The following is a 57,394-nucleotide window of genomic DNA, read 5'->3' as shown; positions in this document are numbered from 1 at the left end:
ACGACATCGCCGACAATGACATTGCCCTGCGTGTCGGAGGGGCCGACGTCGAGCAGCGATTGCCAGGAGCCGAGATCATTCCAGCGAAAGCCGGCCGGCACCATGGCGATGCCGCTGGCGCGCTCCATGATCGCATAGTCGATCGATGTCGATGGGATGGCGGCATAGAGCTCCAGAGGCATGTAGAGGCCGGAAAGATCCGATGTCGCAGCCTGGTAGGCAGCCTCTGTGGCGCTCCAGATGTCGGGCTGGAAGGCCATGAACGCGTCGCGCATGGCACTGGCGCGAAACAGGAAGATGCCGGTGTTCCAGTAGAAATTGCCGGCCTCGAGATAGCTCTGCGCCGTGGCGAGATCGGGTTTTTCGACGAAACGCGAGACATCGCAGATGCCATCGCGCTCGCCGGCCACCTCGATGTAGCCGTAACCGGTCTCGGGTTGGGCGGGCTTGATGCCGAACACCACCAGCCTGCCTTGGCGCGCGGCCGCAGTGCCAGCCTCGATGCTCCGCCAGAATTGCTGCGGCGTCGCGATCTCATGATCGGACGGCACCACCAGCACCAGGCTGTCGCCGAATTCCGACAGCGTGCGCAGGCTTGCCAAGGCGACGGCCGCGGCGGTGTTGCGTCCGGTCGGCTCGAACAGCGGGCCGCCGCCGGAAAGCTCGTGACCGGCAATGTCGGCATGAACGCGGTCGGCATGCCTTTCCGAGGCAATCAGGAAAACCGGCGTTTCGCCTTCCAGCCGCGCGGTCAGCCGGCGCAGCGTCTTTGCCAGCATTGAGCCATCGCCGGACAAATCATGGAACTGCTTGGGATTGTCCTCGCGCGACAACGGCCACAGCCGCGAGCCGACGCCGCCGCTCATCACAAAACTGACGATCCGTTCGGTCATGAAAACAAGCCTCGTGCTCAAAAGGTCTGATTGTAGGCGCCGACTTCGGGGCTGCGGCGCAGCACCGCATCGACGGCTTCGAACATCTGCCGGCGCCGCTCGGACGATACCGGGCTCTCCACCACCACCACAAGCTCCGGCTTGTTCGATGATGCGCGCACCAACCCCCAGGTACCATCCTCCGCCACGACCCTGACGCCGTTGACGGTGATCAGTTCGGCGATCTTCTGGCCGGCGAACACCGTGCCCTCGTCCTTCATCTTGCGAAAGTCGCCTACGACGCGCTCGACGACGTCGTATTTGAGCTCGTCGGCGCAGTGTGGCGACATGGTCGGCGTGCCGAAGGTCAGCGGCAGATCGCGGTAAAGATCCGCCATGCTGCTTTGCGGGCTGCGATCCAGCATCTGGCATATGGCGATGGCCGTGACCAGGCCATCGTCATAGCCGCGGCCGATCGGCGGATTGAAGAAGAAATGGCCCGATTTTTCGAAACCGGCGGCGGCGCCGAGTTCGGCGACGCGCCGCTTGATATAGGAGTGACCGGTTTTCCAATAGTCGGTGACCGCGCCATTTTCCCGCAGCACCTTGTCGGTCATGAACAATCCGGTCGACTTGACGTCGACGACGAAAGTCGAGCCGGGATAGAGGTGCGAAATGTCGCGCGCCAGCATGACGCCGACCTTGTCGGCGAAAATCTCGTTGCCTTCATTGTCGACCACGCCGCAGCGATCGCCGTCGCCGTCGAAACCGAGCCCGACATCGGCGCCCGTTTCCAGCACCTTGTCGCGAATGGCGTGCAGCATCTGCATGTCTTCGGGGTTGGGATTGTAATTGGGAAACGTATGATCGAGCTCGACGTCGAGCGGGATCACCTCGCAGCCGATCCTTTCCAGTGCCTCGGGAGCGAAAGCCCCGGCGGTGCCGTTGCCGCAAGCGGCCACCACCTTGAGCTTCCTGGAGATACGCTTTCCCGCTGTCAGATCGTCAAGGTAGGTTTTGCGGAAATCCGCAACGAAGTCATAGGAGCCACCACCGACAAGGTCGAAATCGCCTGAGAGCACGATCGCCTTCAGCGCGCTCATCTCCTCCGGACCAAAAGTCAGCGGGCGCGCCGCGCCCATCTTGACGCCGGTCCAGCCATTCTCGTTGTGCGAGGCAGTGACCATGGCGACGGAGGGCGTGTCGAGCGCGAACTGGGCGAAATAAGCCATCGGCGACAGGGCCAGCCCGATATCCTTGACCCGTGCGCCGGCGGCCATCAGCCCGGAAACCAGCGCCAGCTTGATGGCAAGCGAATAGGAACGGAAATCGTGACCGGTGACGATGTCGGGTCCGGCACCCAGGCGACGGATCAGCGTGCCGAGCCCCATGCCGAGCGCTTGGACGCCGATCAGATTGAGTTCCGGCGTTTCGTTCGAGCCGGGATGGCCGAACCACCAGCGCGCATCATATTCGCGAAACCCGGAGGGTTGGATCAGCGCCGAGGTTTCAAACTCAAAAGTGTTTGGTCTGACATCGCTAACGATCTTCATCGACAAGGCTGCAAACTCCAGGCGGCTGAATCAGGTGCTTCGAGGCAAGTGGACGGTTACCCAGATGCCCTTTAAGCCGTGTTTGTGCGACAGGAAACTGAAACCTGTATGACGTGGCGGCGAAAGCGAAAGAAATGCGACAGAAGCGCTGCCATTGGCGCTTGCAGTAACCAAACGCGGCGGCTATAAGCCCGCGGTCTGGTCACGGAGTGTAGCGCAGCCTGGTAGCGCACATCGTTCGGGACGATGGGGTCGCAGGTTCAAATCCTGCCACTCCGACCAGAAAAAACATCCCCGGTTCAAGGCCCGCAGGCGCTCTTTCCAAATTGCCCCTATACATTCGGACAAGAAGGCAGGTCTGGCCGGGGAGAGGCTAAGCGGTGCCCGCAGGGGCATCGGATCGCGGCTAATGCCGACGCGAGCGGATGTTCGTCATCGGCAAAAAGCGACTTTCCATGGCACCCGAAACCTCCCCCGCTTCGGCATGCCAAGTCGTCCGGTGAAGGCCGGCGTGAGATTTACACCTCAGTTATAACCGCAGCATGGGGTAGCCCGGGCCACCATTTTGACGCGGCTGTCGGCTACCCTCCGGGAACTCACCAAAACCTATCGTCCGGCGCGAAAGCCAAGCCGGTGCGATTCCTCCGCCGCATTTCGCAAGTCTTTGCATCTCACAGCACTATCGCCCATTTTGCTTGTTGCAAAGCCGGTCTTGTTGCCTCTTCTAACGATCCCCATCCGCAGGACGAACAACTTCGGAGCAAAAAAGGGGACCATCGTGATGACCCATCATCATGCCCGCACGGCAGCGGCGTCTAGCGCTTCAGGTATGCTGCGCCCTCAACTCGGGCCTGCCGCCGCCGGCAAATATCAGCCCCCGATCTCCAGGGCCGATGCCCGCCGCCTGACTGTCGGTGACATCCTCGCCGCCTATGCCGAAGCACGCCAGGCCAAGATTGGCGGTCGCAAGGAATTTCTCGCCAGGATGCGTTTTCTGAACGAATTCTTCGGCACCGAGCCGGTCGCCAGCATCAATGGAGATCGCTGCCGCGCCTATGTCGAGCACCGTTCGCGCGAGCGCAATCGGGTAGAGCGTGAGCGAATCGCCAAGCTCAAAGCTGCGGCGATGGAGACCCGCCGTGCGTTACTCCCGGCGTGGCGAGACAAGGACTTTACATCAGGCCCGCGTCGCGATCTTGAGGACCTCCGCTCGGCGATCAACTTTTGGGCCAAGGAATACGGTCTCGATCCGAAGCCGTCCGTCACCTTGCCAGACAAACCAGCAGCGCGCGAGCGCTGGCTGACGCGCGAGGAAGCAGCGGGACTGCTGCGCGCGGCATTGCGGCTGCGCCGGAAGCACGGTCAGTATGCTCATCTCTGCCGCTTTATCATTGTGGGGCTCTACACTGGCTGCAGACATCGTTCAATCCTGCAACTCAATTGGGATGGCGAGGCCGCAGAAGCTTGGCCGGACCTAGGCCGCGGCGTGCTCTATTGCAAAGATCAGCACGCGAAAAAAAGCAAGAAATGGCGTCCGCCGACGCGACTGCCGTCACGGCTGATCTCCCATATGCGCCGCTGGAAGCGTATCGATTGCGACTGCGGGCCGGTCGTCCATGACAGCCTGGGCGAACCGACAAAGCGCATCGAGAAGGCGTTCCGCACCTGCCGCGTGGAAGCCGGGCTCGGCCACGATGTCACCCCGAATGTGCTTCGCTATACCCGCGCCATGTGGCCTGTGCTGTGCGACGTCGACATGTGGCGGATCGCCAGCAAGGCTATGCGCTCAGGCGAAATCGCGTGACATCGATGGCCGCGGCCATCAGTGTCTGTGTGTAGGTTGCCTGCGGATTGCTGAAGATCGCCTCGGTCGGCCCCTCCTCGACGATCTTGCCCTGTTTCATAACGATGATGTAGTCGGCCATGGCGCGCACGACGGCGAGATCGTGGCTGATGAACAGATAGGACAGTTCGTGGTCGGCCTGCAGCTTGCGCAGCAATTCGACGATCTGCTTCTGCACCGAGCGGTCCAGCGCCGAGGTCGGCTCGTCCAGCACCACCACTTTCGGCTTGAGGATCATGGCGCGCGCAATGGCGATGCGCTGCCGCTGGCCGCCGGAGAATTCGTGCGGATAGCGGTTGCGCGTGTTCGGATCGAGCCCGACTTCGAGCAAGGCATCGACCGCGCGGAGATCGCGCTGCCTGCCCGACAGATTGGGCTCGTGGACCAGAAGACCCTCGGTGATTATCTGGCCGACGGTCATGCGTGGCGACAGCGAGCCGAATGGATCCTGGAAGACCAGCTGTAATTCGCGCCGCAGCGGCCGCATCGCCTGGCGGTCAGCGTGGGAAATGTCGCGGTCGCCAAGCCGGATGATGCCGTCGCTGGGCAGGAGCCGCAGCAAGGCGCGGCCGAGCGTCGATTTTCCCGATCCGGATTCGCCGACGATGCCGATCGTCTGGTTGCGCTTCAGCCGTATCGAAATGCGATCGACGGCGCGCAGCAGCAGCGGCTCGCCGCCAAGAAATCCGCCGCCGATCTTGAAGGTCACCTCGACGTTCCTGCCTTCAAGCAGGACAGGGGCATTCGGAGGCGGCGGCGCCTTGGTGCCGGTCGGTTCGGCGGCAAGCAGCATCTTGGTGTAGCCGTGCTGCGGGTTGGCGAAGATTGCTTCCGCCTCGCCCTCCTCGACCACCTCGCCATAGCGCATCACATAGACCCGGTCGGCAAAGCGCCTGACGATGCCGAGATCGTGGGTGATGAAGACGATCGCCATGCCGAGCTTGCGCTGCAGTTCGGCGAGCAGCATGAGGATCTGCGCCTGGATGGTGACGTCGAGCGCGGTCGTCGGCTCGTCGGCGATCAGTATGTCGGGATCGTTGGCCAGCGCCATGGCGATCATTACGCGCTGGCGCTGGCCGCCCGACAACTCGTGCGGATAGGATTTCATCCGCCGCTCCGGATCGGGAATATGGACCAGCCGCAGCAGCTTGAGCGCCTCCTCGCGCGCCGCGGCGGCGCCAAGTCCGCGATGCTTGCGGATCGGCTCGATCAGCTGGTTGCCGATCGAATAGAGCGGGTCGAGCGAAGTCATCGGCTCCTGGAAGATCATGCTGATCTTGCGGCCGCGGATCTTGTTGAGCTCTGGCTTGCCCAGCGTCAAAAGATTGCGGCCGCGATAATCGACGGTGCCGGTGGCTTCGCCGTTCGAGGCGAGCAGGCTCATCGCCGCCATCATCGTCTGGCTCTTGCCGGAACCGGATTCGCCGACGACGGCGACGGTTTCGCCTGATTTGACGTGGATGTTGATGCCCTTCACCGCCTCCACCACACCGTCGAGGGTGCGGAAGCGGACGCAAAGGTCCTTGACGCTGAGGATGGTTTCGGAAGCAGCCATCTCAACGATCCTTCGGGTCGAGCGCGTCGCGCAGCCCATCGCCGACGAAGTTCAGCGCGAACAGCGTGGAGACGAGAAAGAAGGCCGGGAACAGAAGCAGCCAGTTGGCCGAGCCGATGTTCTGGGCGCCGACCGAAATCAGCACGCCCCAGCTGGTCATCGGCTCCTGGACGCCGAGCCCGAGGAACGACAAAAAACTCTCCAGGATGATGACCTGCGGCACGAGCAGCGTCATGTAGATCACCACCGGCCCGAGCAAATTGGGGATCACATGGCGCAGCAGAATGCCGCGCTGGCCGACGCCCATCGCCTCCGCCGCCTGGACATATTCCTGCCGGCGGATCGACAGCGCCTGTCCGCGCACGATGCGCGCCATATCGAGCCACAGCACCGCGCCGACGGCCAGGAACATCAGCACGAAGTTCCTGCCGAAGAACACCACCAGCATGATGACGAAGAAGATGAACGGCAAAGAATAGAGCACGTCGACGACACGCATCATCACCTCGTCGACCCTGCCGCCGGCAAGGCCGGCGGTGGCGCCGTAGAGCACGCCGATGACCACGGCTACGATGCCGGCAAGCAGGCCGATGGCCAGCGATATGCGCCCGGCCATCAGCGTTCGGGACAAGAGATCGCGGCCGGTATTGTCGGTGCCGAACAGGAAATATTGCTGCTTGATCGAGGCACTCATCACCATTTCGAGACCGTCCGGCGATTTGCTCTCGATCTTTGTGTCATCAAAGGTATCGGAACGATCAAGGTAGCGAATGTTGCGGTCGTCGATCGGCTTGAACGATTTTACGGTAACGAACACACGGCTGCCCTCCTGCCGCCACTCCTTGATTTCGGCGCGCATGCGCCTGATCGCCTCGTCGAGAGCGCCTTCGATCATGTCGGCCTTCGGATAGGCGGAGAAGCTCGGCGGCGTACGGACGTAATCGCCATAGATGGTGGTGTATTGGTGCGGCACGAAAGAGGGCCCAAACACGCTGATGACGGCGATGAAGGCAAGATAATAGAGGCTGAGCATGGCTGCGCGATTGGCCTTGAGGCGCGCCCAGGCGTCACCCCACAGGGATCGGCCGACGACCGGTGCGGCTACTGCGATATCAGTCATAGCGCACCCTCGGATCGACGACCCCGTAGAGGACGTCGACGATCAGGTTGAAGACAATTGTGAAGAGCGCGATCACCACCACTGTCCCCATCACCAGTGTGTAGTCACGGTTGAGCGCAGCAACGACAAAATGGCGGCCGATGCCCGGGATAGAGAAGATGGTCTCGACAATAATCGAGCCAGTGAGAAGGGCCGCGGCTGCCGGACCGGTGAAGGAGACGATCGGCAGGATGGCGCCGCGCAGCGCATGCTTGACGACGACTGACCAGTCGGACAGGCCGAGAGCGCGCGCGGTGCGGATGTGATGCGAGTGCAGCGATTCGATCATCGAGCCGCGCATCAGGCGGGCAACGATGGCGATCTGCGGCAGAGCGAGCGTCAGTACCGGGCCGACCTTGTTGATGAGGGCTCCATCGCCCCAGCCGCCGATCGGCAGCAGCTTCCAGGTCAATCCGAATACAAGCTGGATTATCGGGGCGATGACGAAGGTTGGTATGGTGCTGCCGGCGGTCGCCAGCGCGATCACAGAATAGTCGGCAAGCTTGTTCTGGTTGAGCGCGGCAACAGTGCCGAGCACGCTGCCGAGGAGCAGCGCCAGAACGAGCGCCGAAGCACCAAGTTGGATCGAGATCGGCAGGCCTTCCCTGAACAACTCGCCGACGGTGAAATCCGGCATGTTGTAGCTGGGGCCGAAATTGCCGCGCAGAAGATTGCCTAAATAATGGAGGTACTGCAGCCAGAGCGGGTCGTTGAGCCCGAACTGGGCTTCGAGATTGGCCCTGATCTCGGGGCTCAGGCCCCGCTCCTGGTTGAACGGGCCGCCCGGCGCGACGCGTATCAGAAAGAACGCTATAGTCACGATGACGAACAGCGTCGGGATGGCGGTCAGGAGCCGCCGGAAAACGAATCTCAGCATCGATGCCCCGCTTGATCCAGAGCAGCGCGCGTCCGGCTGGACGATTGCGCTCTAGCCTTCAAATCTTCGCACCGACATTGTCGAAAATCGAATCCGGTTCCCGGGCCGATGCGATGGCAAACCGGCGCCGCCGCGCATTGAGTCGCGCGGCGGCCTGGCTAAGGGATCAGTCCTTGCTGATGAAGCGGGACGGATGGATGTCCATCACATTGTCGTCGAAGCCGTGCAGCTTCGAGGAAACGATGTCGTGGTAGCTATAGTAGAGAAGCGGGATCTCGCCGACGTCGTCGACGAGGATGCGCTCGGCCTCGGCGAGTTCCTTCATGCGCTGTTCGGGCTTGCCGCCGGCGGCGGCGGCCTTGTCCATGGCCGCCTCGAATTTCGGGCTGTTATAGCTCGAATAATTGTTGCCGCTGGCCTTGCGAGATATGCCGAGGAAGGTTTCCGGGTCCTTGTAATCGGCGATCCAGGCGGCACGCGCCACATCGTAGTCGCCCTTCTGCTCGAGGAAGGAGTAGTGGGTCTTGGTGTCGGTGTTGAGCAGCGTGACCTCGACGCCAAGCGGCTTCAACTGTTCCTGGATGGCGACAGCGGTGTTCTTGTGGTTTTCCGAGGTGTTGTAGCGGATCTGCATCTTCAACGGATGCTCGGGTGTATAGCCGAGTTTCTCGAGGATCTTCTTGGCAGCGTCCTCGCGGTCGATCTGCGGCATGTCGGCGTATTTGGCCAGTGCCGGCGTGTAGCCCTGGATACCCGGAGGGACCATCGAATAGCCGGGCAGCATCGAATTCTGCCAGACTTTTTCAGCGAGGAAGTCGCGATCGATCGCCATCGAGATAGCGTTGCGCAGTTCGACGTTGTCCCAAGGCGCCTTGTCGGTCTTGATCGCGTAATAGTAGATGCCGAGATATGGCCCGACACGGACCTGGTCGCCGAATTTGGTCTTGAGATCGGCGAGCTGTTCGGTCGGCAGGTCACCGTAACTGTCGAATTCGCCGGCCTCGAAGCGCTTCATCGCGGACGAGCGATCCTCGGTCGGGATGTAGTTGACCACGTCGAACTTGACGCTGGCGGCGTCCCAGAATTTCGGATTCTTGACCAGCTTCAGATGGTCGTTGGGAATCCACTCCGCCGCTGTAAAGGCCCCGTTGGAGACCAGCTTGCCTGCCTTGATCCAGTCGGCGCCAAGCTTTTCGATCGACGCCTTGTTAACAGGATAGGTCGCTTGATGGGTCAGCATCTCCAGGAAGTAAGGCGTTGGCGCCTTGAGCGTGACTTCGAGGGTAGTTGCGTCAATCGCCTTGACGCCCATATCCTCCGGCTTGCCCTTCTTGGTGTTGACTTCCTCGGCACCCTTCACTGGATACAGCATGGAAGCGTATTCCGCAGCGGTAGCCGGATCTTCCAGCCGACGGAACGAATAAACGAAGTCGTCCGCCGTCACCGGGCTGCCATCCGACCAGAGGCCGTCCTTGCGCAGCTTGAAGGTGTAGACCTTGCCGTCGTCGGACACCGTCCAGCTTTCGGCGGCGCCCGGAATGAGATTCGTCTTCTGGTCATGCATGACGAGGCCCTGGAACAGGTCGCGTATGATATCGGCTTCGTAGACCGTCGAGGTTTTGTGCGGATCGAGCGTCTCCGCTTCGGCGGCGGCTCCGCGGTTGTAGACGGTCTCGGCGAAAGCCGGCGTGTAGAACGTGCCGGCGGCCAAGACCATGGTCGTGGCGAGTACCGTCGCCTTCAGCACATGTTTCAGCATGGAGTTCTCCCTAATGACGTCGCCCTTCGGCCACGTCTCTAAGTGTTGACGCCCCGAAACCGATTGGTTGGTTCCTTTCGAGCGCGCAGCCGGTTCCCTTTCCGGCAGCTGGTGGCCAAACAGTAACGTGGAGATTTTTTATTTCAACAGACTCTCGGGGTCACCCAAAGTAAGGGGGCCGGGGCAGTCGTTTTGCGGGCGGCCAATCAATGGTCGAAACGATGAGTTTGACTGGGTTTCCTGGCCAGAACGCCGATCTGGGAAATAATCTGGCCGATCATTTCAGTTTACCGGATTGTATTAATTGGTTCTTAGGCAACCAAGGGTTACAAATTTCGATGGGAATCGGCACATCGACCTTGGGTTCCAACGGGCAAGGGCAATGAACAAGATAGACAGTAATACTGTCGCATTGAAGCGTAAAATATTGCGCCACATACGGACGAATCTACGCAAAATTGGCGAAGAGTCCGGAACTTCCGCTGTCGAGTTCGCCCTGCTTTCCCCAATCTTTATCCTTCTTTTGCTCGGAATGGTTGCATATGGTATCTATTTTGGTGCAAGCAACTCCTTGCAGCAAATCGCCGCCGATGCCGCCCGCACCGCAATTGCCGGATTGAATCAAACCGAGCGCCAGGCGCTGGTGGCGAGTTTCGTCAAAAACAATGCCAGTGGATACCCGTTCGTCGATTCCGGCAAGCTGACCTATCAGGCGACGGACAGCACGGCCGACGGAAATCAGTTCGTCGTGTCGATCCAGTACGATGCCAGCAACCTGCCGATCTGGAACCTGTTGCCAAGCCTTGCGATGCCGCAAACCACGATGTCGCGCAGATCTACCATCAGGATTGGAGGCATTTGAAATGTCGCAGTTCTTGCTGAGGAGCATCGGGCGGATCGCTCGCTCGATGGTTGGCGACAAGAAGGCGAACTTTGCCGTCATGACGGCGCTGACAGCGCCATTCGCGCTGGGGCTGGCTGCCTTCGCTGTCGACGAAGGTTCGATCTACACGGAGCGCAGGGAAGCCCAGGCGATGACCGATCTGGCGGCGATCACCGCGGCGTCGAACATCAACAATATGGAAGCCGCGGCGGTAACCACGCTCAGCGACAACCGAATGCCCGGCATCATTGTTCAAAAGGCAGGTCAGACAATCGTTCCCAAGGTTGGCAAAACCGTCGTGTCGGTCACCGGCGGCCGATACTCAGCGGCGTCCTCCGTTGGTGTCGACAAGCGCTTCGAAGCCGGCAAAACGCCTTACAACGCCGTTCGCGTCACTCTGCGAAAAATCCCCGCCCGCTATTTCGCCAGTTCGCTCATCCCTACGCCGGTTGTCGGCACCGAAGCCATTGCCAGCGTGACCCCGCAAGCGATGTTCTCGGTCGGGTCCAGGCTCCTCAGCGTCAATGGCGGCATCCTCAACGCGCTTCTCAGCAAGTTGCTGGGCGCCAACATTTCGCTCAGCGTCATGGACTACAACGCGCTGATCTCGGCCGATGTAAACGTGCTTTCGTTCGTCGATGCCCTTGCCGTACAGTTGCAACTGACAGGTGTCAGCTATTCCGACGTGCTGGCGTCAAAAGCGACGGTAGGCCAGATCGCGACCGCCATGGCCAATGCGTCCGGGTCGGGCAGCGCCAGCAAACTTGTGCTGCAGACGATCGCGTCGAGGGCCACCAACACGGTCAAGATACCCCTCAGTCATCTTATCGATCTTGGCTCGATCGGTAAGCTCGGCCTCGGACAAAAGTCTCCCGGCTTTTCCGTCGACGCAAGCGCGATGGGCATGCTGGGTGCCGCCGCCTCGCTGGCCAATGGCTCAAACCAGGTCCAGGTCGATCTCGGCGCCACTATTCCGGGACTTACCTCCACCACGCTCGCCATCGCCATCGGTGAGCCAATGCAATATTCACCCTGGCTGGCCGTCGGGGAAAAAGGCACCGTGGTGCGCACCGCGCAGACGCGCATCAAGCTGGTCACCACAGTGGGCATCGGCAATTCTAATCTCGGCGGCGGCATCAGCCTGCTGTCCGTCAACCTGCCTCTGCATGTCGAAGTCGCCTATGCGGAAGCCAAGCTAACCGACATCAGCTGCCCGACGGGCCGGCCCGATAGCATCAAGGTCTCGATCGCCGCGCAGCCTGGCGTGGCCTCGCTGCACCTTGCCACCAGCGACGCCGACAACAACCCATCGGCTTTCGCCGATTTCAGCAATCCGCAATCGTTCTCCGATGCCACGATTGCACAGGTAAGCGTAAAGCTTCTGCTGCTCACCCTCAATCTGCTCGATGTGAAGGGTTCGTCATCACTTGCCATCACCAACAACGATCCGACCGCATTGACGTTCGACAGCACCGATATCGCCAACAAGACGATAAAAACTGTCGCCACAAAAAACCTGACGCAATCACTCACGACATCGCTGGTCAGCGGCCTCTCGCTCTCGGTCAATGCACTGGGCCTCGGACTGGACGTGACGGCCCTGCTCGGAACGGTTAAGCCGGCGGTGGTAACGGTTCTGAACGGCGTGACGGCGCCGGTCGACGAACTGGTCTATAACGTGCTTGCAGCTGTCGGCGTGCATGTCGGCGAGGCCGATGTGCGGGTTGTCGGCGCGACTTGCGGGCGCTCCGTGCTCGTTCAATGAGATAATGAAATAGAGCTCAGCCGATCCGGCCGAGGAAGCAGCCCAGCGGCGGCAGCGACAGAGTTCTTTCCTGCAAGACGCCGGCAGCACCGCCAAGATCTCTCGGCTCTATCGCTTCCAGATCCGGTGGCAATTGCCAGCCGGCCGGCTCGTCGGCGAAATTGAAAACACACAGCAGCTTTTCGTCACCGCCTTCGCGAATGAAAGCAAGGACGTCGCCTTCGGCATCGAGGAACCGGATCGAGCCTCGAACCAGCGCCGGATGCTGCTTGCGCAAGGCCAGCATCGCCCGGTAGCTCGCCAGGACGGAGGTTTGCTCGCCGTCCTGGACGTCGACCGCCTGGGCGCGATGGCTTGTCGGGACCGGAAGCCACGGCTTGCCGGTCGAAAAGCCGGCATTGTCGGCGCCAGCCTCCCAGACCATCGGCGTTCGGCACCCATCCCGTCCCTTGATTGCCGGCCAGAACCGGATGCCGAAGGGATCGCGCAAATCCTTGAACGCCAGTTCAGCCTCCTCCAGCCCGAGTTCTTCGCCCTGGTAGAGGCAGATCGATCCGCGCAGGCAGGAAAGCAGCACGATCGAGAATTTCGCCACCCTGTCCGGATCGCCGCCCGGCCTTGTCCATCGACTGACATGGCGCACGACATCGTGGTTGGAGAACGCCCAGCAAACCCAGCCGTCGAACACCGTACTCTCGAAGGCCTCGACACAGCCACGCACATGCGACGCCGAGAATTGCGGGCCGAGCAGGTCGAACGTGTAGGACATTTGGAGCTTGTCGCCACCGCCGGTATAGGCGGCGAGCGTCTGCAAGGAACGAGTTTCGTCGCCAATCTCGCCGACAGCGACGCGGCCTTCATATTCGTCAAGCAAGGTCCGGAAGCGCCTGAGGAAAGCAAGGTTTTCCGGCTGGCTCTTGTCGAACAGATGCTCCTGATAGAGATAGGGGCTGGTTGCCGTATTGGTGCCGGCGACGCTTTCCGCCAAAGGCGGGTTGCTGCGCAGCCAGCGGTCGTGGACGTAATAGTTGACCGTATCCAGCCGGAAACCGTCGACGCCGCGCTCGAGCCAGAACCGCACCGTTTCCAGCAAGGCGTCCTGCACCTGCGGGTTGTGGAAATTCAGGTCCGGCTGCGAGGCGAGGAAATTGTGCAGGTAATATTGCCTGCGCGTTGCGTCCCATTCCCAGGCCGGGCCGCCGAAAAGCGACAGCCAGTTGTTGGGGGCGGTGCCGTCGGGCTTCGCATCGGCCCAGACGTACCAGTCGGCCTTGGGGTTGTCGCGGCTCGTGCGGCTTTCGACGAACCATTCGTGCCGATCCGACGAATGCGACAAGACCTGATCGATGATCACCTTCAGGCCGAGCCGGTGTGCCTCGGCAACCAGCGCGTCGAAATCCTCTGATGTGCCGAACATCGGATCGACGGCGCAGTAATCCGAAACGTCGTAACCCATATCGGCCATTGGCGACTTGAAGAAAGGCGACAGCCAAACCGCGTCGACACCGAGCGATGCGACATGGGCCAGCCTCGAGGTGATGCCGCGGAGATCGCCGCTGCCGTCGCCTGTCGTATCCTGGAAGGAGCGCGGGTAGATCTGGTAGATGACCCAGCCGCGCCACCATTCGGCATTGTCAGCCATCATGGCTCTCCCCTGCGCCCGCCCGCGCTGTCCTGCTTTCGATCATGAACAGGACCGTTCGCCCAGGCACCGGCCGCGAGATATCGCTACTATCCGGTTCGATAGCTGGGCGCCAAAGAAAACCCGCCCGTTCCGGCAGCGTGAACATGCAGGCCCGGCGGTCGCCGTTGATGATCACCGCAAGGCGACTGTTCTCACCGCTCCCGAGAACCATGACCAGCCGGTGCCGCCTGGCATCGTGCCAGGCGGCCTCGTCGAGCGGCATGCCGGTTTCCGTCAGCCAGGCTACGTCTGGGATTTCCGAGCCCGCAGGCGGTTCTCCGGTCAGGAATGTTGCGTCCAAGAGCGCCGGCACGGCACGACGCATCTTGGCGAGCAGAACCGTGTACAGCTCCAGCGCCCGGTCGCGCCCGGCCCAGTCGAGCCAGGTGATGTCATTGTCCTGCGCGTAGGCGTTGTTGTTGCCGCGCTGCGTGCGGCCGAACTCGTCGCCGGCCGTCAGCATGATCGTGCCGCGCGAGGCAAAGAGCGTCGCCAGCAGCGCGCACTGGTCATCGAAACGGGCCGTAACGATCGCCCGGTCGCCGGTCTCGCCCTCGACGCTATTGTTCCAGGACAGGTTGTCGTCGTGACCATCGCGGTTCTGTTCGCCATTGGCCTCGTTGTGCTTGTGCTCATAGGCGACGATATCGGCCAGCGTCATTCCGTCATGCGCAGCGATGAAATTGACGCTGCGGCTCGTGGTCTGGCCTGCTTTGGAAAAGACGTCGGACGAACCGGCAAGCCGGGTCGCCAGCGCACCGATCATGCCGCCGTCGCCGCGCCAGAAGCGGCGGATATCGTCACGGTATTTGTCGTTCCACTCGAGGAAGGGCCGCGGAAAATTGCCGAGCTGATAGCCATCCGGTCCGATGTCCCAAGGCTCGGCGATCAGCACCCGGTCGCCAAGAACAGGGTCGTTGCGAATGGCGTTCAGCAGCGGCGCATCGGCGTCGAAAACGCCGGCGACGCGGCCGAGGATCGGCGCCAGGTCGAAGCGGAATCCGTCGACACCCGCGTGCTGGACAAAGTGGCGAAGCGTGTCGAGGACCATTTCCCGGACGACCGGATGCTCGCAGGCGAGCGTATTGCCGGTTCCGGTGTCATTGACCAGAGCGCCGTCCGGCTCGTGCCGGTAATAGGCGCGGCTGTCGAGGCCGCGCAGCGACAATGTCGGGCCGAGCCGGTCGCTTTCGCCGGTGTGGTTGAACACCAGGTCGAGGATGGTGCCGATGCCGGCGTCGCGCAGCGCGACGACCGTTCCGCGCAACTCGGCCAGACCGCCGGGCGCCAGTCGAGGATCAAGCGCCATGAAGGTCACGGGATTATAACCCCAGGCGTTGCGCAGCCTGAGCGGCGGCAAATGCCGTTCGTCGATCGATGCGGTCACCGGCATCAACTCGATGGCTGCGACACCGAGTTTTTGCAGATGCTCGATAACAAGGGGATGAGCGAGAGCTGCAATGGTGCCGCGTTGCTTCTCGGGAATGTCCTTATGCAGCTTTGTGAAGGCGCGCACCGGCACCTCGTAGATGAGCCGGCCGGGCCGAAACAGAGGCGGCAAGGCGGGCAAGGGTTCCGGCAAGGCGCCGGCAATGGCCTTCGGCATCAGTGGCGCGGTGTCGGCCCCCTCGCCTCGACGCGCGGCTAGCCGGCCGTCATAGGCATAGGGCCTGTCGATCTCGACGGCATAGGGATCGGCCAGCAGCTTGTCGGGATCGAACCAGAGACCGTGTTCCGGCGCGTAGTCGCCATCGGCGCGGAACCCGTATCGGGTCCCGGCGGCGAGACCGGCAACAAAAAGTGCGTGGACGCCCTCGTCTTCCGACTGGAGTTCCAGCCGGTCGACTTCGCGGTTGCCGTGTTCGTCGAAAATCGAAACCCAGATGCGCCGAGCCGACGAGGACCATGCGGCGAAGCGGATGCCGCCCTCCCCGGCAAGCCCGCCAAATCGCGGACGATAGCCGGCGGATAGTCCCAACGACATCAGGTGATGACGCTCGGCTTGACGCGGCCGGTATGGCTGCGAATCCCGGCAATGTCGTCGGCCGCCGCGATCAGATCGGCAAGCGCCTCCTGGGTGTCGAGATCGTGGCGGTTCTTGTCCGGCTCGTAGCGCTCGACATAAAGCCGCAGCGTCGCGCCCGAGGTGCCGGTGCCGGACAGGCGGAAGACGACGCGTGAGCCGCCTTCGAACAGCACCCTGATGCCCTGGTTCTTGCTGACCGAGCCGTCGACCGGATCGTGATAGGCGAAATCATCGGCGCTGGCGATCGTCATGCCGCGCACGCTGGTGCCAGGCAGCGAGCCGAGCTTGGCGCGCAGCTCGCCGACAAGCGCGTTGGCACGATCGATCTCGACCTCCTCGTAGTCATGGCGCGAATAATAGTTACGGCCATAGGCCGCCCAATGCTGGGTGACGATCTGCTTGGCGCTTTCGCCGCGCACGGCAAGGATGTTGAGCCATAAAAGCACAGCCCACAGGCCGTCCTTTTCGCGGACATGGTTGGAGCCGGTCCCCGCACTCTCCTCGCCGCAGATCGTTGCCATGCCGGCATCGAGCAGATTGCCGAAAAATTTCCAGCCGGTCGGCGTCTCGTAGATGCCGATGCCGAGCTTTTCGGCGACCCGGTCGGCAGCACCGCTGGTCGGCATCGAGCGGGCGATGCCTTTCAGCCCGGCCTTGTAGCCCGGCGCCAGATGGGCGTTGGCGGCGAGCATCGCCACAGAATCAGACGGGGTGATGAAAATTCCCTTGCCGATGATCAGGTTGCGGTCGCCGTCGCCATCCGAGGCGGCGCCAAAGTCTGGCGCATCCGGCCCCATCATCTCGTCGTAAAGGTGTTTTGCATGCACCAGATTGGGATCGGGATGATGGCCGCCGAAATCCGGCAGCGGAATGAAATTGCGGGCGGTGCCGTTGGGCGCGCCGAGCCGGTTTTCGAGGATCTCCTTGGCGTAGGGGCCGGTCACCGCATGCATGGCGTCGAAGCGCATGCGGAAGCCCGACTTGAACAGCGCCCGCAATGCGTCGAAATCGAACAGGCTTTCCATCAGTTCGGCATAGTCGGCGACAGGATCGATGATTTCGACGGTCATGTCCCCCGTCTTGACCGTGCCGATCGTGTCGATGTCAACCTGCCCGATATCGGCGATCTTGAAGCTTGAAATCGCCTTGGTTTTTTCGAAGATCGCGTCGGTCAGCTTTTCCGGCGCCGGGCCGCCATTGCCGGCATTGTACTTGATGCCGAAATCCTCATGCGGGCCACCCGGATTGTGGCTGGCCGACAGGATGATGCCGCCAAAGGTCTTGTATTTGCGGATGACATGCGAAGCGGCCGGCGTGGACAGGATGCCGCCCTGCCCGACCATCACCTTGCCGAAGCCGTTTGCCGCGGCCATGGCGATGGCCTTCTGGATGACCTCGCGGTTATAGAAGCGGCCGTCGCCGCCGATCACCAGGGTTTTGCCCTCGAACCCGTCCAGCGCATCGAAGATCGACTGGACGAAGTTCTCGGCATAGTGCTCCTGCTGGAACACCGGGACCTTTTTACGCAGCCCGGAGGTGCCGGGCTTCTGGTCGGGATAGGGTTTGGTGGCGACGGTGCGGATCATCAGTCAGGCAGCCCTTTTCGAAAGCAGCAAGCGATAGTGTTGGACATATTTTTCGGCGCTTTTGTCCCACGAAACGTCGGCCTTCATGCCTTGCCGCTGCATCGACGTCCACACTGCGGGATTGGCATGCGCCTCGACAAGGCGGCGGACGGCGTGCAGCAAGGCGCCGGCATTGGCGGGCGCAAACTGGAAACCGGTCGCCACGCCGGCAGAGATGGCGGCTTCGTTGGCATCGATGATCGTGTCGGCAAGGCCGCCGGTGCGCGCGACCACCGGCACGCAGCCATAGCGCAGGCCGTAAAGCTGTGTCAGCCCGCAAGGTTCGAAGCGCGATGGGATAATGATGGCGTCGCTGCCGCCCTGCATGGTGTGGGAGAGTCCCTCGTCATAGCCGACGACGACGCCGATGCGGCCGCGATGGCGGGCTGCGGCGGCAAGCAACGCGCCTTCCAGCCCAGCGTCGCCAGACCCAAGGATTGCCAGCCGTGCACCTGCCGCGACGATGCCGTCGACGGCCGCAGCCAGTATGTCCATGCCCTTTTGCCAGGTCAGCCGGCTGACGACGCAGACGATCGGGCTGTCATCGCGATCGAGGCTGAAACGGTCCTCGACCGCGGCCTTGTTGGGCATTCGCGCCTTCAGCGTCTTTGCGGTGTAGTTGGAGGGTAGATGCTTGTCGGTTTCCGGGTTCCATATCTCAGTATCGATGCCGTTGACGATGCCATGGAGATCGACGGAGCGCATGTTGATCAGGCCGTCGAGGCCCATGCCGAATTCGGGCAAGCGGATTTCCTGCGCATAGGTCGGGCTGACCGTGGTGATCGCCCAGGCGGCCTGCAGGCCGGCCTTGAGGAAGCCGACGCCGCCGTAATATTCGACGCCGTCGAGCGCCATAGCCGCCGCCGGCAGGCCAAGCTCGCCAAAGATGCCGGCGCCGAACTGACCCTGGAAGGCGAGGTTGTGCACGGTGATCATCGACGGCGTGCCGACCGCCTTGCCGTAGCGCATGTAGGCAAGCGTCATTGCCGACTGCCAGTCATGGGCATGGACGATATCGGGCAGGTAGCCCGAGATCGCACCGCCGGCAATATCACCGCCTACCTGGCTCAGGGCCGCGAACCGCCGCCAATTGTCCGGCCAGTCGGCGCCTGTCGCGTTGCCGTATGGGCCGCCGGGACGGTCGAAAAGATGCGGCGCGTCGAGCACGAACAGGTCGAGGCCGGCGATCTGGACGGCGTGCACCGACGCCTTGCCGCCCTGCAGCAGCGGATATTGCTGAACCGCCTTCTTTTTCTTGAAGGCGCCCATCACCTGCGGGTAGCCGGGGACGAGCGTGCGCATGGTGACGCCCTTGCCGGCCAATGCCATGGGCAAGGCGCCGGTTACGTCGGCGAGCCCTCCGGTCTTGACCAGCGGAAAGATCTCGGGCGCCACCGACAGAACCTGCATGCACTACGATCCCAGCCTGTTGATCATGTCCTGCGTGACCAGGCAGATGCCTTTTTCCGAAACGCGGAAACGCTTGGCGTCGAGGACGGGATCCTCGCCGACCACCAGCCCCTCCGGAATCCTGACGCCGTGATCGATGACTACGCGCTTCAGCCTGGCGTTGCGGCCGACATGGACGTCGGGCAGCATGACGACTTCCTCCAGCGTCGAATAGGAATTGATGCGCGCGCCGGTGAAGATCAGGCTTCGCTTCAGCGAAGCGCCCGAAACGATGCAATCGCCCGATACGAGAGACGACACGGCCGACCCGCGGCGGCCATCCTCGTCATGCACGAACTTTGCCGGCGGCTTCAACTCGGCATAAGTCCAGATCGGCCAGTCGCGGTCGTAAAGGTCGAGTTCCGGCGTGATGTCGGTCAGGTCGATATTGGCCTCCCAATAGGCGTCGACCGTGCCGACGTCGCGCCAATAGGCCTCGTTCTCGGCGGTCGAGCGCACGCAGGATTTGGCGAAGCGATGGGCGATCGCCTTTCCGTGCTCGACGATGTAGGGGATGATGTCCTTGCCGAAGTCGCGGCTCGAGCCGGGCTCCGCCGCATCGCGACGCAATTGCTCCATCAGGAACTTGGTCTTGAACACATAGATGCCCATCGAGGCCAGCGCAAAATCCGGCTTGTCGGGAATGCCTGGCGGATCGGCGGGCTTTTCGATGAAGGAGATAATGGTGTCCTTGGGATCGACATGCATGACGCCGAAGCCGGTAGCTTCCATGCGCGGCACTTCGAGGCAGCCGACGGTGACGTCGGCGCCGGCCTCGACATGCTGGCGCAGCATCATTTCGTAGTCCATCTTGTAGATGTGGTCGCCGGCCAGGATGACCATGTATTCCGGCCCATAGGCCTCGATGATGTCGATGTTCTGGTAAACGGCGTCGGCGGTGCCCTCGTACCATTGCGTTTCCGACACACGCTGGCTGGCCGGCAGGATATCGAAACTCTCATTGCGCTCGGGCCGCAGGAAGTTCCAACCGCGCTGCAGGTGGCGGATCAGCGAATGCGCCTTGTACTGGGTGGCCACGCCGAGGCGGCGGATACCGGAATTGAGCGCATTGGAGAGCGCGAAATCGATGATGCGGGTCTTGCCGCCGAAATAGACCGCCGGCTTGGCCCGGCGGTCGGTCAGTTCCTTGAGCCGGCTGCCACGGCCGCCGGCCAGCACATAAGCCATGGCGTCGCGTGCCAGCGGCTGTGTTCGTTTTATTTCAGCCATTCCTATCCTCCCAGGTTAGATGCTCCAGACATAGCTCAGTCCGGGACGAATTCGAGCATGATCGTCGACAGCGGCGGCAAAAGCATCGTCGCCGAAATGCCTCCTCCTTCCGCCTGAGCCTCGACGCCGCCGCTATTGCCCTTGCCGGAACCGCCATAATCCGTGGCATCGGTGTTGATGATCTCGCGCCATTTTCCGGCGTGCGGCAACGGCACGCGGTAATTGTCGCGCGGCACCGGCGTGAAGTTGGAAATGACCGCGACCGGGTTGCCGCCCGGCGCGCTGCGCAGCCAGGCAAATACTGAGTTCGCGCTGTCGTCGACGATCAGCCAGGAAAAGCCCTCCGGCTCGCAGTCGCGGGCATGCAGCGCGGGGCGCGAGCGGTAGAGATAGTTGAGATCGCGCACCGTCTGCCAGACGCCGCGGTGGAGCCGGAAATCGAGCAGGTTCCAGTCGAGCGCGCGCCCCTCGCTCCACTCGCGGCGCTGTGCGAACTCCTGGCCCATGAACAACAGCTTCTTGCCGGGATAACCCCACATGAACGCGTAATAGGCGCGCAGCGTCGCGAATTTCTGCCAGTCGTCGCCGGCCATCTTATTGAGCAGCGTGCCCTTGCCGTGCACCACTTCGTCATGGGACAGCGGCAGCACGAAATTCTCGCTGAAGGCGTAGACCAGACCGAAGGTGATGTCGTTGTGGTGATGCTTGCGGAAGATCGGCTCCTTGGAGAAATACTCCAAAGTGTCATGCATGAAGCCCATGTTCCATTTAAAACCGAAGCCCAGTCCGCCTTCATGCACCGGCTGCGAGACTTTCGGCCACGAGGTCGATTCCTCGGCGATGGTCATCACACCTGGATGGTGGCCGTAGACCTCCTTGTTCATACGCTGCAGGAAGCTGACCGCTTCGAGGTTCTCCCGCCCGCCCTTCTCGTTGGGAATCCATTCACCGGCCTTGCGCGAATAATCGAGATAAAGCATCGAGGCGACCGCATCGACGCGCAGTCCGTCGACGTGATATTTCTCGGCCCAGAACAGCGCATTGTTGACCAGGAACGAAATCACTTCGCGGCGCCCAAAATTATAGATCGCGGTGTTCCAGTCGGGATGGAAGCCCTTGCGCGGATCGGCATGTTCGTAGAGCGCGGTACCGTCGAACTTTGCCAGACCGTGTTCGTCAACCGGGAAATGCGCCGGCACCCAGTCGAGGATGACGCCGATGCCTGCACGGTGGGCGCCGTCGACGAAGCGGGCAAAACCGTCTGGATCGCCAAAGCGGGCAGTCGGCGCATAGAGACCCGTCGTCTGGTAGCCCCAGGACGGGTCATAAGGGTGTTCGGAGATCGGCATGAATTCGATGTGGGTAAAACCGGTCTCGACCACGTAAGGGATCAGCCTGTCGGCGAGCTCATCCCACGACAGGAAGCTGCCGTCGTCGTGAAGCCGCCATGACCCGGCATGGACCTCGTAGATCGATACGGCTTCGCGCCTGTGGTCGGCATTGCGCCAGTAGTTCCGGTGCGCCTCGTCACCCCATTCATGCGCCGGCGGCAGTGCCGTCACCGAGGCGGTGGCCGGGCGCAGTTCGGACTTGAAGGCGAACGGATCGGCTTTGAGCGGCAATCTCACGCCATCCGGCCCGATGATTTCATATTTATATGGGCGGCCAGCGCCGATGTCGGGAATGAACAGCTCCCAGATGCCGGTGTCGCGGCGGACGCGCATGGTATGCCTGCGGCCGTCCCACTCGTTGAAGTCGCCGACCACCGAGACGCGCCTTGCATTGGGCGCCCACACCGCAAAATGCACACCCGATGCACCTTCATGGTCGATGAGATGGGCGCCGAGCTTGTCGAACAGCCTGAGATGCGACCCTTCGGCGATGTAATAATCGTCCATCGGGCCGAGCACGGGACCGAAGGAATATGGATCGGTCAGCCACCAGTCACCGCCGGAATTCCTGGCGTGATAGCGCAGCGGCTGGCGTTTGCGCAGCGACAGTTTGCCTTCGAAGAAACCGCGGTCGTCGCGTCTCGACAGCTCGCCGGCCTTCTTGCCGGTCAGCGTATAGGCGGTGACGAACTCGGCATGAGGGACGAAGCAGCGGGCGACAAAGCCCTTTCCCGCCTCATGCACGCCAAGCACGGCAAACGGATCGCCGTGCGTGCCGGCGACAATCGCCGCGACATCGCCGGCTGGCGCCAGTCCGTCCGGCCCGCTTGTCGCAACGGTCGCGCGCGGCTTGCTCATCAGGCAGTGACCCTCCCCGGGCACCAAGTGTATGTTTCTAGTGGAGTTTTGAATTCGACATTCGCATGCCGCCTTACCCTCCAAGGGATGCGAGGGTCAAATCACTCCACTAGGGCCACATTGTTCGTAGTCTCATGCAATCACATCAGGCGGGCACGTGCCAGATGTCTTTCGCATATTGGCGGATCGTGCGGTCGGACGAGAACCAGCCGACGCGCGCGACATTGCGGATGGCTCTGGCGTACCAGTCCGGGCTGTTGCGCCAGACGGCATCGACGTCGCGCTGGGTGGCGGCGTAGGCATCGAAATCCGCGGCGACCATGAACCAGTCGCTCTGGTAAAGACCGTTGATCAGGTCGCGATAACGGTCCGGATCGTCAGGTGAAAAGACTCCGGATGAAACCGCGGCCAGCGCCTGCGCCAATTCAGGCGATCCCTCGATCACAGCGCGCGGATCGTAACCATTGTTGCGTCGCTCGGCGACCTCATCGGTGGTCAGGCCGAAGATGAAGATATTGTCGTCGCCCACGCATTCCTTGATCTCGACATTGGCGCCGTCGAGCGTGCCGATGGTCAGCGCGCCGTTCAGCGCGAACTTCATGTTGCCGGTGCCGGACGCTTCCATGCCGGCGGTCGATATCTGCTCCGAAAGATCGGCGGCCGGCATCATGATCTCGGCCAGGCTGACATTGTAGTTCGGCACGAACACCACTTTCAGCAAACCGCGCACCGCCGGGTCGCGGTTGATGACCCGGGCGACGTCGTTGGCAAGTTTGATGATCAGCTTGGCGTTGTGATAGCTGGGCGCCGCCTTGCCGCCGAAGAATTTGACGCGAGGCATCCAGTCGCGCTCCGGATGCGAGCGGATCTGGTCGTAAAGCGCGACCGCTTCGAGAATATTCAAGAGCTGGCGCTTGTATTCGTGGATGCGCTTGACCTGGGTGTCGAACAGCGCCGATGGGTCGACCTTGATGCCGAGCCGGTCGGCAACGAGCTTGGCAAGCCTCGCCTTGTTCGCCCGTTTGACGGCGGCGAACTTGTCGCGGAAGGCGGCGTCCTCAGCGAAAGGATCAAGCCGCTTTATCTCGTCGATGTCGTCGAGGAAGCCGTCGCCAATCGCCTCTCGGGTGAGTGCAGTGAGGCCGGGATTGCACTGTATCAGCCAGCGCCGCGGTGTGATCCCGTTGGTCTTGTTGTTGATGCGATCCGGGTAGAGCCTGTGGAGGTCGGCAAACACCGTCTCCTTCATCAATTCCGTATGCAGTGCCGACACGCCGTTGATCGAGTGCGAGCCGACAAAGGCCAGATTGCCCATACGCACGCGGCGATCGCCATTTTCCTGGATCAGCGAGATGCGGCTGATCTGCTCGTCCGAGAACTGGTCGGAGGCGCGCGCTTCGAGCAGCACTTCGGCGTTGATGGCGTAGACGATCTGCATGTGGCGCGGCAACAGCCGCTCGAACAGCGGCACGGGCCAGCTTTCCAGCGCTTCGGGAAGCAGCGTGTGGTTGGTGTAGCCGAAGGTGCGCTTGGTGATGCTCCAGGCCTGGTCGAAATCCATGCCGTGGACATCCATCAACAGGCGCATAAGCTCGGCTACGGCGATGGCCGGATGGGTGTCGTTGAGATGGATCGCCGCCTTGTCGGGCAGCGATTGCAAGTCGCCATACTGGCTGAGATGACGCTGGACGATGTCCTGCAGCGAGGCGGTGGAGAAGAAATACTCCTGCCTGAGCCGCAGCTCCTGGCCGGCCTTGTGGGAATCGGCCGGGTAAAGGACGCGCGACAACGCATCGGCCTTGTTGCTTTCGGCGAGTGCGCCGATGTGATCGCCGGCGTTGAACTTGTCGAGCAGGATCGGGTCGACCGGCATGCCGGACCACAGACGCAGCGTGTTGACGCGGTTGGCCCGCCAGCCAACCACCGGCGTATCGTAGGCAACGGCCAGAACATGTTCGGTCGGCTTCCAGACATGGCGCTCGAGCCTGCCGTCGTTCGAGGTGACCGATTCCACCGAGCCGCCGAAGCCGACCTCGAAGGAGCGTTCGCGGCGCTCGAACTCCCAGGGATTGCCGTGATCGAGCCACGTCTCGGGCAGCTCCACCTGCCAGCCGTCATGGATCTCCTGCCGAAACATGCCGTTGGCGTAGCGGATGCCGTAGCCATGCGCGGGGATATTGACGGTCGCCATGCTTTCCATGAAGCAGGCGGCGAGCCGGCCAAGACCGCCATTGCCAAGGGCAGCGTCCGGTTCGAGCGCAGCAATGATGTCGAGGTCGACGCCAAGCGACGACAGCGCCTCGCGCATATTGTCCATCAGGCCGAGATTGGAGAAGGCATCGCGCATCAGGCGGCCGATGAGGAATTCCAGTGACAGGTAGTAAACGCGCTTTTCCTGCTGGGCGTAGGCCTCTTGGGTCGCCTGCATCCAGTGATCGACTATGCGGTCGCGTACAACCTTGATCGAGGCGGTGAGCCAATCGTACTGGGTTGCAACGTTGGTGCCCTTGCCGACCCTGTATTTGAGGGCTTGCAAGACTTCCTCGGCGAGCGTCTTGGGATCCGGGTTTTTGAGCGTGGGCAGAGGAGCTTCGGTTGTCATCGCGCGCGTCATGCTGCCTCTCGTGACGTTGCCAGGATCATGCGGCTTTCACCATCTCTGCCAATGCTAGTGCATCCCACCGGATGTTCAATCGATTCGGGTGATCGCAAGCCGGGTTGCCCTGCGGCAATTTGGCATTTGGAAACATCGCGTTTGGGCCCCTCGGCGATGGGCCTCAAGTTCTTGCTCAAGCCGCCAGCGCCGCTTCCGGCGGCACCTTGGCGCCAGTCATGAAGGCGACGGCGTCTGACATCGTATACTGCTTCGGATCGATGACACACAGGCGACGGCCGAGCCGGTGAATGTGGATGCGGTCGGCCACCTCGAAGACATGCGGCATATTGTGTGAAATCAGCACGATAGGCAGGCCTCGGCGTTTGACGTCGAGTATGAGTTCGAGCACGCGGCGGCTCTCCTTGACGCCGAGCGCGGCCGTCGGCTCATCCATGATGACCATCTTCGAGCCGAAGGCGGCGGCACGCGCCACCGCCACGCCTTGGCGCTGGCCGCCGGAGAGCGTTTCCACCGCCTGGCTGATGTTCTGGATCGTCATCAGGCCAAGTTCGGTGAGCTTGTCGCGGGCACGCTTTTCCATCGCCGGACGGTCGAGCATGCGCAGCCATTCGCCGAGGAACCCGGGCTTGCGGATCTCGCGGCCGAGGAACATGTTGTCGGCGATAGACAGCGCCGGCGACAGAGCCAGGTTCTGATAGACGGTCTCGATGCCGGCCTCGCGCGCCTCCATCGGTGATTTGAAGGCAATAGGCTTGCCTTCAAGCCGTATCTCACCTTCGTCCGGGGTGACCGCTCCGGAAATGGCTTTGATAAGCGACGACTTGCCGGCGCCGTTGTCGCCAATGACAGCAAGGATTTCGCCCGGATAGAGGTCGAAGTCTGCGCTGTCGAGAGCGGTGACGCGGCCGTAGCGCTTGACCAGGCTGCGCGCGGTAAGGATCGGTTCGTGAATCTGGTTCATGCCGAGATCTTCCTGATCCACTGGTCGATACCAACAGCGATGATGATAAGGGCGCCGACGGACAATTGCGTCCATTGCGGATCTGTCCCCCAAAGCCTGAGGCCGAGCGCGAACACGCCGACGATCAGCGCGCCGAAGATGGTCCCGAGGATGGAGCCGCGGCCGCCGAACAGCGAAGTGCCGCCGATCACCACGGCGGTAATCGAATTGATGTTCTCGAACTGCCCGGCCTGCGGCGAGACCGATCCGATGCGTCCGATCAGGGCCCAGCCGGCGATGGCGCAAATGATACCAGTCAGCGTGTAGACCGCGACCAGCATCCGGCTGACCCGCACACCCGACAGTTCCGCGGCCTCCGGGTCGTCTCCGACCGCATAGACATGCCGGCCCCACGCGGTGTGATTGAGCACGTACCAGGCAATTGCCGCCATGATCAGCACCAACAGCACGCCATAGGTGAAGACGGCGCCCCCGATCCTGAACGATCCGCCGAAAAACTGCAGCAGCGGCGCCGTCGTCTCGAGATCCTGGCTGCGGATGGTCTCGTTACCGGAATAGATGAAGTTGATGGCAGCGTAGATCGACCAGGTGCCGAGCGTCACGATGAAGGGCGGCAGTTTCACCCAGGCGATGAGAATGCCGTTGATCAAGCCGCAAATCGCGCCGACAAGCAGCCCGACGGCAACGGCCACCGGCGCTGGAACACCGTAATGCATGGCAAACTGGCCCATGACGACCGAGCTCAGCACCATGATGGCACCGACGGACAGGTCGATGCCGGCGGTGAGCACCACCAGTGTCTGCGCGATGCCGACCATGCCGGTTATCGCCACCTGCTGGAGGATCAGGGTGAGGGTGAAAGGAGAAAAGAAGCGTCCGCCGACAACGACTGCGAACAGAGCCACCGAGATGATCAGGATGATCAGCGGCACCATGGCAGGGCTTTTGTGCAAGCGGTGCTGGATGCTCTCCAGCGTCGAGCGGGAATGCGTCTCGAATGAAGCGACGCTGGTGTCGCTAGTGGCCAGGACCGTCTCGAATTCCTGCGGTCCCTTGCTCCTGGTTGTTTCGACGCTCAAGTCGGCCTCCCCGCCTGTGATGTGGAGCGGCCGAAACCGCTCCACATTCTCTATTGTTCTTTTGAAGTTGAGCCGATCAGGGGATCAAATCAACCCCAGCACTTGCTGAGGCCTTGCTTCGTGTCGATGGATTCGATGCCGGCGGCAGGCTTGTCGGTGATCAGCGTCACGCCGGTGTTGTAGAAGTTCAGACCGGGCGACGGCTCAGGCTTCTTGCCGCTGTCGGCAAAGGTCTTGATCGCCTCGATGCCGAGCGAGGCCATGAGCAGTGGATATTGCTGTGAAGTGGCGCCGATCACGCCCTCGGCAACGTTCTTGACACCCGGGCAGCCGCCATCGACCGAGACAATCAGGACGTCCTTCTCCTTGCCGACGGCCTTCAGCGCCTGGTAGGCGCCCGCGGCCGCGGGTTCATTGATGGTGTAGACGACGTTGATATCCGGATCCTTCTGCAGGCAATTCTCCATGGCAGTGTGCCCGCCATCCTCATTGCCGCTCGACAGATCGTGACAGACATTGCGTGCGTCGGTTTCGTCGCCGATCTTGTTGGGATCGCCGAGGTCGATGCCGAAGCCCTTCATGAAGCCTTGATCCCGCTGCACGTCGACAGAGGGCTGGCTGGCGATAAGATCCATGTAGGCGATGTGCGCGTCCTTGGCCTTGTCGCCCAAGGTGGCCTTTGCCCAGGAGCCGATAAGCTCGCCGGCCTTGAAATTGTCGGTCGCAAACGTCGCATCCGCGGCGTCGGCAGGCTCGAGCTGGGTGTCCAGAGCGATCACCAGCACCCCTGCATCACGCGCCTTCTTCACCGCCGGCACGATGGCCGCAGTGTCGGTGGCGGTGATCAAAATGCCCTTGGCGCCGTCGGCGATGCAGGATTCGATCGCCGCAACCTGGCCCTCATTGTCGCCTTCCGCCTTGCCGGCGTAGGCCTTCAGATCGACACCAATTTCCTTGGCTTTCGCGGCGGCACCTTCCTTCATCTTGACGAAGAAGGGATTGGTGTCGGTCTTGGTGATCAAGCAGGCGCCGACCCCGGCGGCCGATGCCGTCGACGCAAAGGCCATCAGGCTCAGTCCGGCCGCGGCAAACACGGTGGATTTCAACAGTTTTGACGTGGTCACGATTTTCCTCCCATGGAACCATTTAGGATGCCGGCCAACCGGCATCTGCAGCGCGTCCGACGAAATCTCCCAGTGTCGACGCCGATCTCAAGAGACACCAGTCCGCCAGCACTGTCAATAATTAAATCACTCTTATTTATTATTGACATCGCAGGATTGTTCACCCACTCTAGACCAAAAGCATTGAGGGGAAAACGACGGGAGGAACAGGGGTGGAGACCGGCGTTACGAGGCACGGTTCGCCCGATGCGGCCGAAAGCCGTCTGCACCGCGGCACCAATCAAAGCGGCATGCGGGACCACAATGAGCGGCTGGTGCTGTCGCTGGTGCGTCAGCATGGCAGCCTGGCCAAATCCGATATTGCGCGCATGACGGGCCTTTCGGCGCAGACAGTGTCCGTCATCATGCGCGAGCTGGAGGAGGACGACCTGCTCGTCCGCCAGGCGCCGTTGCGCGGCAAGATCGGCCAGCCCTCGATACCTATGGCGCTCAATCCCGACGGCGCCTATTTCATCGGCCTGAAGATCGGCCGCCGCAGCGCCGAGCTGGTGCTGATCGATTTCCTCGGCAATGTGCGCTCGATGCTGCAGCATTCATACCGCTATCCGGCGCCGCGCGAGACGGTAGAATTCGTCACGAGCGGCATGAAGAAGATGCGCAGCGAACTCACCCCTGCGCAGGACAAACGCATCGCCGGGCTTGGCATCGCCATGCCGTTCGAATTGTGGAACTGGGCCGATACCGCCGGCGCGCCGCGTGAAATCATGGACGAATGGCGCCATCGCGACATCCGCGCCGACATCCAGGCGCAATGCGAATTTCCAGTGTATCTGCAGAACGACGCCACCTCGGCCTGCGGCGCCGAGCTCGTGTTCGGCCAGGCGGCGGGTGCGGCACGCGATTTCGTCTACTTCTATATCGGCGCCTTTGCCGGCGGCGGCATCGTGCTGAACGGCCGGCTGTTTGGCGGCCCGACCGGCAATGCCGGCGCGCTGGGCTCAATGCCAGTGCCCGGGCCGGACGGCAAGCCGACGCAGTTGATCGACGTGGCGTCGATCGCCATGCTGGAAAAGGCGCTCAACGCGCGCGGCATCGAGGCCTCGCATCTGTGGACATCACCGGGGGACTGGGGCGAGATCGGCGCCGAGCTTGACGACTGGATCGCCAGCGCCTCGCAGGCGCTTGCCTATGCCATCGTTTCGGCCTCCTCCGTCATTGATTTCGAAGCCGCGGTGATCGACGGATGGATGCCGCTTGCCGTGCGCAGGCGGCTTGTCGATGCCGTTATCCAAGCCATCAGCCGGATCGACGGCGAAGGCCTGAGGCTGCCGGCCGTTCGCGAGGGAACCGTCGGCATCCATGCGCGGGCGCTGGGTGGCGCCAGCCTGCCGCTGTCGGAGCGCTTCCTCATCGGCTCGACCACGATTTCCCGGAGCTTCTGAGCATGCTGATCGGCATCCCGGCGCTGCTCGGCCCCGAGCTTCTGGCGATATTGCGCGCCATGGGCCATGGCGACGAGATCGCCTTGGTCGACGGCAACTACCCGGCCGAGCAGCAGGCACAGCGGCTGATCCGCGCCGACGGTCATCATCTCGTCCCCGTGCTCGATGCGGTATTGAGCGTATTGCCGGTCGACGACGCCGTGCCGCAGGCGCTGTTTCGCGCCTCGGCCAAAGGCGATCCCCTGCTCGCCGATCCGGTTCACCATGAGATGGAAGCGATCTGCGCCAGGCGTGCGCCGGGCCGCAAGGTGGTTGCGCTTGCCGGCGCCGACTTCTATGCACGGGTCAAGGCCGCGCACGCGATCGTCGCGACAAGCGAGCCGCGGCTCTATGCCAACATCATCATTCGCAAGGGCGTGATCTATCCGCCGGAAAGCAAGACTTCATGATTCTCTGCTGCGGCGAAGCCCTGATAGACATGCTGCCGCGCACCACGACGGAGGGCGAGCCGGCCTTTGCGCCCTATGTCGGCGGTGCCGTCTTCAACTCGGCCATTGCGCTCGGCCGGCTCGGAGCGCCGGCTGGCTTCTTCTCCGGCCTGTCGTCGGATCTGTTCGGCGGGCAGTTCAGGGAGGCGCTGGGGGCCAGCAAGGTCAGTTCCACCTATGCGCACACCTCGCCGCGTCCGACCACGCTCGCCTTCGTGCGGCTCACCAACGGCCAGGCGGCCTATACATTCTATGACGAGAACACCGCCGGACGCATGCTGACCATCGAGGACCTGCCGGAACTCGGCAGCGAGATCGAGGCCATGCTGTTCGGCGCCATCAGCCTAATCTCGGAGCCAGCCGGGTCGGCCTATGAAGAGTTCATGCGACGCGAGCATGAGCGCCGCGTGATGATGCTCGACCCCAACATCCGGCCAAACTTCATTCCGGACAAGGCCAAGCACCTCAGGCGCATCCGCAACATGATGGCGATGGCCGACATCGTGAAACTGTCGAACGAGGATCTGAACTGGTTCGGCGAAGCCGGCTCGCATGAGGACGTCGTCCGCAACTGGCTGGAGCGCGGTCCGAAGCTGATCGTCGTCACCCATGGTAGCGAGGGCGCGGTCGGTTACAGCAGCCAGCACCGGGTCACCGTCGTGCCGGACAAGGTCGAGGTGGTCGATACGGTCGGCGCCGGCGACACATTCAATGCCGGCATTCTTGCCTCCTTGCACGAACAGGGTCTGCTGTCGAAGACGGCAATCGCCAGTTTGCCGGAAGAAGCCATCCACAAGGCGCTGACGCTCGGCGCCAAGGCCGCGGCGGTGACGGTATCGCGGGCCGGCGCCAATCCGCCATGGCGGCATGAAATCGCCTGACCGGCTGGCAACAGGCTCGCGGACCGCTTGCCGGCGATCACTTTATGTTTCGCCCAGCCAGTGGGGCGGGATACAAAGGCCACATCAAGCATGCCGAAGCCCGGATTTCCCCGCGTTTAAGAGGGCAGATCGGAAACCAGAGGTAACAGGCTGCGACACTTGAGCAATTCAGGGTTTTGCCCTGCGGCTTTCTCGGCCGTGCCAAGTCTGCTACCAGCGGCCGGTTATCTGGCTAAAACCGTTTGAGGCCGACATGCAGTTCATCGATCTTGGCGCGCAGCGCGAACGCATCCGCGACAGGCTGAAGGCGGCAATCGACCGCGTCGTCGACGAAGGCCGCTATATTCTCGGACCTCAGGTCACCGAATTCGAAAACAAGCTCGCCGCCTATATCGGCACCAAGCATGTGGTCGCTTGCGCCAACGGCACCGATGCGCTGCTGCTGCCGCTGTTTGCCGCCGGCATCGGCCCGGGCGACGCGGTGTTCGTGCCGAGCTTCACCTTCGCCGCCACGGCCGAAGTGGTGGCGCTGACCAAGGCCGAACCGGTGTTCGTCGATGTCGATGCCGACAGCTACAATATCGACGTCGCCAGCCTCGAGGCGGCAATCGCCATGATCAAGGCGGAGGGCCGGCTGAGGCCTAAGGCAATCATTCCCGTCGACCTGTTCGGCCTCGCCGCCGATTACGAGGCGATCATGGCAATCGCCGATCGCGAAGGCCTGATGGTCATCGAGGATGCGGCGCAGGCGACCGGCGGCTCGGCTCACGGCAAGATGTGCGGCTCGTTCGGCACCGTCGGCTCGACCAGCTTCTATCCGGCAAAGCCGCTTGGCTGCTATGGCGACGGCGGTGCGATGTTCACCAATGACGATGCGCTGGCCGAACAGCTGCGCTCGTTCGCCTTTCACGGCAAGGGCGAAACGCAATACGACAATGTCCGCGTCGGCATCAATTCACGGCTCGACACGCTTCAGGCGGCGATCCTGATCGAGAAGCTGGCCATCCTCGAGGACGAGATGGTGGCGCGGCAAGCGGTCGCCAATCGCTATGCCGAAGGTCTCGGCGATATCGTCAAGGCGGCGCGCAATCTGGGCGGCGGCCGCTCGGCCTGGGCGCAATACGCCATCGAAACGCCGAAACGCGACGGGCTCAAGGCACATCTCGGTGAAAAGGGCATTCCGTCGGTCATCTACTATGTGAAACCGCTGCACAGCCAGATTGCCTATCGCGATTATCCGCGCACGCCGACCGGCCTTGCCGTTTCGGAAGAGCTGCCGAAGCGCATCCTGTGCCTGCCGATGCATCCCTATCTGAGCGAGGCTGACCAGGACCGGATCATCGAAACGATCCGTAACTATATCGGCTCGAATTCGGCGCATGTAGCGGCGGCATAAATTCGAAAGCTTCGAAGCATGGTCGCGGAATACATCGACGAGTTCATCATGTTCTGCGCCGGGTTGTGGATGGCTGGCGTCGGCTTCGGATTTCTCGCAGACCCGTTCCAAGCTCGCCCCGGCCAGCAGCAAGCATGGTGGACCAACTTTGGGACTCGCTTCAAATGGATGGGACCGCTGTTGATCCTCATCGCGATAGCGCTCGCATTCGCGGCGCCTTCCTAGGCAGGCTATTTCATGAAGAAGATTGGTTTCCTGTCGTTCGGGCACTGGACGCCCTCGCCGCAATCGCAGACGCGGACGGCATCCGACGCGCTTTTGCAGTCCGTCGAGCTGGCCGTCGCGGCCGAGGAGCTGGGCGCGGACGGGGCATATTTCCGCGTGCATCACTTCGCCCGCCAACTCGCCTCGCCGTTCCCACTGCTGGCGGCGGTCGGCGCGAAGACCAGCCGAATCGAGATCGGCACGGCGGTGATCGACATGCGTTACGAGAACCCGCTCTACATGGCCGAGGACGCCGGCGCCGCCGATCTGATCGCCGGAGGGCGTCTGCAGCTGGGCATCAGCCGCGGCTCGCCGGAGCAGGTAATCGAGGGATGGCGCTACTTCGGCTACGCCCCGCAAGAGGGCGAGAGCGATGCCGACATGGCACGCAGACACACCGGAGTGCTGCTCGAAGTGTTGCTGGGCAAAGGTTTTGCGCAGCCTAATCCGCGGCCGATGTTTCCCAACCCGCCCGGCCTGCTTCGCGTCGAACCACACTCGGAGGGCCTGCGCGAACGCATCTGGTGGGGCGCCGCCACAAAGGCGACCGCCGAATGGGCGGCGAAACTGGGGATGAACTTGCAGAGCTCCACGCTTAAATTCGATGAAGGCGGAAAGCCGTTTCACATCCAGCAGGCCGAACAGATCCGGGCTTTTCGTGAGGCCTGGAAGGCGGCCGGACACACGCGCGAGCCGCGGGTGTCGGTCAGCCGGAGCATTTTTGCCTTGGTCGACGATCGCGACCGGGCCTATTTCGGCGGCAACCAGAGCGGAGATCATTTCGGTTACATCGAGGCAGACAGGCGCGCGGTGTTCGGCCGCTCCTATGCCGCCGAACCGGACGTCCTGATCGAGCAGCTAAAGGGCGACGAAGCCATCGCCGAGGCCGATACGCTGCTGCTTACCGTCCCCAACCAGCTCGGCGTCGACTCCAATGCCCATGTCATCGAGGCGATCCTGACCCATGTCGCCCCCGGCTTGGGCTGGCGCTGACGAGTTTGAACAATCGACGCCGCAGGCAGGAACCTGCCCCTCCTGACCTGCTCAGGGGCCGAACAGGCGACTGTCCCAATATACGGGTTGATGCAGGCTGGCTGTGATCAAGGCAAACTCCGGATGGGTCGGATTGATCAACACGTTGTTGTCGAGGCGAGCCACGACGCTTGGCACGATCAAGATCGCGCTGCGGCGCTCGACATACCACGTCTCGCCGAATTCCTTGCTCACCTTTGCCGTCATCATATCCCACCCCGGCAGCGACGGCTGCGAAAATATCTCGTAGCTTAGCCCGCGCGGAACCATGATCTGGACGTAGTGCTGGTTGGGCGGCAGTCTGCCGCTGCCGTGCACCAGCTTTTCCAGCAACGCTGTCGAATAGTGCTCGCTGGTGTAAATCACTGGGCTGCCAGGCGTGTTCCAGCGGCCGGGCGCGATCGTCGAGCCCGTCGCGTCAAAGATCGGATAGGTGCCGGCAGGATCGCCGATCCTGAAGCACGGCAGCGTCCGATCGAGTATCTGCGCCGTCAAGCGGCAGTGCCGTATTTCAGGCCTGCAAGGATATCGATCACCAGCTCGGCGCCGATCTCGTTTTGGATGACCATCTCGATCGGGCGTCGGTCTTCCAGCATGGGATGAGGTCGAAATAGAAAGTCACGAGCCTCATCTTCGATCTTCCAGACGTCGAGGGCCAAGTCCCATGCACGAGCCACCCGGGCCACTCGCATGCCCTCCTCCGAAGACAGTCGAAGAGCGCCCCTCTTGCGACGTTCATAGGTTGCCTTTGGAACGAGGCGGTATTTGAATTGGGCATCGGCCGGTGCCAGCAATTGTGAGACGCGTTCGAGCGCGCCGATGGGCAATCCGCCTTCAATTCGAGCCATCAGCCCGAATGGCGACCGTGCAGCCGTTTCCTTGGGCGACAGCCCCAGCACGTCGGCTATATTTCCAAATGCTAACATCTCTGCTTCCCATTCATATGAAGCAGTATATAGCCTCACATGAGGCTGAATGCAAGCGTTCTTGCGGTCTCACGGCTGCTTGCCGTCGGCTCGTTTAAGCATCGCAAATGCACGACTGATCCGTTGCAGGGCTGTGGCGTTGGCCAGCACTGCGTACAGCGCGAACCCGCCCGCCAGAATCCAGGGCGAAGCCGCGCCCATGGCGGTCGCGACTCCGTCCGTGGCGAGCAGCACGCAAATGAACACCAGACGTTCCATCCGCTCGAAGAAATCCGGCCAACCATGGTTTTCTACGGGAATTTCCAGCGCCGTCCGCGCCTTGGCGTAACTGGTCAGGATCCCGCCGGCGAACGCGAACATTGCGATCGCCCACAGATCGGCGACCCAGCCGATAGCCGCAAAGACGGCTAATTCCTGATAGCGGTCGACGACGGCATCGAAATAGCCACCGGCCTTGGTGCTCATATTTGTCCGGCGGGCGACCGCACCGTCCAGCGCGTCGAAGGTGAAGGCAAACGCCAGGCAAAGGCCAAAGGCAAGACTTGAATGGTGATAGACATAGGCGGCCGACGACAAAGCGACGAGCACCAGCCCGCTAGCCGTAACCTGGTTCGGCGTCATGCCGATCCCGATCAGCGGAGAGACGGCCTGCTCCCATAGCGGGTCGATGCGACTTTTCATGAGACCGGCGATCATGGCGGCTCCTCTGATGATGTCGTTTCACCGAGCTTTACCAGCAATTTGCGGGTTTGTTCCACCGTCGCCACCGTTCGACTTGGTCAACGCAGACGGAGAACTGGCTCAGCAACGTTCTCAACCCGCCGCAACAGCGATTTCTTTTTGGCAGATGCGGCCGGCGGATTAAGGCGCTCGCCAAAGCTGACGGAGCAAATCGACCGGCGGTCTGGCGGCCGCACCCGAACGATGTGACTATGATTGCTTGCCATCCGTGGGAAGCCGGCCGAAACTCGATGCATAAATTTTCACCCAGGTTTGCCTACCTGCTCGCGACCTCTCTTGGCGCGGGATTATCTCCAGTATGGCCGGGCACGGTCGGCGCAATGGTTGGAGTGGCTGTTGCCGCAGCTCTGATACCTGCATCGCCTTGGCTGACCGTGCTTGCCTATGCGGCCCTGTTCGCCGTTGGCGTATGGGCGTCATCGCATCTTATCTCCGGTACCGGGACGGAGGATCCGCAGATCGTCGTCATCGATGAGACCTTCGGCGCCGCCGCGACACTTTCCATGCTTCCGATCGACCCACTCTGGTGGGCAGCAGGCTTCCTTGCTTTCCGGTTTTTCGACGTCGTCAAGCCTTGGCCCATCCGTATCATGCATGACAAGGTAAGGGGTGGGGCCGGCATTATGCTGGACGACGCGGCCGCGGCTGTCGTCGCTGGGGCGTTGCTGCTCCTGCTGAACGGTTTGATTGACCATTTGCGGTAATGGGGGCATTCGGCCCCACTGCCAAAGGCCAGCACGATGGTCCATGCGAGTTTAGCGCCACAAGAGGAGGACTGGACCAATGCGAAGCTATAGGATCGCGGCCATTCCAGGCGATGGGATCGGCAAGGAAGTCGTAGCGGCCGGCCTTCGTGCGCTGGCCGCCTGCGCCACGCGCGACGGCGGTTTCAGTCTCGAGGTGCAGCATTTCGACTGGGGCTCGGACTACTACAAGCTCAACGGCGTGATGATGCCCAAGGACGGCACCGAGCGGCTGAAGGCCTTCGACGCGATCTATTTCGGCGCCGTCGGCGCGCCAGACGTGCCCGACCATCTGACGCTTTGGGGGTTGCGGCTCGCGATCTGCCAGCCCTTCGACCAATACGCCAACGTGCGCCCGACCCGCATCCTGCCCGGTATCGAGAGCCCGCTTCGCGGCGTCACGGCAGGGGATCTCGACTGGGTCATCGTTCGGGAGAATTCGGAAGGCGAGTACGCCGGCCAGGGCGGGCGCTCGCATCTCGGCCTGCCTGAGGAAGTTGCAACCGAGGTCTCGATCTTCACCCGCGCCGGCGTCACGCGCATCATGCGCTTCGCCTTCGAGATGGCGCGGTCACGGCCGCGAAAGCTGTTGACGGTGGTCACCAAGTCGAACGCCCAGCGTCACGGCATGGTGCTCTGGGACGACATCGCGCATGAGGTCGCGGCTGATTTTCCGGATGTCGCATGGGACAAAATGCTGGTCGACGCGATGACGGTGCGCATGACGCTCAATCCGTGCTCGCTCGACACGATCGTCGCGACCAACCTTCACGCCGACATCCTGTCGGATCTTGCGGCCGCACTTGCCGGATCGATCGGCATCGCGCCGACTGCGAACCTCAACCCCGAGCGGCGGTTTCCGTCGATGTTCGAGCCGATCCACGGCTCGGCCTTCGACATCACCGGCAAGGGCATCGCCAATCCGGTCGGCACGTTCTGGTCGGCGGTGATGATGCTGGAGCATCTCGGCGAGCCGGCTGCCGCGGCGCGCCTGATGCGCGCCATCGAGCGCGTGACGGCGAACGCCTCACTGCACACGCCCGACCTCGGCGGAACCGCCACCACCGACAAGGTCACCGAAGCGGTTTGCACGGCCCTACTCGGCGACAACGAGTAGGAAAAGGAGCAAGCGCCTGGCATCGCTGTCATTCCCAGTGATGGCATCGGCAAGGAAGTCATGCCCGAAGGCGGGAGGCATCCGCACTCGCCGCCGTTCACCGATAGTGTTCGTGCGCCTCCGTGCGGAAACCGAACCCATCAAGTGTTTCGATCAGCACCTGTACAGGATCAAGCACACCGTGCGTTGACCGCCACGCGACAAAGCCGTCCGGCCTGACGAAGGCGGCACCGCCGCTACGTATACTCGGAAGCGTATAAAGACTAAAATACGCTAGAGCGTATAATCTTAGATCCCCATGGACCTTCACAGCCATGCTTTCAGCTTGTCCGACCGCCGCCGGCCAATGTGACCGAAGCGAATAGTCGGCACGCTCATAAAGCTCCAAGGCAAAGCGAGGTCAGTCCTAGCAGACTGAGGCAACGGATCGGTTTTTCAAACGGATCGTGCGGCACTCAGCCAATCGAGTCGTGCGGCAGGGACAAGGCCGTAATTGTAAAAATTGATGCCGTCGACATCCGGCGCCATCGCAGGTTTCACCTTGGCGGTGAGGATATCGGGGCCTGCCATTTCCGGATAGAACAGCCGGTAGCCGGCGCCGAGGAATTTTTCCGCGCCAAGGGCTGCGCGTCCGGCTGCCATCAGTCTGGCGACCTCGCCGGGCTGCATGTCGTAGGCACACAGGATTGCCCCGTCACAGACCTTGCCGAGCGCCGCGAGATCGCAGCCGCCAAGCCAACCGTCTTTCAAATCGATGATGACAACGCGGGTCGCCGGATTGGCCACCTCGCGCAGTTCGGCGACCAGGCTGGTCACCGGTTCGAACCGCCACAGCAGGTAGCCATGGAGTTCCGGCCATGGCAAAAAAGTGTCGAGGCCGCTCCCCGGAAAGTCTGGAAAGCGCCGTTCGGGCACGGCGCGCTCGCAGGTCTCGACGATCCATTGCCCGACGAGCTTGCGCGCTACTTCGCCGTCGACGCCGGCCCCGGCCGCGCGCGCAAGGCAGGACGGACAGAAACATATCGACAACAGAAAATCGTCTTCCGGCGTCAGCCCGACACCATCTTTCTCATGATGGTATTCGTGGGCGAAGCCCATGAAGGACGGGCTTTCAAGCTCTATCCGGTCCGGCCTGTAGCTGTGCGAGATATCGGCGATCAGCGCGCGGACATAAGCGCGCGCTTCTGGATGTGATGGGCAGAGATTGTAGTAGTTGGCATCGCCGAAGGCGTTGCGGGTTACGGCCTGCGGATGAAGCATGCCGAGCCGGGTGTTGTGCAAGCAGACCGTCCAGCACGAAACGCCGAGCCCGCCCACCTCGCGCCGGCGAACAAGGTCGCCAAGCACATCGCCGCCTTCCATGATCACGTCCGCCACCTTGGGCTGGATGGCAAGGTCGGCCCAGTGTGCCGCATCTGGCTTGAAATAGATGGTTCCGTCTTCCGGAAAATAGGCTTTCCGGCGCGGGCTGCGCGGCTGCAGGAACCGGCCAGCGTGATACGAAGTCGCCAGACTGATCATGTTGAGCCCGGCACGCTCGACAAGATCGCGCTCGACCGTCTCCAAGCCCAGATCCTGGACATCCCAAGGATAGGTCCACATGGACAGTTGCATCCGGTTATCCTCAGTCTTGATCCCGATATGGGCGTATGGTCGGGAGGGCTTCTTATCAGTCGACCGGCTCGGCGACCTGCATGAGGCAGTCTCCCGCCTCGCACATCGTGTGCAGCCGGCGCGAAAGCACAATGCCGCTTTCGACGAAGTGCAGGGCTTGCTCGGCGAGGTCGAGCCGTTCGAGGTCGTGGTACCAGCCCGCCAGTTGGCCTGAAGTCACGCTGTCGCCCAGCCTGACTGCCGGCTCGAACCAACCACGGCTTGTGGCATAAAGACCCTGACTGTGCCGAGACAACGAAAGAAGCCGCGTCGGCGCCGAAGGCCCGGTTGCCGGTGCAAGAACCGGCGCCTCAACCACTCCCAAGGCGGCCATCAGGGCGTCGAGTGCGCGGGCGGTAATCTCCATCGTATCGACCGTGACAGTGCCACCGCCGCCGAACTCTCCGCTGACGCCGATGGCGCCGGCCCGGCGCGCCGCACCCATGGATGTCGGTGAGGCCTGGCCGTTGTCGGCCACGAACCCATAGGGCATGCTGAGCGTCCGCATCAGCTCCACACCGCGCCGGTGCCGGTCGGGATCGGTATTGTGCTCGACCAGCGCGGTCGGCAGATGCTCCATCGAGGTGCCGCCAGAATGAACGTCGAAGATGACGTCGTGGCGGGGAAACAGTTCCATCTCCAGGAAATTGGCAAGCCGGCTTGTTGGCGTGCCTGACGGGTCGCCCGGAAAGGCGCGGTTGAGATTGCCGCCGTCGAGTGGCGAGCAGCGCTTTGCGGCGATCACCGCCGGCACGTTCGCCATCGGCAGGATTGTGACGCGACCCTTGATCCGCTTGGGATCGAGCCGGCGCACCAGCTTTGCCAGCGACAGCTCGCCTTCATATTCGTCGCCGTGATTGCCGGCCATCAGAAGGACCGACGGGCCTTCGCCGTTGCGGACAAGGCAGATCGGGACCTTGACCTGGAAATAGGGCGAACGGTCGATCGAAAACGGAATGCTGAGATGGCCGAGTGTCTTGCCGTCCCGGTCGAAGTCGAGCGTATGGCTGAGGCCAGTGTGCATGGCGGCGGCTCAGACAGCTGCGATCGCAGTGACCTCTATGCGGAGGTCGGGATCGGCGAGACGCGCCTCGACACAGGCGCGCGCCGGCAGGCGCGCAGGATCCACCCAGGCATCGTAGATGCTGTTCATGGCATCGAAGTCGGCGATCTGCGGCAGGAAGATATTGATCGCCACTAGCCTCGACTTGCTGCTGCCGGCCTCAACAAGGAGCGCCTCGACCTTGGAGAGCACGTCGTTCGTCTGACCCTCGATGCCGGCCTTGCGGTCGTCTGCCACCTGGCCTGCGATGTGCACAAGGCCGCCATAGACGACCGCCTGAGACATGCGGGAGCCGGACTGGAAGTACTTGATCATATCAGATCCTTTCGAGGTTCTCTTTTTTGGAAGTGGCCGCGATATCTGCTCAGCCGAAATAGGTAGGAAAGGCGTGGCGGACATACCCGGCCGCGTCGGCGCCGAAGATCACGCGATAGCGATCGAGGCAGGTGCAGGGGTGCGAGATGCCGAATTCAACGACGTCACCAACGGCAATATCGTCGCCCGACGCAATTGTCAGGAAGGCGTGCTGGTCGTTGAGCTTGAAGACCTCGGCACGCGCTTTCGGCAGCTGCTTGCCGGCACGAAAGATGGTCACGACCTTCGGAAAGCCCTGGTCGAACGACACGTCGCGCATGCCCATACCGCAGATAGCAAGGCCGGGCTCCGGCCGCGACAGTACCTCGGCCCACAGGCGCAAGGCCGGATGGAAGGAATTTCGTGCGGAAGCACTGACGCCGCCGATCGCAAAACCGTCGCGGGCATCGAGTGCGCCAAGCGACCTGTCGTAGACGCCATGGTCGTGAAAGAAGATGGCGCCGCTGCGCAGCACCAACGTGGCATTGCCGTCCCTGGAGACGAGGGGCGAAAGCGCTGCGACCACCTTGTCGAAGTACACCGAGCCGCCGGCGGTGACGATCAGCGGGGTGTCGCCGCCGACGCGGGCGCGGAGCGGCAGGAACATATCGGCTGTCATTGCCAACAGGGCGGATATCGCCTCATCGGTGCGGCCAGGATCGGCTTGCGCCGCGGCACCTTCGTAGGTTGCGACCCCGGCGATCAGCAGCCGCCCTCCGGCTGCTACAACCGCGTCGGCGATCGCCTCGGCTTCGCCGGTGGTCCGGGCGCCTGCCCTCCCCGCACCAAGTTCGACGAGCACGCGCAATGGCGGCAGCGTCGCATTGGCGCGCCAAGCTTCAGCAAGCGCATTCACGGCGTCGAAAGAGTCGGCAAAAACGTAGAACTCGGCGCTTGGCCAGGCGCCGACAAGGACAGCAAGTCGGTTCGCACCACCTGGTCCGCCGACCTCATTGGCGATGATCAGCCGAGAGAGCCCGGCTCTGAGCATCACTGTGGCCTGCCTTATGTCGGCGACGGTCGTGCCCCATGCTCCGGCCTCGATCAGCGACCGGGCAAGGTCAGGCGCCATCGGGGTCTTGGCATGCGGGGCGATCACGGCGCCCTGTTCTCGCGCATACCCCAGGAACAGGTCACGATTGGCGATGAAGGCCTCCTCGTCGAGGGTCAACACCGGCAACGACATACGTCCATGCGCTGGATGCCAGCGCTCAGATGCGACAAAGCTGCTGTCCAGCCCGAGGGTGCCAGGCGGCACGCCGCGGATACGATCGTCGAGCAGGAAATTTTCACGGGTCGCGAGCGACAGTACGGGTGAGTTTTCGGTCATCCGATGCTAGTCCTTTCGCTTTCGCAGGATGAAGTCCGGATCGATTTCCGATGCCGGCCACACCATGAGAGAGATGCGTGCCAAAGCGTTACTGCGGACCGATCATCGATGCCCACCATCACCTTTGGGATCTCGGCCTCGGCCGCCATCCCTGGCTCACGCCCACGGCTGGCGAACGCGGCGGTCTGGGCGAGCTTGGCCCCTTGCGGCGAAACTACCTTCCTGAAGATTATTTGCGCGACGCCGGCCAGCACAGTGTCGTCGCCACTGTCCATGTTGAAGCCGGTTGGGCCGGGGATGACTGCGTCGGTGAAACGCGGTGGCTTGAAACCCTCGACAAGTCGCGCGGCGTGGCCGCCCGTTACGTCGTTCACGTACCTCTGGCGAACCGCCAAGCGCCGGCGCTGGTCCAGGCGCAGGCGGCATTCGACCGTGTCGTCGGCGTACGCGACATACTGAGCTGGGATCCGGATCCCGCCCGTCGTTTTGCCGCCCGTGACGGCATCATGGACGATCCGGCCTGGCGTGCCGGCCTGTCCCTGCTTGGGCGTCGCCGGCTGGTTTTCGACCTGATGGTATTTCCGCGCCAGCTCACCGGCGCGGCGCGCCTTGCAGCGGCCTTTCCGGACCAGCTCTTTGTTCTCAACCATTGCGGCAGCCCGATCGATCGCGATGCGGACGGGATGCGGGTGTGGCGCGAAGGGCTGCGGCTTTTGTCGGAGCGCGAGAACGTCGCCATCAAGATATCGGATCTGGTCGCCTACGATCATGATTGGACGCTCGACAGCCTAAGGTCGGTTGTCATGCATTGCATCGACTGTTTCGGTACGCGGCGCGCGATGTTCGGCAGCGACTTTCCGGTCGCCGGCCTGCATGCATCGTTCAATGCGGTGTATGACAGCTTCAAGGCCATTGCAGGAGAGCTTTCCGCGGACGAGCAGACGGCACTATTCTATGGCAATGCACGGCGCATTTATCGGCTGGACGATATGTCATCGGCGGGCCTGCTCTCTGCCTGAGAGAAGCAGCAGCCCCAGGATCAGCGACCCGAACAGGATACTGCGCCAGCCGGGCGATGCGTTGACCACGGTGATCAGCGCCGTGATCGTAACCAGCAGGATGGCGCCGGGGATGGTGCCGGCATAGGTACCGAGCCCGCCGAGGATCGAGGTGCCGCCAAGCACCACGGCGGCAATCGAGGCGAGCAGATAAGGATCGCCGATACCGACATAGCCTTGTCCGTTCATGCCGAGGACCAACACACCGGCAAATCCCGCACAGAAGCCGCTGATGCCGTAGACCGCCAGCGTGGTCGAGGCGACCGGAACCCCGGACAGCGCCGCGGCGAGCGGATTGGCGCCCATCGCGAATATCCGGGCGCCAAGGGATGTCGCATGCATCGTGGTCAGAACGATCACTGAAATGACCACCCACAAAAGCACGCCTGCCGGAATACCGACCGGCCGCGCATTGCCGAGCCAGCGGACCAGCGGGTTCTCGGCGGTCACGGCACTGCCGCCGGCGATGATGATCAGCAGACCTTGCAGGAATGTCGCCATCGCCAGTGTCATGATCATTGGATGAACGCGCAACAGCGCCACGCCCAGCCCGTTCACCAGACCGATTGCGCTCGTCAACGTGAGAACTGCAAGAACGGCGGTGAGCCCTGTCGGATCCGCCTGCCACGAAAGCAGCGGCAGGCTGACAGCGCTAACCGTGACGATCGCCGCGACGGAAAGGTCGATGCCGCCGGCAATCACCACGAAAGTTTGGCCCGCCGCGACCAGGCCGATCACCGCGCCCAATTCAACCAAATAGCGCAAATGCCCATAAGCGCCGAAGCCAGGTGAAGCGAAGCTCGCCGCGATCCATACCGCCGCAACTATAGCGATCGTAAGGAAGGGCCGGCTGCGCAGAATCGTCACGGCGCGCCTGGCGCTCCGTGCTGTCATTGCTGCACCTTGCGGAATTGCGGGATGGCTACCGCCCCGATGATGATGAGGCCCTGGGCGACATATTGGGCGACCGGCGTGAAGCCGAGGAAGAACATGACACTGATCATCAGGCTGAGCAGCAGGCTGCCCGCAAGAGCGCCGCGCATGGTACCCTGGCCGCCGAGGAAACCGATGCCGCCGAGCACTGCGGCGGCAATGGAATTCAGCGTGAACGCCGTGCCGATGACTGGATCGCCCGAACCCGTTTGCGCGGCGATGAACAGGCCGGCGCCTGTGCAAAGCAGGCCGCTAATCGCGTAGGCGGCGATCCGGGCACCGTCGATCGGCACGCTGGAGCGGTAGGCGCCGACGGGATTTTCGCCTGCAGCATAGATGCTCAAACCAAGCGGCGTGGCGAGATAGAGTTTCCACAAAAGCACGATGAGTACCAGCAGCACGAATGCCGCCGGGGTGTTGCCGGCAAGCAGGTCCGACAGCCACTCGGGTATGGCGCCGCCCGGCCTCGGCAGGATGAGCAGCGCAGCGCCGCCGATAATGAAGGAGCCAGCGAGCGTCACCACGATCGCCGGCAACCGAAGTTTCACGACGATGAACCCGATCGCGGCACCGATGCCGAGACCGGTCAGCGCCACCGCAGCGGCACCGCCGGCTATGCCCAGCGGTCCGGTCATCGTCGTCGCAGCAATCACCGCGCCCAGGCTGACCATGGCGCCGATGGCCAGGCTTATGCCGCCGGTGAGCATGAGGATCGCCTGGGCCATGGCGACCAGCGCCAGCGGAAACCAGCTCTGGGTGAATTTGGCGAAACCGGACGCTGTCAAGAGGCCGGGAAACAGGAAACCGTAGGCAATGACGAACGCCAGGACCACAGCGAACAGGCTGCGCACGCCGACATTGCGGCGCAGCTGAACCGGCCAGTAGAGCGCGCCGGCTTGGCTTGAGGATGCTACCGTGCTCATGCCGCAACTTTCTGCTGTTCGGCGTCCATTGCGGCGGAAACGATGGCTTCCTCGCTCAGTGCCTCGCGCTTGAGCATGGCCACGATGCGGCCTTCGCGGACCACGCCGACGCGGTCGCAAAGGTGCACCAGTTCGGGTGTGTCGGAACTGAGCAGCACGATCGCCTTGCCGGCGGCGGCGAGTTTGCGAAGCATCATGTAGATCTCACGCTTGGTCTCGACATCGACGCCGCGCGTCGGGTCATTGAGGAGAAGCACAAGCGGCTCGTGTGGCATCCATTTCGCCAGCGCGACCTTCTGCTGGTTGCCACCTGAGAGTGCCTGCGCCGGGCGGTCGAGGTCGCCCTTGATGGCAAGCTGGGCGGCGAGGCCCCTTGCCATATTGCGCTCGGCGCGCCGGCTGCGCAGCTTCAGCGCCGGCAGCCTTGCGAAGGCGGGCAGCATCATGTTGGTGATGATGGGATGGATCAGGTGCAGGCCTTCGCGCTTGCGGTCAGCCGGGACATAAGCGAGGCCGAGCGCATTGGCTTTCGGCACGCCGCCAGGCAAACCCGAAACACCGTTTACCGTCGCGGATACCGTCCTGGCGGGGATCGCGCCGTAGAGGCCAAGCAGCAGATCTTCCTGCCCCTGCCCGACCAGGCCGCCAATGCCAAGCACCTCGCCCGTCCTGATGTCGAGATCGACGTCGCGCATCAGGCCGGCCGAAAATTTACGAACCGAGATGGCGTCGGCCGGCGATGGCGAAGGCCGCCATCGTGGAAAGAGATCGCCGGGGTCGCGGCCGACCATCAGCCGTACCAGTCCGGCGGCATCGGTTCCTTCCAGCGAGCAGTCCGCCGTGCAGGTCCCATCCTTGAGCACGGTGACATGCTCGCACAGCGTCATCACCTCGTTCAGTCGGTGTGAGATGTAGAGAATAGCGATGCCCTCGCCCCGAAGCCTCTCCAGCAGGTCGGTGAGGATTTTTGTCTCAGTTGCCGATAGCGATGAGGTGGGTTCGTCGAGAATGAGCACGCGCGGCCGGCGGTAAAGCGCCTTGGCGATCTCCACCATCTGCCGGCGGCCGAGGGACAGGTGCCCCACCGGCGTAGACAGCGGTTCGTAAAGCCCGACAAGATCGCATGCGGCTTTGGCCTGGACGGCAAGCTCGTTGTAGTCGATCAAGCCGAACCGCTTGGGATAGGCACCGAGCCCGACGTTTTCGGCAATGGACAAGCTGGCCGTCAGGCTGAGTTCCTGCTGGACAACGGCGATCCCGGCCTGTCGCGCATGAGCGGGGGTCATGCGCGAGACCGGGCGCCCATCGACCTCGATCGCCCCGCCGTCCGGGCGCAAGGCGCCGGACAAAAGGTTGATCAGTGTCGACTTACCTGCGCCGTTCTCGCCCAGCAGCGCATGCACGCGGCCCGGCTGGAGAGCGATTGAAACGTTGCGCAGAACGGGGTTGCCGAAAAAGGACTTCGACACCCCCTGCGCGGCGAGAAGCGGAGCCGTGGTTGTCAATGCTACAACCCTTCAGGCTTATTTCTGGGCCAGCAGCTTCTTGAATAGATCCTCATCGTACGGCGAATAGATGTAACCGTCAGCCGGGAAATCCTTCGCCCGGGCGAGGTATTCGTCGATGTTGGAATTGTCGATCACCGGCAACGGGATCTTGACGAAAGCCGGCACATCCTCGCCCTCCAGTGCCTGGACGGCGGTGTAGGTGGCGAAGGCGCCGAGCCAGTTCGGCTGCATCGTCGCCCAGCTCTTCAGGCCCTTTTCCTTCCACAGTTCGAGAAACTGGCGCGCATTCTCGCCGGTGATCGGCACCTGGTCGCGGCCCTGCTTGTCGAGCGCGAGCACGGCGCCCGCCGACAACGCGCCGCCCAGCGACAGGATGCCGTCGATTTCGGGGTTGGCGAAAAGCAGGCTGGTCACGGCCTCCTGGGCGGGCGCGACATTGTAGGGCGTGTTCGTCTCGGCAAGCACCTTCACATCGGGATGGGCCTTAAGTTCGGCATCGGCGCCTTTGCGCCGGTCGTCGCTGACCGAAACGCCGGCTGGGCCATTGAGGATGAGGATCTTGCCCTTGCCGCCGATGGCGTCGATCAGGAACTTGGCCGCCTGATCGCCCCACTGTGAGGAATCGGTGTTGACCTTGGCGGTCACCTGATCGGTATCGACGAGGCTGTCGAAGTTGATGATGGCGATGCCCTTGGCGCAGGCGTCCGCCAGCACGCGCGCCGGCGCGGTCGACGAACCAGCGATCAAGATGATGGCATCGACATCGGAATCGATCATCGACTGGATCTGCTGAATCTGGACGTTGGCGTCGCCCTGGGCATCGGTCACGACGAGTTTGTCGACCAAGCCTTGCTTCTTCAAAGTCTCGACTTCGGCTTCGATCGTGCCCTGTGTCTGCTTCATCCAGGTCGGCACTGAATAGATATTGGCCCAGCCGATCGTATATGGCGCTTTGCGATCGCCCTTGATGCATTTAGCGGCGGCGTTGGCCTGCGAACCGGCGCCGAGGCTGAGGAGAAGGCCGAGGCAAAGGGCACTGGCGGATGCGAAAAACGATGATTTCGTCATGATTGTTCCCTTCTGAGGTTATGGCCTGGGCGTGCGGGGTCGGGACGAGAAAACCCGCCGGTTGCCGCATCTCGGAAACCGCCTGTTTTCTCGTCAGGACTTTCTGCGCCTGGCTCGTTATTGTCCGATATTTCAGACGTTAGGCCTGTATATCGGACAAATGGATGCTAGACTGAGCCTTGACATCTTTCAAGCGTCTTGAGACGAGGGCCGAATGATTTTTGCGCGGGTGCGGCCTACATGAGCGATAGCGTCACTGGTCTAATTGAAACGGAAGCCGGCGCCGAGCCGCGCAATGGCGAACGGCGTCGCGGGATCGACCGCGTCATCATGCTACTCGAGGCCCTTCTGCGGCACCGCGCGCCGATGCGCGTCGGCGACATCGCCAAGATGATCGGGGCGCCGCGTTCAACCACTTATGAAATCGTCAACAGCCTGCTGGAAGCCGAAATGCTCGAGAACGTCGGAACGGAAGGCTATGTCTATTTCGGAAAGGCGATGCATCTGTTCGGCTGGGCCTACTCACATCATAATGCCCATTACCGGCGCATCATCGAAACCCTGGACAGACTAGCCGCGGAGACGGGCGAGACCGTCCAACTGTGTGGCCTGCGCGGGAACAAATACGTCGTCCTTGATTGCAGGGACTCTCCTGGCCCGTTCCGGATTTCAAGCGATGTCGGAGTCGAGGTTCCGATCCCGTGGACGGCGTCCGGAAGGTTGCTGCTCGGCCATTTGAGCGAGCAGGAAATACGGGACTTCATTGCGCCTGGCGACTACAAGCTTCCCGACGGCCGCGTCATTGCACCAGCCGAGTTCTTCGGCGATGTCGCTCTGGCGCGCCAGCAAGGTTTCAGCGAGACGGCTGCTCTGGCCGACCGCTTCACGTGGTGCATGGCCGCGCCCATCCGCGACGGCAACGGGGCCATCAACAAGACGCTTTGCTTCGTGTTGCCCGTCGACACACCGGAAGCGCGGCGCAGCGAATTGCTTGCCCTGCTATGCGAGCGCGCCCGTGGGTTGTCGTTGGCGGGAAGCGAGTAAAAAATCGGCGCGCGAAGGTCCGGGATAGGCTCCGTTCGTTCAGCCGCAGCAGCGAAGCCGGAACTGATACTCCGGAGTATGGCAAAGGCGGCAGCGCGCTCCTGCTACCAGATCTTCTAATTATTTGATTTCTAGATTTTTAGGACGGGTCGCCCGACAACATTGACCTTAATGAGTATCTTCAGTCGGGCGAGGTCGCGACGGATGCGAGGTCCAGAATCATCGCTACAATCGCCCTCGAGTGTGAAGGATGTAGGCCTCGGCTGGCGCACGAAGGCCACAAACGCAAGCTCGAGCTCGGCTACACCCGTCGCCCAACGGCACACGCAGCGGGACGCTTCCCTGATATCTATATCTAGATGATGCGGTCGTCTATAAAACCATCTTCAAGGACGCCGGCGGTACGATCATCCGGACTCGGAGGCGTGTTCGGACGTCGTCTACCTTACTTTAGAACTCCTGACACTAGATTCGTAGGTTGATGGGCTCACTTTACTCGGCCTACTTCGTCGTCCAATCGACAACGCGGCGAGTGAGAATGCGAATATCGGCGTCATCGATCACGAAGTCGAACTTGACCTCGAGTGTCCATCCGTCCCCCTTAGGGCAGATTGTCCACCAGAGTCCGCATCATAGGGGCAATGAACGCGCCCGGTCTGGCGGCTAGACGAGCTAGAGGAACGGAACACTATCATTTTATTGAATTACTAATGACGCATGAAACGGGCTATAATTCGCTCGTAGCCGGCAGCGCCGTTGGCAGCCGGTTAGGTCCGGCGGCCCACCGGTCACCCCGATCGGCTGTCGGCCCGTCCCCATCAAAGTTACGCGCGGTGGCGACCAACGTGAGACGAGATCGATCCAACAACCCCGCACCCGGCACCAGGGCCAAGCGCCACGCGACGCCGGCCAACGACGAAGCAGGGTTTTTCGAGTTCTGCCCCGTTTGTGGCCAGACGTTCGACAAGCGAAACTTTGGCGAGGTGCTGCATCACTATCTCCCCGGCCACATCGCGCTAGCCACTTGTCTAAGCTGGCTGGAATTCCGCGGAGTGCCCGACTTCCTGCAGGGAAGGCCCCGGCTGGCACAATGGTATAGACCCTTCGTGGAACGCCCTTCAATGCGGGCCACACCCTACGACGGCGACACGCGAGATTGATATCGATCGCCAGGCTTTCGAATCCAGCATGTGTCGGTCATCAGCCAGGCATTCTCGAAGCCAAGAGAAAGCCTGCGCTGCAGCCGGCCAGGACCGCGGTTGCGATCCGCGCGCGCGGATCGGGGAAATTTCGGACGCAATGATGTTTCGGACTGCTCCCGACGGCATAGATCGCTGGTGGAACGACGTGCCGCACGCTACGACGGCGACACGCAAGATTGACATCGATCTCTAGGCTTTCGAAATCCAGTATGTGTCGGTCATCAGCCAAGCGTTCTCGAGACCATTTGCTGGTCGCCCTCGATGGTATTGCGCGAGACGGGTGACCTTGCCTCGGGCAGCCTTGAGGGCAGCCTTCAAGGCCTTTTCTTCGTCACTGCGCCTGGCTCCGCTGCACGGGTAAAACCCGCATGGCATAAGAGACCGTACAGGAAACGTATCGCCAGCCCTTTGCAGAAGCATCATGAAGCCTCGTTGGTCTTCAGCCGTGAACGGCAGTGCCATCCTGCCAGCGTCGGACAAATTCGAAAGCCACCGTTCCGGCACGTGCGTCACTCCGGCAAAGGCGACCACGACATTGAGGTCTGGCAGATCAACTGCCTGCGTTGCATCACCGGATACCACTTCGACATGGGCGTAATGGGCAAGATTGCTTTGCGCGCGCCGGGCTAGTTCTTCGTCGATCTCATAGGCAATCACGCGCCCTTGAGAACCCGTCAGTTCAGCGAGGATGGCGGTGAAATAGCCGACACCGGCGCCGACCTGAAGGACGGTCTGGCCGGGAGCGATGTTCACATGGTCGAAAACCAAGGCCCAAAGCGATGGCAAACCGCTGTTTAATCCGCGTTTTTCGTCAAGTGAGACCAGAACGTCGTGGTAAATCTCATGAAGTGCGGCTGAAGGGCTGGTATGGACCGCCCCGATCTGCAATCTCGAATGGATGCGCCACGGCCCGTTGCCAAGGTAGTGTTCGCGCGGAACCTTTGCGAAGGCCTCGATGACCGCAGGGTTGTGTAAGACCGGTGACGCGACACGCAGGTCTTCGGCAAACCATCGGCGCGCTTCACTGGCATCGGTTCTTGTCGGCATGGAATATCGGCTCCCGGATTGCGCGTACCCGAGTCATGCTCTCAGAAAACCGAACGGCGGCAAAGGGTACCTATCCTCGCGTCCGCCCTGCAGTCGAAGTGATTCGGAGCCGTTGGATCAGGCAAGCTCCGACTTGAGCACGATCATTGCAAGCTCGCGCCAAGCTCGAAATTAGGCCAAGACAGCGCTCGTGCATCCACGTCGGTGATCAGCATATGGCCCGGCGAGACTGTGATGGAGATCGCGAGTTCGGCACGAGCAAGAGCGTCTTGGGCGGTCAGGCTGCTCGCCCAGAATACAGGGATCTCCCCGTCCAAGACTTCGACGGCATCACCCCAGTCGGGAGCCATCAAATTTCGGATGCCGACCGTCGTGGGCTCTCCGACATGGATGGGAGACCCGTGCGCATGCGGAAAGCGCGCGGTGAGCACGCGAACCTTGTCGACTTCGCTATGCCGTATCGGACGCATGGAGACGACCATTTCGCCACCGAACGGTCCGACTTGGGACGTCTCGATCTTGGTGCGGAACTTGGGGGCGGTTTTTCCACGGCCGATACGCCGGAGCTTCACGCCTCGTTCGACAAGTGCGGCCTCGACGGTGAGCGAACTGCCGAGCGCGAAGGCCGCAAAGTCATCTCGCCACAGGTCGATGATGTCTGTGGTCTGGCGGATCATCTCGCCGAAGTGATAGATGCTGTACTGTGGTGCATCGGTCCGGATATCGATATCGCCCAGCGCAGGCAGAAATGGGCTGCCCGCACGGCTCACACCGACCAAAGGGCAGGGTTTCGGATTGCGGACACAAAACTGATAGAAATCGGCGGCAAAGCTGCGCGGCACAATCACGACGTTGGCCTGGAGCTTGCCGCGCGCAAGCCCTCCTGTATGCCCTTCATAGGCACCCATCCTGACGAGTCTGCGCAATCTGCCCGCATCGACCATTCGCAAATCCTCGTAGATCGGTAAAGTGATCGGGCGAGCCATGGCTTCCAACGGATGCGCGTTTCAACGACACGTCGAGAGCGCGTAAGATCATCGGCAGGTCTGCCGCTTGTCAAATCATCAGAATCTTTCCTCATTGATAAATCGTATTTATTGGCCGGCGAAGGATGGCGCTTTTTATTAGCTTTTGCTCATATTTATTCTCATTGACACTCGCGGCAGCCGATCGCTTCTATCTGTCGGCTTGCCTCATGCAGGAAACCAAGATCGCGGTTCATGTAGAAGAGCAGGAAAGCCACATAGAGTACAAAGACGAGACTGAACACCAGCGTCTTCACGATCAGCGACAGTGCAAAAACATTCAGGTGCGGAGAGGCCCGCGCCAGGAAAGCCAGCACAATGTCGGACAGGAGCATGCTGATGATGAGCGGGAAAACGAGGGTCAGCGCCATCGCCATGATGCGATTCAGCAGACGCAGAAATATTCCCGCAGCATCCTTGCTGAATACAGGCAGAAGACTGTCGATCGGCCACAGGCCGTAGCTCTCGTAGAGACTGGTCAGGGAAAGCTGCAGGCCGCCGGCAGCCAGGTAGATTGTGACCATGATGACCGCGAGCAAGGTGCCGGTAGCACTCGTCTCGTGCGTCATCATAGGGTCGATCAGCGTCCCCATCGTAGAGCCCCGCTGCAGGTCGAGGATGTCACCGGCAGCCTCTGCTGCCCAGAACGGTATCCCCATACACAGCCCGAGCGTTACACCGACCACAACCTCCTTGAGAATGTAGGCTGCGATCATCGTGGTCGTGATGTCGCTGTTCGTCAGCTTGCTCACGACCATTGGAAAGATTGGAACTGCCAGCGCCAATGCCACGCCATTGCGCAGAAGCCCTGATAGCGGCACACGCGAAAACAGCGGCATCAGAAGCATGAAACCACCCACGCGTGCGAGCGCGAAAGCGCCTGCCAGGAGATAGACCTGAAGGTCTTTGACAGATGCGAAGAGTGGTTCGACCGGCACCTGCGTGCCTCAACGTGTGACGACCGGGAATTCGTCCAGAGCCGTCGATGCCTGCTGCGCGATCTGCTGGCCAAGCACAGGACCTAAGACGATGATGACCAGCAGGATCACGACAAGCTTGATCGTCTGCGGCAGCGACTGGTCCTGAATCTGTGTCAGCGCCTGGGCAAGGCCGACGAGGATGCCGACCGCCAGTGCCGCAATGATCGCTGGGCTGGACGCGAACAGCACCGTCAAAAGCGCGCTTTGGACCTTCGCCAGGATGAAGTCATTGCTCATGCGTACCCGCCATATCGTCAGCCGTAACTCAGGATCAGGCCATGCATCAGGCGCGACCAGCCATCTATGGCGACGAAAAGGAACAGTTTCAGGGGAATCGAAATAAGGACCGGCGAGACCATGATCATGCCGAGCGTCATCAGGATATTGGCGACAACGATGTCGATGATGAGGAAAGGAAGGTAAAGCAGGAAACCGATCTCGAAGGCTCGGGTAAGCTCGGAAGCAACAAAGGCCGGAACAAGGATCGAGAGATCGTCGTCCTTCAGGTTCTGCCGCGCCTGTTCCGGCCAAAGGCGGCTCGTTCCATCGAGAAAAAACTGCCGCTCCTGCGGCTGAGTGAATTTCATAAGGTGTCGCTGCAGTGGTTCCCTGACCAGTTGCGCTGCCCTGGCGAGGTCATCGGTCGTCTGGAACTGAACTTGCCCTTCTTGAAGTCGGCCAGACATCTCGCTCAGCAACGGTGTCGTGACATAGACGGTGAGCACAAGCGCTATGCCGTACAGCACCAGATTGGGTGGCATCTGCTGGACGCCGAGTGCATTGCGGATGAGAAACAGCACGACCGAAATCTTCAAGAACCCCGTCATCGTGACCACCGCCAGAGGCAGCAATCCGACGAAGCCGACGGCGATCAGAATACCAAGGAGATTGGGCGAATTCTCAACCATTATCGAACATGCGCACGATCCGCACGCCCAGGCTTTCGCCGATCCGCACGATCTCACCGCGGCCGACACGTTTGCCGTTGGCGATGATGTCGACAATCGCCTCCGTCACATCGGCGAGCGGAACAATAGTGCCGGGCGCAAGCTGCCTCACCTCTCCGAGAGGCATTGCCGTGCGGCCGATCTCGAAGGCAAGCACGACCGGCAACTCGTCCAGGGTTGATTCTTCCAAAGTCTGGCCGGCTGGCGGCGACGTGTTCTGGTTCATGGTCCACTCCCAATTGGATCCGGCGATAGCCGTCGGCGCGGCAAGCAATTGCGGCCCGGCGGCCGTCAGGGCGACCGGCGCATAAAGGCGCTCGGCAATGATGAGTGCCGCCATGCGTTCTTCCGCCTCATTCCTGAAAAGCACTACGTCGTCAGGCTGGAGGCTTTTAAGCTCGCCAAGGGTTAGGTTGAGTGCGCCACGCCGAAGGCAGATTGGCAGAGGAAATTCGGCCGGGATCGGCGGTCTGGCCTTGGCGATCTCGTCGAAAAGACGGCCGATCCGTACCGCCAGCCCGGCGTCATTCGTGTTCAAGACGCAGTCAATCGTTTCCTGACTGCCGGTCAGGACAAAAGCCAACGGGGTCTCGCCCGAAACCGAAACTGCTTCTGTTTGTGTGACCGAGGTGAGCGCGATACTGTCGCCCAGCTTGGCCTCAATCCATTCGAGATCCTCTTCAAACGCGGATTCCAGCAGCAGTGCGGCGTGGGCGGGGGCCAGCCGCTTCATGTCGACCAGTTCGTCTGCCCTGGCGAAGCCTCTTTCGACCACGGAAAGCGGCAGGCGCAATTTGCCCATCGTGTCTCCGACGGAGAACGCATGGTGTACCACCGCTGGTCCGCAGGGTTCGGCGCCGCCCAGATGGCGGCAATCGGCACCGCCCTGCCCGCGATCGTGATTTCCGCGTGCGCGCGCCGGCGGTAGAAGGCGTTCAATGCCTCAACGTCGACAGACGCAACAGAGTTCAGCACCAGCCGCTCGCCAACGCTCGACCGTGAGGCCTTGCGTTTTGCCGGCTTTACCTGCGCTCTCGTTTTTCCCGACGCAAAGGCTTGGGGCATCACATCCATATTCACGATCACAAAATGGGCTATGTGGGCAGGCGCGTTGGACCGCGCTCTTCTTCCTCGGAAAGCTCGGCAAGCGCCAGGCGACGTCGTGCGGTGCGGTTGATCAGATGCTCCAATACCCCGTCCAGCTTCGTCAGAGCTTTCATGGCCTCACGATGATCATTGCGAGCTGCCGACAGTTCCGCTTGCCGTTGCTGCTCGACAACGCCCGCCATCTTCTCGTTTTCACGCAATTGCTCGGTTTTTCTGGCGGCGATTTCAAACCGGCCCTGTAGCTGGTGAAGGCTGGCAGCTTTTATCGGATGCCCAATAAGCGAGCCGAACGCTGCATCTTCGGCATCGACCGTGCGCTGCAGGTGCTCCGTGATCGCACTGGCCGCCTGCCGACCCTCCCTCGCGGCCCGGTCCAAAGCGGCGTGCCGTTTGATCACCTCTTCCCTTGCACGGTCCTCACGCCGGCGTCTGAGCTCGCGTAATCGAGTGATCATCTCACGATCTTTCACCGACGATCTCCCGCATGAGTTGGCGTGTCCTCTCGAAGCTCTCATGTGTGGCGGACGCCTGACGCAGGAAGGCGTTGATGGCATCGATCTTCGCCACCGCCTCGTCCGCCACCGGATCGCTGCCTTTTTCGTATTCACCGACGCGCAGGAGAAGCTCGATGTCGGCGTAGCGGGCAAGCAGCTCGCGCAGGTGGCTGGCGTCGGACCGATGTGCGGGCTCCACAACCGCATCCATGAGGCGGCTTCGGCTGCGCAAGACATCAATGGCCGGGAAATGGTTGCGCTGCGCAAGCTCGTTCGACAAGAAGACGTGGCCATCAAGGAGCGCCTGAACTTCCTCGGCGACAGGATCCAGCGTACCGTCGCCTTCAAGAAGAACGCTGTAGAGGCTTGTGATGGATCCGACGCGACCGGGGCCTGACCGCTCGAGCAGACGCGGCAAGACCGCAAACAACGAAGACGGAAAACCGCGACGCGTCGGCGGCTCGCCCGCGGCCAGGCCAATCTCTCGCTGCGCACGGGCAAACCGCGTTATGTTGTCCATTGCAAGCAACACATGCTTGCCCTGGTCGCGAAAATATTCGGCAATACTGGTCGCCACATAGGCGGCCTTGACACGCTCGATGGCAGGACGGTCGGAGGTCGCAACGACGACAATGGCCCTCGCCCGCCCCTCCGGCCCGAGCTGTTGTTCGAGGAATTCGCGCACCTCACGTCCGCGCTCTCCAACAAGGGCGACCACGGCGACATCGGCATCGGTGCCGCTGACGATATCGGAAAGCAGGATCGACTTTCCCACCCCAGGTTCGCCAAAGATGCCGACGCGCTGCCCGCGCGCGCAGGTGAGCAGCCCATCGAGGGCGCGTATTCCGAGCTGGATCGGCTCGGAAATCAAGCTGCGCTCCAACGGAGATGGCGGATAGGCATTGACCGGATAGCTGCCGATGATGCCATTCGGCGAAAGCGGCTTGCCGTCCAATGGCTCGCCAAGCGCGCTGATCACTCGACCAAGAAGGCTGGGACCGACTGGCACCTGCTGGTCTTTTCCGGTCGCCACGACCTCAGTCAGGTTTGAAAGACCGGCCAAATCGCCAAGCGGAACAAGGACCGCCATTTCGTCCATGAGGCCGACGACTTCCGCCTTGGTCATCCTGCCTGTCCTGGGGTCGACGAGTTCGCATATCTCGCCAATACGGGCCTCCTCCACAGTCGCATGAATGACCGTGCCGGCGACCCGCCGTACACGCCCCTTCCTGGGCCGGCCGGTATCGTCGCGCAGGCCCGAACGCAGATTCGGAATGATGGAGGCCAGACGGCTTTCGATATCGGCGGCGGGCGCGGTCATCGGACCTCCGTCTTCGACGCAATCGCGGCAGCCATGGCTTTGAGCTGCGCGTCGATGCTCGCATCGACGACGGCAAAGTCGGTCGAAACGATGCAGGCGTCGGCAACCAGCGCGTCATCCGCGTCGATCTCGACCGTCATCCCCAGATCACTCTCGCGCAAGACTGCGTCCAGCTCCTCGCGAACCCTGTCGACGGACGCGGGATGAACTCGGACTTTCAGGTATTTGGCGCGGCGAATTTCAGTCACCGCCTGTCTTGCGGCCTTGGCGACAAGCGCGCCGACGTCGAATTCTCCCAGAATTCGCCTGACGATATCGACGGCAAGGCCAACGACTTCGGATTCCAGCCCACCGAAATAGCGATCCACTTTGACCGCCGTCTCGCTGATTAACCGCGTGGCCTCCGCATCGCCTTGCGCCCTGCCGTCGTCATAGCCCTGCGCGTATTCGGCCGCATAGGCTCGCCGTGCGGCGTCGCGCAACTGCTGCGCATCACGCCTTGCTTCATCGAGAAATGCATGCCCATCCTGCAAAGCGCGCACCTCGGCGGCCCGCAGGATCCGGGCGTAAGGACGCCTCGGCATAGCTTCCACCGCTTTGCCCGATTCGATCATCTCGTCTAGCTCATCGCTCGTCGAACAATCGCGGGGCCGGCCTCGGCAAATGGTTCGGCTACCGGCTGGTGAATAAGCTGTTGCGGCATCAGCTTGAGACGCACCCGCATGCTCGTATCGCTCGGCATGGTCTGACACCAGGCGCCAAGGCAACTCAGGCCGTCGGCATAGACGCGACCGGAAATGTCTTCCAGCGGCCCCAACCGCTGCATCGGGCCGGCCAGGTCGCGGTTGGCTGCGGCGAAAGCACATAGATCAGCGCCAAGCGCCGCCTGCAACGCGGCCGCTTCGCGCCCGACAATGACAGCGGCCAGACTCCCGGCCCAGTAGATCGCGCCCGAGCGAAGCGCAAGTTCCTCCAACTCTTCGCCAGACGACAAGGC

At 62.0% G+C, this 57,394-nt stretch carries 51 protein-coding genes and 1 tRNA gene (2 of these 52 only partly in view); 15 read left to right on the top strand and 37 right to left on the bottom strand.

All coding sequences use genetic code 11. The features are described 5' to 3' along the window. Window positions 1–893 carry the start of an AGE family epimerase/isomerase gene (locus NKH16_RS18615; RefSeq protein WP_352900993.1) on the bottom strand. 1,378 nt of this gene lie to the left of the window's left edge, so the window shows 893 of its 2,271 coding nt (coding positions 1–893); the start codon lies at window positions 891–893; its stop codon lies beyond the left edge, outside the window. Between the two features lie 17 nt (window positions 894–910). Then, window positions 911–2,425, bottom strand: a complete 1,515-nt coding sequence (locus tag NKH16_RS18610) for a phosphomannomutase/phosphoglucomutase (RefSeq protein WP_502911715.1) — start codon at window positions 2,423–2,425, stop codon at window positions 911–913. A 205-nt stretch (window positions 2,426–2,630) separates the two neighbouring features. Between NKH16_RS18610 and NKH16_RS18605 the strand changes: the two genes are divergently transcribed. Continuing rightward, window positions 2,631–2,707 (top strand) — tRNA-Pro (locus tag NKH16_RS18605). A 499-nt stretch (window positions 2,708–3,206) separates the two neighbouring features. Then, entirely contained in the window at window positions 3,207–4,229 is a 1,023-nt protein-coding gene (locus NKH16_RS18600) for a site-specific integrase (protein WP_352900989.1), read from the top strand. On the opposite strand, the gene NKH16_RS18595 is transcribed toward NKH16_RS18600, so the two are convergent. The 4 genes from NKH16_RS18595 to NKH16_RS18580 form a co-directional block, all read right to left on the bottom strand. Continuing rightward, window positions 4,204–5,823 (bottom strand): ABC transporter ATP-binding protein, encoded by a 1,620-nt coding sequence (locus tag NKH16_RS18595; protein ID WP_352874362.1) that lies wholly within the window; start codon window positions 5,821–5,823, stop codon window positions 4,204–4,206. The genes NKH16_RS18600 and NKH16_RS18595 overlap by 26 nt on opposite strands. Window position 5,824: 1 nt before the next feature. After that, complete coding sequence (locus NKH16_RS18590; RefSeq protein ID WP_352900986.1) at window positions 5,825–6,943, bottom strand: ABC transporter permease; 1,119 nt, start codon at window positions 6,941–6,943, stop codon at window positions 5,825–5,827. Then, window positions 6,936–7,859: an ABC transporter permease subunit gene (locus NKH16_RS18585; RefSeq protein WP_352679665.1), complete on the bottom strand. Its 924-nt coding sequence runs from the start codon at window positions 7,857–7,859 to the stop codon at window positions 6,936–6,938. The genes NKH16_RS18590 and NKH16_RS18585 overlap by 8 nt, the downstream gene beginning before the upstream one ends. Before the next feature lie 166 nt (window positions 7,860–8,025). Next, window positions 8,026–9,618: a peptide ABC transporter substrate-binding protein gene (locus tag NKH16_RS18580; protein WP_352874360.1), complete on the bottom strand. Its 1,593-nt coding sequence runs from the start codon at window positions 9,616–9,618 to the stop codon at window positions 8,026–8,028. A gap of 209 nt (window positions 9,619–9,827) precedes the next feature. Here NKH16_RS18580 and NKH16_RS18575 point away from each other — a divergent pair, with 209 nt between their 5' ends. Genes NKH16_RS18575 through NKH16_RS18565 form a run of 3 tightly spaced genes read left to right on the top strand, consistent with a single transcriptional unit; the run spans window position 9,828 to window position 12,266 of the window. Next, the gene (locus NKH16_RS18575) at window positions 9,828–10,004 is read left to right on the top strand and encodes a hypothetical protein (RefSeq protein WP_352874358.1); all 177 of its coding nucleotides are present in this window, start codon (window positions 9,828–9,830) and stop codon (window positions 10,002–10,004) included. After that, window positions 10,001–10,480, top strand: coding sequence for a TadE family protein (locus tag NKH16_RS18570; RefSeq protein WP_084641571.1), 480 nt, complete (start codon window positions 10,001–10,003; stop codon window positions 10,478–10,480). Before NKH16_RS18575 ends, NKH16_RS18570 begins: the two co-directional genes overlap by 4 nt. 1 nt (window position 10,481) lies before the next feature. Continuing rightward, the gene (locus NKH16_RS18565) at window positions 10,482–12,266 is read left to right on the top strand and encodes a pilus assembly protein TadG-related protein (protein WP_352900982.1); all 1,785 of its coding nucleotides are present in this window, start codon (window positions 10,482–10,484) and stop codon (window positions 12,264–12,266) included. Window positions 12,267–12,282: 16 nt separating this feature from the next. Here NKH16_RS18565 and bglA read toward each other — a convergent pair whose 3' ends face one another. From bglA to NKH16_RS18515, 10 genes are all read right to left on the bottom strand, one after another. Further along, on the bottom strand, window positions 12,283–13,911 hold the full coding sequence (bglA, locus tag NKH16_RS18560) for a beta-galactosidase BglA (protein ID WP_352743137.1): 1,629 nt from the start codon (window positions 13,909–13,911) through the stop codon (window positions 12,283–12,285). After that, a complete protein-coding gene (glgX, locus tag NKH16_RS18555) occupies window positions 13,901–15,934 on the bottom strand; it encodes a glycogen debranching protein GlgX (protein ID WP_352900979.1) in 2,034 nt (677 codons plus the stop codon). The genes bglA and glgX overlap by 11 nt, the downstream gene beginning before the upstream one ends. Continuing rightward, window positions 15,934–17,562, bottom strand: a complete 1,629-nt coding sequence (locus NKH16_RS18550; protein ID WP_352743133.1) for an alpha-D-glucose phosphate-specific phosphoglucomutase — start codon at window positions 17,560–17,562, stop codon at window positions 15,934–15,936. Before NKH16_RS18550 ends, glgX begins: the two co-directional genes overlap by 1 nt. Before the next feature lie 3 nt (window positions 17,563–17,565). Then, entirely contained in the window at window positions 17,566–19,011 is a 1,446-nt protein-coding gene (gene glgA, locus NKH16_RS18545; RefSeq protein ID WP_352449097.1) for a glycogen synthase GlgA, read from the bottom strand. A gap of 3 nt (window positions 19,012–19,014) precedes the next feature. Beyond that, the gene (gene glgC / locus NKH16_RS18540; RefSeq protein WP_352490794.1) at window positions 19,015–20,280 is read right to left on the bottom strand and encodes a glucose-1-phosphate adenylyltransferase; all 1,266 of its coding nucleotides are present in this window, start codon (window positions 20,278–20,280) and stop codon (window positions 19,015–19,017) included. Between the two features lie 35 nt (window positions 20,281–20,315). Next, complete coding sequence (gene glgB / locus NKH16_RS18535; RefSeq protein ID WP_352569906.1) at window positions 20,316–22,529, bottom strand: 1,4-alpha-glucan branching protein GlgB; 2,214 nt, start codon at window positions 22,527–22,529, stop codon at window positions 20,316–20,318. 145 nt (window positions 22,530–22,674) lie between these two features. Continuing rightward, window positions 22,675–25,143, bottom strand: coding sequence for a glycogen/starch/alpha-glucan phosphorylase (locus tag NKH16_RS18530; RefSeq protein ID WP_352900974.1), 2,469 nt, complete (start codon window positions 25,141–25,143; stop codon window positions 22,675–22,677). A 175-nt stretch (window positions 25,144–25,318) separates the two neighbouring features. After that, the gene (locus NKH16_RS18525; RefSeq protein ID WP_352618611.1) at window positions 25,319–26,107 is read right to left on the bottom strand and encodes an ATP-binding cassette domain-containing protein; all 789 of its coding nucleotides are present in this window, start codon (window positions 26,105–26,107) and stop codon (window positions 25,319–25,321) included. Further along, the gene (locus tag NKH16_RS18520; protein ID WP_023679302.1) at window positions 26,104–27,186 is read right to left on the bottom strand and encodes an ABC transporter permease; all 1,083 of its coding nucleotides are present in this window, start codon (window positions 27,184–27,186) and stop codon (window positions 26,104–26,106) included. Before NKH16_RS18520 ends, NKH16_RS18525 begins: the two co-directional genes overlap by 4 nt. 89 nt (window positions 27,187–27,275) lie before the next feature. Next, window positions 27,276–28,292 carry a sugar ABC transporter substrate-binding protein gene (locus NKH16_RS18515; protein ID WP_352449223.1) on the bottom strand — a complete coding sequence of 339 codons (1,017 nt, stop codon included), beginning with the start codon at window positions 28,290–28,292 and terminating at the stop codon, window positions 27,276–27,278. Window positions 28,293–28,522: 230 nt separating this feature from the next. On the opposite strand from NKH16_RS18515, the gene NKH16_RS18510 reads away from it, so the two are divergent. The 6 genes from NKH16_RS18510 (at window position 28,523) to NKH16_RS18485 (ending at window position 33,774) form a co-directional block, all read left to right on the top strand. Continuing rightward, a complete protein-coding gene (locus NKH16_RS18510) occupies window positions 28,523–29,752 on the top strand; it encodes an ROK family transcriptional regulator (protein WP_352576861.1) in 1,230 nt (409 codons plus the stop codon). Window positions 29,753–29,754: 2 nt separating this feature from the next. Continuing rightward, complete coding sequence (locus tag NKH16_RS18505; RefSeq protein WP_023679299.1) at window positions 29,755–30,201, top strand: RbsD/FucU family protein; 447 nt, start codon at window positions 29,755–29,757, stop codon at window positions 30,199–30,201. Further along, complete coding sequence (locus NKH16_RS18500) at window positions 30,198–31,121, top strand: carbohydrate kinase family protein (RefSeq protein ID WP_352900969.1); 924 nt, start codon at window positions 30,198–30,200, stop codon at window positions 31,119–31,121. The genes NKH16_RS18505 and NKH16_RS18500 overlap by 4 nt, the downstream gene beginning before the upstream one ends. A gap of 253 nt (window positions 31,122–31,374) precedes the next feature. Continuing rightward, window positions 31,375–32,517, top strand: a complete 1,143-nt coding sequence (locus NKH16_RS18495; protein ID WP_352900966.1) for a DegT/DnrJ/EryC1/StrS family aminotransferase — start codon at window positions 31,375–31,377, stop codon at window positions 32,515–32,517. Between the two features lie 18 nt (window positions 32,518–32,535). Further along, on the top strand, window positions 32,536–32,742 hold the full coding sequence (locus NKH16_RS18490; RefSeq protein WP_352490787.1) for a hypothetical protein: 207 nt from the start codon (window positions 32,536–32,538) through the stop codon (window positions 32,740–32,742). Between the two features lie 12 nt (window positions 32,743–32,754). Beyond that, window positions 32,755–33,774 (top strand): LLM class flavin-dependent oxidoreductase, encoded by a 1,020-nt coding sequence (locus NKH16_RS18485; protein WP_352900963.1) that lies wholly within the window; start codon window positions 32,755–32,757, stop codon window positions 33,772–33,774. Window positions 33,775–33,825: 51 nt separating this feature from the next. On the opposite strand, the gene NKH16_RS18480 is transcribed toward NKH16_RS18485, so the two are convergent. The 3 genes from NKH16_RS18480 to NKH16_RS18470 all read right to left on the bottom strand — a co-directional run bounded on the left by NKH16_RS18480 (window position 33,826) and on the right by NKH16_RS18470 (window position 35,435). Then, a complete protein-coding gene (locus NKH16_RS18480) occupies window positions 33,826–34,308 on the bottom strand; it encodes an RES family NAD+ phosphorylase (protein WP_352900960.1) in 483 nt (160 codons plus the stop codon). After that, the gene (locus tag NKH16_RS18475) at window positions 34,305–34,739 is read right to left on the bottom strand and encodes an antitoxin Xre-like helix-turn-helix domain-containing protein (RefSeq protein WP_352576915.1); all 435 of its coding nucleotides are present in this window, start codon (window positions 34,737–34,739) and stop codon (window positions 34,305–34,307) included. The genes NKH16_RS18480 and NKH16_RS18475 overlap by 4 nt, the downstream gene beginning before the upstream one ends. 69 nt (window positions 34,740–34,808) lie before the next feature. Further along, on the bottom strand, window positions 34,809–35,435 hold the full coding sequence (locus NKH16_RS18470; protein WP_352900957.1) for a CDP-alcohol phosphatidyltransferase family protein: 627 nt from the start codon (window positions 35,433–35,435) through the stop codon (window positions 34,809–34,811). Between the two features lie 275 nt (window positions 35,436–35,710). Between NKH16_RS18470 and NKH16_RS18465 the strand changes: the two genes are divergently transcribed. Both NKH16_RS18465 and NKH16_RS18460 read left to right on the top strand, forming a co-directional pair. Continuing rightward, window positions 35,711–36,184: a phosphatidylglycerophosphatase A family protein gene (locus NKH16_RS18465; RefSeq protein WP_352900954.1), complete on the top strand. Its 474-nt coding sequence runs from the start codon at window positions 35,711–35,713 to the stop codon at window positions 36,182–36,184. A 79-nt stretch (window positions 36,185–36,263) separates the two neighbouring features. Beyond that, window positions 36,264–37,340, top strand: a complete 1,077-nt coding sequence (locus NKH16_RS18460) for a tartrate dehydrogenase (RefSeq protein WP_352900951.1) — start codon at window positions 36,264–36,266, stop codon at window positions 37,338–37,340. Window positions 37,341–37,775: 435 nt separating this feature from the next. Here the strand turns inward: NKH16_RS18460 and NKH16_RS18455 are convergent, their stop codons facing one another. Genes NKH16_RS18455 through NKH16_RS18440 form a run of 4 tightly spaced genes read right to left on the bottom strand, consistent with a single transcriptional unit; the run spans window position 37,776 to window position 41,740 of the window. Further along, entirely contained in the window at window positions 37,776–38,954 is a 1,179-nt protein-coding gene (locus NKH16_RS18455; protein ID WP_352900948.1) for a hypothetical protein, read from the bottom strand. Window positions 38,955–39,009: 55 nt separating this feature from the next. After that, a complete protein-coding gene (locus NKH16_RS18450; RefSeq protein WP_352900945.1) occupies window positions 39,010–40,017 on the bottom strand; it encodes a succinylglutamate desuccinylase/aspartoacylase family protein in 1,008 nt (335 codons plus the stop codon). 9 nt (window positions 40,018–40,026) lie between these two features. Then, entirely contained in the window at window positions 40,027–40,371 is a 345-nt protein-coding gene (locus tag NKH16_RS18445) for a RidA family protein (protein ID WP_352449113.1), read from the bottom strand. Between the two features lie 49 nt (window positions 40,372–40,420). Continuing rightward, complete coding sequence (locus NKH16_RS18440) at window positions 40,421–41,740, bottom strand: alanine racemase (protein ID WP_352900943.1); 1,320 nt, start codon at window positions 41,738–41,740, stop codon at window positions 40,421–40,423. Window positions 41,741–41,817: 77 nt separating this feature from the next. Between NKH16_RS18440 and NKH16_RS18435 the strand changes: the two genes are divergently transcribed. Further along, a complete protein-coding gene (locus tag NKH16_RS18435) occupies window positions 41,818–42,759 on the top strand; it encodes an amidohydrolase family protein (RefSeq protein WP_352832694.1) in 942 nt (313 codons plus the stop codon). On the opposite strand, the gene NKH16_RS18430 is transcribed toward NKH16_RS18435, so the two are convergent. The 4 genes from NKH16_RS18430 to NKH16_RS18415 are packed head-to-tail and all read right to left on the bottom strand — an operon-like array spanning window position 42,733 to window position 47,230. Continuing rightward, complete coding sequence (locus NKH16_RS18430) at window positions 42,733–43,692, bottom strand: ABC transporter permease (protein WP_352900939.1); 960 nt, start codon at window positions 43,690–43,692, stop codon at window positions 42,733–42,735. The two genes, NKH16_RS18435 and NKH16_RS18430, sit on opposite strands and share 27 nt — an antisense overlap. Beyond that, complete coding sequence (locus NKH16_RS18425) at window positions 43,689–44,654, bottom strand: ABC transporter permease (RefSeq protein WP_352449117.1); 966 nt, start codon at window positions 44,652–44,654, stop codon at window positions 43,689–43,691. Before NKH16_RS18425 ends, NKH16_RS18430 begins: the two co-directional genes overlap by 4 nt. Further along, on the bottom strand, window positions 44,651–46,159 hold the full coding sequence (locus tag NKH16_RS18420; RefSeq protein ID WP_352900935.1) for a sugar ABC transporter ATP-binding protein: 1,509 nt from the start codon (window positions 46,157–46,159) through the stop codon (window positions 44,651–44,653). The genes NKH16_RS18425 and NKH16_RS18420 overlap by 4 nt, the downstream gene beginning before the upstream one ends. 18 nt (window positions 46,160–46,177) lie before the next feature. Beyond that, the gene (locus NKH16_RS18415) at window positions 46,178–47,230 is read right to left on the bottom strand and encodes an ABC transporter substrate-binding protein (RefSeq protein ID WP_352470927.1); all 1,053 of its coding nucleotides are present in this window, start codon (window positions 47,228–47,230) and stop codon (window positions 46,178–46,180) included. A gap of 240 nt (window positions 47,231–47,470) precedes the next feature. On the opposite strand from NKH16_RS18415, the gene NKH16_RS18410 reads away from it, so the two are divergent. Then, complete coding sequence (locus NKH16_RS18410) at window positions 47,471–48,274, top strand: IclR family transcriptional regulator (protein ID WP_352900932.1); 804 nt, start codon at window positions 47,471–47,473, stop codon at window positions 48,272–48,274. A gap of 1,391 nt (window positions 48,275–49,665) precedes the next feature. Here the strand turns inward: NKH16_RS18410 and NKH16_RS18405 are convergent. The 10 genes from NKH16_RS18405 to NKH16_RS18360 form a co-directional block, all read right to left on the bottom strand. Then, on the bottom strand, window positions 49,666–50,523 hold the full coding sequence (locus tag NKH16_RS18405; protein ID WP_352900929.1) for a protein-L-isoaspartate O-methyltransferase family protein: 858 nt from the start codon (window positions 50,521–50,523) through the stop codon (window positions 49,666–49,668). A gap of 143 nt (window positions 50,524–50,666) precedes the next feature. Beyond that, window positions 50,667–51,509 (bottom strand): D-glutamate cyclase family protein, encoded by an 843-nt coding sequence (locus tag NKH16_RS18400; protein WP_352900926.1) that lies wholly within the window; start codon window positions 51,507–51,509, stop codon window positions 50,667–50,669. Window positions 51,510–51,670: 161 nt separating this feature from the next. Next, window positions 51,671–52,486 carry a type III secretion system export apparatus subunit SctT gene (gene sctT, locus NKH16_RS18395; protein ID WP_352900923.1) on the bottom strand — a complete coding sequence of 272 codons (816 nt, stop codon included), beginning with the start codon at window positions 52,484–52,486 and terminating at the stop codon, window positions 51,671–51,673. Window positions 52,487–52,495: 9 nt separating this feature from the next. Then, the gene (locus NKH16_RS18390) at window positions 52,496–52,765 is read right to left on the bottom strand and encodes an EscS/YscS/HrcS family type III secretion system export apparatus protein (RefSeq protein WP_352467364.1); all 270 of its coding nucleotides are present in this window, start codon (window positions 52,763–52,765) and stop codon (window positions 52,496–52,498) included. Window positions 52,766–52,782: 17 nt separating this feature from the next. Then, window positions 52,783–53,436 carry a type III secretion system export apparatus subunit SctR gene (gene sctR / locus NKH16_RS18385; protein ID WP_352900920.1) on the bottom strand — a complete coding sequence of 218 codons (654 nt, stop codon included), beginning with the start codon at window positions 53,434–53,436 and terminating at the stop codon, window positions 52,783–52,785. Then, complete coding sequence (gene sctQ, locus NKH16_RS18380; protein ID WP_352900917.1) at window positions 53,429–54,277, bottom strand: type III secretion system cytoplasmic ring protein SctQ; 849 nt, start codon at window positions 54,275–54,277, stop codon at window positions 53,429–53,431. The genes sctR and sctQ overlap by 8 nt, the downstream gene beginning before the upstream one ends. A gap of 292 nt (window positions 54,278–54,569) precedes the next feature. Next, the gene (locus tag NKH16_RS18375; RefSeq protein WP_352874330.1) at window positions 54,570–55,052 is read right to left on the bottom strand and encodes a hypothetical protein; all 483 of its coding nucleotides are present in this window, start codon (window positions 55,050–55,052) and stop codon (window positions 54,570–54,572) included. Further along, window positions 55,039–56,397, bottom strand: coding sequence for a FliI/YscN family ATPase (locus tag NKH16_RS18370; protein WP_352822468.1), 1,359 nt, complete (start codon window positions 56,395–56,397; stop codon window positions 55,039–55,041). The genes NKH16_RS18375 and NKH16_RS18370 overlap by 14 nt, the downstream gene beginning before the upstream one ends. After that, complete coding sequence (sctL, locus tag NKH16_RS18365) at window positions 56,394–57,011, bottom strand: type III secretion system stator protein SctL (RefSeq protein ID WP_352822465.1); 618 nt, start codon at window positions 57,009–57,011, stop codon at window positions 56,394–56,396. Before sctL ends, NKH16_RS18370 begins: the two co-directional genes overlap by 4 nt. A gap of 5 nt (window positions 57,012–57,016) precedes the next feature. Then, window positions 57,017–57,394, bottom strand: the 3' portion of a protein-coding gene (locus tag NKH16_RS18360) for a SctK family type III secretion system sorting platform protein (protein ID WP_352822462.1). Its footprint extends 243 nt past the window's final position; the window shows 378 of its 621 coding nt (coding positions 244–621); the start codon falls outside the window, past its right edge — the gene reads right to left on this strand; the stop codon is at window positions 57,017–57,019.

The sequence above is a fragment of the Mesorhizobium sp. M1307 genome, assembly GCF_040318155.1.
GTDB lineage: Bacteria > Pseudomonadota > Alphaproteobacteria > Rhizobiales > Rhizobiaceae > Mesorhizobium.
The sequence above is the reverse complement of the archived record's forward strand: the minus strand, read 5'-3'. Positions and strand labels throughout refer to the sequence as shown.

Excerpts from the sequence above, each read along its gene's own strand:
- NKH16_RS18610 (WP_502911715.1), bottom strand. The coding sequence starts at position 2,425 with ATGAAGATCGTTAGCGATGTCAGACCAAACACTTTTGAGTTTGAAACC.
- NKH16_RS18600 (WP_352900989.1), top strand. The coding sequence starts at position 3,207 with ATGACCCATCATCATGCCCGCACGGCAGCGGCGTCTAGCGCTTCAGGT.
- NKH16_RS18595 (WP_352874362.1), bottom strand. The coding sequence starts at position 5,823 with ATGGCTGCTTCCGAAACCATCCTCAGCGTCAAGGACCTTTGCGTCCGC.
- NKH16_RS18590 (WP_352900986.1), bottom strand. The coding sequence starts at position 6,943 with ATGACTGATATCGCAGTAGCCGCACCGGTCGTCGGCCGATCCCTGTGG.
- NKH16_RS18585 (WP_352679665.1), bottom strand. The coding sequence starts at position 7,859 with ATGCTGAGATTCGTTTTCCGGCGGCTCCTGACCGCCATCCCGACGCTG.
- NKH16_RS18580 (WP_352874360.1), bottom strand. The coding sequence starts at position 9,618 with ATGCTGAAACATGTGCTGAAGGCGACGGTACTCGCCACGACCATGGTC.
- NKH16_RS18575 (WP_352874358.1), top strand. The coding sequence starts at position 9,828 with ATGGTCGAAACGATGAGTTTGACTGGGTTTCCTGGCCAGAACGCCGAT.
- NKH16_RS18570 (WP_084641571.1), top strand. The coding sequence starts at position 10,001 with ATGAACAAGATAGACAGTAATACTGTCGCATTGAAGCGTAAAATATTG.
- NKH16_RS18565 (WP_352900982.1), top strand. The coding sequence starts at position 10,482 with ATGTCGCAGTTCTTGCTGAGGAGCATCGGGCGGATCGCTCGCTCGATG.
- bglA (WP_352743137.1), bottom strand. The coding sequence starts at position 13,911 with ATGATGGCTGACAATGCCGAATGGTGGCGCGGCTGGGTCATCTACCAG.
- glgX (WP_352900979.1), bottom strand. The coding sequence starts at position 15,934 with ATGTCGTTGGGACTATCCGCCGGCTATCGTCCGCGATTTGGCGGGCTT.
- NKH16_RS18550 (WP_352743133.1), bottom strand. The coding sequence starts at position 17,562 with ATGATCCGCACCGTCGCCACCAAACCCTATCCCGACCAGAAGCCCGGC.
- glgA (WP_352449097.1), bottom strand. The coding sequence starts at position 19,011 with ATGCAGGTTCTGTCGGTGGCGCCCGAGATCTTTCCGCTGGTCAAGACC.
- glgC (WP_352490794.1), bottom strand. The coding sequence starts at position 20,280 with ATGGCTGAAATAAAACGAACACAGCCGCTGGCACGCGACGCCATGGCT.
- glgB (WP_352569906.1), bottom strand. The coding sequence starts at position 22,529 with ATGAGCAAGCCGCGCGCGACCGTTGCGACAAGCGGGCCGGACGGACTG.
- NKH16_RS18530 (WP_352900974.1), bottom strand. The coding sequence starts at position 25,143 with ATGACGCGCGCGATGACAACCGAAGCTCCTCTGCCCACGCTCAAAAAC.
- NKH16_RS18525 (WP_352618611.1), bottom strand. The coding sequence starts at position 26,107 with ATGAACCAGATTCACGAACCGATCCTTACCGCGCGCAGCCTGGTCAAG.
- NKH16_RS18505 (WP_023679299.1), top strand. The coding sequence starts at position 29,755 with ATGCTGATCGGCATCCCGGCGCTGCTCGGCCCCGAGCTTCTGGCGATA.
- NKH16_RS18500 (WP_352900969.1), top strand. The coding sequence starts at position 30,198 with ATGATTCTCTGCTGCGGCGAAGCCCTGATAGACATGCTGCCGCGCACC.
- NKH16_RS18495 (WP_352900966.1), top strand. The coding sequence starts at position 31,375 with ATGCAGTTCATCGATCTTGGCGCGCAGCGCGAACGCATCCGCGACAGG.
- NKH16_RS18490 (WP_352490787.1), top strand. The coding sequence starts at position 32,536 with ATGGTCGCGGAATACATCGACGAGTTCATCATGTTCTGCGCCGGGTTG.
- NKH16_RS18485 (WP_352900963.1), top strand. The coding sequence starts at position 32,755 with ATGAAGAAGATTGGTTTCCTGTCGTTCGGGCACTGGACGCCCTCGCCG.
- NKH16_RS18475 (WP_352576915.1), bottom strand. The coding sequence starts at position 34,739 with ATGTTAGCATTTGGAAATATAGCCGACGTGCTGGGGCTGTCGCCCAAG.
- NKH16_RS18470 (WP_352900957.1), bottom strand. The coding sequence starts at position 35,435 with ATGATCGCCGGTCTCATGAAAAGTCGCATCGACCCGCTATGGGAGCAG.
- NKH16_RS18465 (WP_352900954.1), top strand. The coding sequence starts at position 35,711 with ATGCATAAATTTTCACCCAGGTTTGCCTACCTGCTCGCGACCTCTCTT.
- NKH16_RS18460 (WP_352900951.1), top strand. The coding sequence starts at position 36,264 with ATGCGAAGCTATAGGATCGCGGCCATTCCAGGCGATGGGATCGGCAAG.
- NKH16_RS18455 (WP_352900948.1), bottom strand. The coding sequence starts at position 38,954 with ATGCAACTGTCCATGTGGACCTATCCTTGGGATGTCCAGGATCTGGGC.
- NKH16_RS18450 (WP_352900945.1), bottom strand. The coding sequence starts at position 40,017 with ATGCACACTGGCCTCAGCCATACGCTCGACTTCGACCGGGACGGCAAG.
- NKH16_RS18445 (WP_352449113.1), bottom strand. The coding sequence starts at position 40,371 with ATGATCAAGTACTTCCAGTCCGGCTCCCGCATGTCTCAGGCGGTCGTC.
- NKH16_RS18440 (WP_352900943.1), bottom strand. The coding sequence starts at position 41,740 with ATGACCGAAAACTCACCCGTACTGTCGCTCGCGACCCGTGAAAATTTC.
- NKH16_RS18430 (WP_352900939.1), bottom strand. The coding sequence starts at position 43,692 with ATGACAGCACGGAGCGCCAGGCGCGCCGTGACGATTCTGCGCAGCCGG.
- NKH16_RS18425 (WP_352449117.1), bottom strand. The coding sequence starts at position 44,654 with ATGAGCACGGTAGCATCCTCAAGCCAAGCCGGCGCGCTCTACTGGCCG.
- NKH16_RS18415 (WP_352470927.1), bottom strand. The coding sequence starts at position 47,230 with ATGACGAAATCATCGTTTTTCGCATCCGCCAGTGCCCTTTGCCTCGGC.
- NKH16_RS18410 (WP_352900932.1), top strand. The coding sequence starts at position 47,471 with ATGAGCGATAGCGTCACTGGTCTAATTGAAACGGAAGCCGGCGCCGAG.
- NKH16_RS18405 (WP_352900929.1), bottom strand. The coding sequence starts at position 50,523 with ATGCCGACAAGAACCGATGCCAGTGAAGCGCGCCGATGGTTTGCCGAA.
- NKH16_RS18400 (WP_352900926.1), bottom strand. The coding sequence starts at position 51,509 with ATGGCTCGCCCGATCACTTTACCGATCTACGAGGATTTGCGAATGGTC.
- NKH16_RS18390 (WP_352467364.1), bottom strand. The coding sequence starts at position 52,765 with ATGAGCAATGACTTCATCCTGGCGAAGGTCCAAAGCGCGCTTTTGACG.
- sctR (WP_352900920.1), bottom strand. The coding sequence starts at position 53,436 with ATGGTTGAGAATTCGCCCAATCTCCTTGGTATTCTGATCGCCGTCGGC.
- sctQ (WP_352900917.1), bottom strand. The coding sequence starts at position 54,277 with ATGGGCAAATTGCGCCTGCCGCTTTCCGTGGTCGAAAGAGGCTTCGCC.
- NKH16_RS18370 (WP_352822468.1), bottom strand. The coding sequence starts at position 56,397 with ATGACCGCGCCCGCCGCCGATATCGAAAGCCGTCTGGCCTCCATCATT.
- sctL (WP_352822465.1), bottom strand. The coding sequence starts at position 57,011 with ATGATCGAATCGGGCAAAGCGGTGGAAGCTATGCCGAGGCGTCCTTAC.